Source organism: Pyxidicoccus xibeiensis (genome assembly GCF_024198175.1).
Classification (GTDB): Bacteria; Myxococcota; Myxococcia; order Myxococcales; family Myxococcaceae; genus Myxococcus; species Myxococcus xibeiensis.
Window position 1 is genome coordinate 344,621 of sequence record NZ_JAJVKV010000007.1, and the last position, 55,356, is coordinate 399,976.

At 70.8% G+C, this 55,356-nt stretch carries 52 protein-coding genes and 2 pseudogenes (2 of these 54 only partly in view); 24 read left to right on the plus strand and 30 right to left on the minus strand.

Annotated elements, in window-relative coordinates; translation table 11 throughout:
* The 3 genes from LXT23_RS30660 to LXT23_RS30675 all read left to right on the plus strand — a co-directional run.
* A protein-coding gene (locus LXT23_RS30660; RefSeq protein ID WP_253983893.1) for a hypothetical protein crosses the window boundary here: on the plus strand, nt 1–566 show its 3' portion. 1,231 nt of this gene lie to the left of the window's left edge; only the last 566 of its 1,797 coding nucleotides appear in the window; the start codon falls outside the window, past its left edge; the stop codon is at nt 564–566.
* Nucleotides 567–674: 108 nt separating this feature from the next.
* On the plus strand, nt 675–2,612 hold the full coding sequence (locus tag LXT23_RS30670) for a choice-of-anchor I family protein (RefSeq protein ID WP_267146722.1): 1,938 nt from the start codon (nt 675–677) through the stop codon (nt 2,610–2,612).
* Nucleotides 2,613–2,995: 383 nt separating this feature from the next.
* Nucleotides 2,996–4,171, plus strand: coding sequence for a TetR/AcrR family transcriptional regulator (locus LXT23_RS30675; RefSeq protein ID WP_253983894.1), 1,176 nt, complete (start codon nt 2,996–2,998; stop codon nt 4,169–4,171).
* A 1-nt stretch (nt 4,172) separates the two neighbouring features.
* Here LXT23_RS30675 and LXT23_RS30680 read toward each other — a convergent pair whose 3' ends face one another.
* Nucleotides 4,173–5,489 (minus strand): hypothetical protein, encoded by a 1,317-nt coding sequence (locus tag LXT23_RS30680; protein ID WP_253983895.1) that lies wholly within the window; start codon nt 5,487–5,489, stop codon nt 4,173–4,175.
* 152 nt (nt 5,490–5,641) lie between these two features.
* Between LXT23_RS30680 and LXT23_RS30685 the strand changes: the two genes are divergently transcribed.
* The 3 genes from LXT23_RS30685 to LXT23_RS30695 all read left to right on the plus strand — a co-directional run bounded on the left by LXT23_RS30685 (nt 5,642) and on the right by LXT23_RS30695 (nt 8,675).
* Nucleotides 5,642–6,472, plus strand: coding sequence for a hypothetical protein (locus tag LXT23_RS30685; protein WP_253983896.1), 831 nt, complete (start codon nt 5,642–5,644; stop codon nt 6,470–6,472).
* Between the two features lie 686 nt (nt 6,473–7,158).
* Complete coding sequence (locus LXT23_RS30690; protein WP_253983897.1) at nt 7,159–8,025, plus strand: TolB family protein; 867 nt, start codon at nt 7,159–7,161, stop codon at nt 8,023–8,025.
* Nucleotides 8,025–8,675: a M23 family metallopeptidase gene (locus LXT23_RS30695; RefSeq protein ID WP_253983898.1), complete on the plus strand. Its 651-nt coding sequence runs from the start codon at nt 8,025–8,027 to the stop codon at nt 8,673–8,675. The genes LXT23_RS30690 and LXT23_RS30695 overlap by 1 nt, the downstream gene beginning before the upstream one ends.
* A 46-nt stretch (nt 8,676–8,721) precedes the next feature.
* Here LXT23_RS30695 and LXT23_RS30700 read toward each other — a convergent pair whose 3' ends face one another.
* Genes LXT23_RS30700 through LXT23_RS30755 form a run of 12 tightly spaced genes read right to left on the minus strand, consistent with a single transcriptional unit; the run spans nt 8,722 to nt 20,048 of the window.
* The gene (locus LXT23_RS30700) at nt 8,722–9,207 is read right to left on the minus strand and encodes a hypothetical protein (protein ID WP_253983899.1); all 486 of its coding nucleotides are present in this window, start codon (nt 9,205–9,207) and stop codon (nt 8,722–8,724) included.
* Between the two features lie 15 nt (nt 9,208–9,222).
* Nucleotides 9,223–10,326, minus strand: a complete 1,104-nt coding sequence (locus tag LXT23_RS30705; RefSeq protein ID WP_253983900.1) for a COG1470 family protein — start codon at nt 10,324–10,326, stop codon at nt 9,223–9,225.
* The gene (locus tag LXT23_RS30710; protein WP_253983901.1) at nt 10,326–10,841 is read right to left on the minus strand and encodes a phage tail protein; all 516 of its coding nucleotides are present in this window, start codon (nt 10,839–10,841) and stop codon (nt 10,326–10,328) included. The genes LXT23_RS30705 and LXT23_RS30710 overlap by 1 nt, the downstream gene beginning before the upstream one ends.
* Nucleotides 10,828–13,419 (minus strand): putative baseplate assembly protein, encoded by a 2,592-nt coding sequence (locus LXT23_RS30715; protein WP_253983902.1) that lies wholly within the window; start codon nt 13,417–13,419, stop codon nt 10,828–10,830. Before LXT23_RS30715 ends, LXT23_RS30710 begins: the two co-directional genes overlap by 14 nt.
* On the minus strand, nt 13,416–13,844 hold the full coding sequence (locus tag LXT23_RS30720) for a GPW/gp25 family protein (protein ID WP_253983903.1): 429 nt from the start codon (nt 13,842–13,844) through the stop codon (nt 13,416–13,418). Before LXT23_RS30720 ends, LXT23_RS30715 begins: the two co-directional genes overlap by 4 nt.
* Complete coding sequence (locus LXT23_RS30725; RefSeq protein WP_253983904.1) at nt 13,841–14,182, minus strand: hypothetical protein; 342 nt, start codon at nt 14,180–14,182, stop codon at nt 13,841–13,843. Before LXT23_RS30725 ends, LXT23_RS30720 begins: the two co-directional genes overlap by 4 nt.
* Nucleotides 14,183–15,691, minus strand: a complete 1,509-nt coding sequence (locus tag LXT23_RS30730; RefSeq protein WP_253984020.1) for a phage baseplate assembly protein V — start codon at nt 15,689–15,691, stop codon at nt 14,183–14,185.
* A gap of 5 nt (nt 15,692–15,696) precedes the next feature.
* The gene (locus tag LXT23_RS30735; protein WP_253983905.1) at nt 15,697–16,455 is read right to left on the minus strand and encodes a CIS tube protein; all 759 of its coding nucleotides are present in this window, start codon (nt 16,453–16,455) and stop codon (nt 15,697–15,699) included.
* Nucleotides 16,455–17,711, minus strand: coding sequence for a hypothetical protein (locus LXT23_RS30740; RefSeq protein ID WP_253983906.1), 1,257 nt, complete (start codon nt 17,709–17,711; stop codon nt 16,455–16,457). Before LXT23_RS30740 ends, LXT23_RS30735 begins: the two co-directional genes overlap by 1 nt.
* On the minus strand, nt 17,704–18,192 hold the full coding sequence (locus tag LXT23_RS30745) for a phage tail protein (protein WP_253983907.1): 489 nt from the start codon (nt 18,190–18,192) through the stop codon (nt 17,704–17,706). Before LXT23_RS30745 ends, LXT23_RS30740 begins: the two co-directional genes overlap by 8 nt.
* Entirely contained in the window at nt 18,185–19,363 is a 1,179-nt protein-coding gene (locus LXT23_RS30750; protein ID WP_253983908.1) for a phage tail sheath family protein, read from the minus strand. The genes LXT23_RS30745 and LXT23_RS30750 overlap by 8 nt, the downstream gene beginning before the upstream one ends.
* 1 nt (nt 19,364) lies before the next feature.
* Nucleotides 19,365–20,048 (minus strand): carboxypeptidase-like regulatory domain-containing protein, encoded by a 684-nt coding sequence (locus tag LXT23_RS30755; protein ID WP_253983909.1) that lies wholly within the window; start codon nt 20,046–20,048, stop codon nt 19,365–19,367.
* A 382-nt stretch (nt 20,049–20,430) separates the two neighbouring features.
* Between LXT23_RS30755 and LXT23_RS30760 the strand changes: the two genes are divergently transcribed.
* Entirely contained in the window at nt 20,431–21,063 is a 633-nt protein-coding gene (locus LXT23_RS30760; RefSeq protein WP_253983910.1) for a hypothetical protein, read from the plus strand.
* Between the two features lie 17 nt (nt 21,064–21,080).
* On the plus strand, nt 21,081–21,626 hold the full coding sequence (locus LXT23_RS30765; protein ID WP_253983911.1) for a hypothetical protein: 546 nt from the start codon (nt 21,081–21,083) through the stop codon (nt 21,624–21,626).
* Nucleotides 21,627–21,667: 41 nt separating this feature from the next.
* On the opposite strand, the gene LXT23_RS30770 is transcribed toward LXT23_RS30765, so the two are convergent.
* Entirely contained in the window at nt 21,668–22,186 is a 519-nt protein-coding gene (locus LXT23_RS30770) for a hypothetical protein (RefSeq protein WP_253983912.1), read from the minus strand.
* A 97-nt stretch (nt 22,187–22,283) separates the two neighbouring features.
* On the opposite strand from LXT23_RS30770, the gene LXT23_RS30775 reads away from it, so the two are divergent.
* From LXT23_RS30775 to LXT23_RS30785, 3 genes are all read left to right on the plus strand, one after another.
* A complete protein-coding gene (locus tag LXT23_RS30775) occupies nt 22,284–23,018 on the plus strand; it encodes a TetR/AcrR family transcriptional regulator (RefSeq protein WP_253983913.1) in 735 nt (244 codons plus the stop codon).
* A 9-nt stretch (nt 23,019–23,027) separates the two neighbouring features.
* On the plus strand, nt 23,028–23,744 hold the full coding sequence (locus tag LXT23_RS30780; RefSeq protein WP_253983914.1) for a lytic transglycosylase domain-containing protein: 717 nt from the start codon (nt 23,028–23,030) through the stop codon (nt 23,742–23,744).
* A 163-nt stretch (nt 23,745–23,907) separates the two neighbouring features.
* Nucleotides 23,908–25,506: a vWA domain-containing protein gene (locus LXT23_RS30785; RefSeq protein ID WP_253983915.1), complete on the plus strand. Its 1,599-nt coding sequence runs from the start codon at nt 23,908–23,910 to the stop codon at nt 25,504–25,506.
* Here LXT23_RS30785 and nagB read toward each other — a convergent pair.
* The 3 genes from nagB to LXT23_RS30800 all read right to left on the minus strand — a co-directional run bounded on the left by nagB (nt 25,500) and on the right by LXT23_RS30800 (nt 27,467).
* Nucleotides 25,500–26,240, minus strand: a complete 741-nt coding sequence (nagB, locus tag LXT23_RS30790; protein ID WP_253983916.1) for a glucosamine-6-phosphate deaminase — start codon at nt 26,238–26,240, stop codon at nt 25,500–25,502. The genes LXT23_RS30785 and nagB overlap by 7 nt on opposite strands.
* 148 nt (nt 26,241–26,388) lie before the next feature.
* Complete coding sequence (locus tag LXT23_RS30795; RefSeq protein ID WP_253983917.1) at nt 26,389–26,844, minus strand: YybH family protein; 456 nt, start codon at nt 26,842–26,844, stop codon at nt 26,389–26,391.
* Nucleotides 26,841–27,467, minus strand: a complete 627-nt coding sequence (locus LXT23_RS30800) for a TetR/AcrR family transcriptional regulator (protein ID WP_253983918.1) — start codon at nt 27,465–27,467, stop codon at nt 26,841–26,843. Before LXT23_RS30800 ends, LXT23_RS30795 begins: the two co-directional genes overlap by 4 nt.
* 94 nt (nt 27,468–27,561) lie before the next feature.
* Here LXT23_RS30800 and LXT23_RS30805 point away from each other — a divergent pair, with 94 nt between their 5' ends.
* From LXT23_RS30805 to LXT23_RS30815, 3 genes are all read left to right on the plus strand, one after another.
* A complete protein-coding gene (locus LXT23_RS30805; protein ID WP_253983919.1) occupies nt 27,562–28,989 on the plus strand; it encodes an amidase in 1,428 nt (475 codons plus the stop codon).
* Between the two features lie 79 nt (nt 28,990–29,068).
* Complete coding sequence (locus LXT23_RS30810) at nt 29,069–30,106, plus strand: 6-phosphofructokinase (protein WP_253983920.1); 1,038 nt, start codon at nt 29,069–29,071, stop codon at nt 30,104–30,106.
* An 88-nt stretch (nt 30,107–30,194) separates the two neighbouring features.
* On the plus strand, nt 30,195–31,838 hold the full coding sequence (locus LXT23_RS30815; RefSeq protein ID WP_253983921.1) for a long-chain fatty acid--CoA ligase: 1,644 nt from the start codon (nt 30,195–30,197) through the stop codon (nt 31,836–31,838).
* 303 nt (nt 31,839–32,141) lie between these two features.
* Here LXT23_RS30815 and LXT23_RS30820 read toward each other — a convergent pair whose 3' ends face one another.
* Nucleotides 32,142–32,462, minus strand: a complete 321-nt coding sequence (locus tag LXT23_RS30820; protein ID WP_253983922.1) for a hypothetical protein — start codon at nt 32,460–32,462, stop codon at nt 32,142–32,144.
* 2 nt (nt 32,463–32,464) lie between these two features.
* Nucleotides 32,465–33,340: a protein kinase domain-containing protein gene (locus LXT23_RS30825; protein ID WP_253983923.1), complete on the minus strand. Its 876-nt coding sequence runs from the start codon at nt 33,338–33,340 to the stop codon at nt 32,465–32,467.
* Between the two features lie 216 nt (nt 33,341–33,556).
* Here LXT23_RS30825 and LXT23_RS30830 point away from each other — a divergent pair, with 216 nt between their 5' ends.
* The 5 genes from LXT23_RS30830 (at nt 33,557) to LXT23_RS30850 (ending at nt 39,744) form a co-directional block, all read left to right on the plus strand.
* Nucleotides 33,557–34,009, plus strand: coding sequence for a helix-turn-helix domain-containing protein (locus LXT23_RS30830; RefSeq protein WP_253983924.1), 453 nt, complete (start codon nt 33,557–33,559; stop codon nt 34,007–34,009).
* Between the two features lie 498 nt (nt 34,010–34,507).
* Entirely contained in the window at nt 34,508–37,240 is a 2,733-nt protein-coding gene (locus LXT23_RS30835) for a DUF3427 domain-containing protein (RefSeq protein ID WP_253983925.1), read from the plus strand.
* A 16-nt stretch (nt 37,241–37,256) separates the two neighbouring features.
* The gene (locus LXT23_RS30840) at nt 37,257–38,213 is read left to right on the plus strand and encodes a DUF2381 family protein (protein ID WP_253983926.1); all 957 of its coding nucleotides are present in this window, start codon (nt 37,257–37,259) and stop codon (nt 38,211–38,213) included.
* A 239-nt stretch (nt 38,214–38,452) separates the two neighbouring features.
* Nucleotides 38,453–38,764: a hypothetical protein gene (locus LXT23_RS50435; protein ID WP_323379101.1), complete on the plus strand. Its 312-nt coding sequence runs from the start codon at nt 38,453–38,455 to the stop codon at nt 38,762–38,764.
* A gap of 143 nt (nt 38,765–38,907) precedes the next feature.
* Complete coding sequence (locus LXT23_RS30850) at nt 38,908–39,744, plus strand: alpha/beta fold hydrolase (protein ID WP_253983928.1); 837 nt, start codon at nt 38,908–38,910, stop codon at nt 39,742–39,744.
* Nucleotides 39,745–39,780: 36 nt separating this feature from the next.
* Here LXT23_RS30850 and LXT23_RS30855 read toward each other — a convergent pair whose 3' ends face one another.
* Nucleotides 39,781–40,341 carry a GNAT family N-acetyltransferase gene (locus LXT23_RS30855; protein ID WP_253983929.1) on the minus strand — a complete coding sequence of 187 codons (561 nt, stop codon included), beginning with the start codon at nt 40,339–40,341 and terminating at the stop codon, nt 39,781–39,783.
* Between the two features lie 91 nt (nt 40,342–40,432).
* Nucleotides 40,433–41,407, minus strand: a complete 975-nt coding sequence (locus tag LXT23_RS30860) for an alpha/beta hydrolase (RefSeq protein WP_253983930.1) — start codon at nt 41,405–41,407, stop codon at nt 40,433–40,435.
* 70 nt (nt 41,408–41,477) lie between these two features.
* Here LXT23_RS30860 and LXT23_RS30865 point away from each other — a divergent pair, with 70 nt between their 5' ends.
* Nucleotides 41,478–42,011, plus strand: a complete 534-nt coding sequence (locus LXT23_RS30865) for an FHA domain-containing protein (RefSeq protein WP_253983931.1) — start codon at nt 41,478–41,480, stop codon at nt 42,009–42,011.
* Nucleotides 42,012–42,212: 201 nt separating this feature from the next.
* Complete coding sequence (locus LXT23_RS30870) at nt 42,213–43,394, plus strand: metallophosphoesterase (RefSeq protein WP_253983932.1); 1,182 nt, start codon at nt 42,213–42,215, stop codon at nt 43,392–43,394.
* Here the strand turns inward: LXT23_RS30870 and LXT23_RS30875 are convergent.
* The 5 genes and pseudogenes from LXT23_RS30875 to sitA6 all read right to left on the minus strand — a co-directional run.
* A complete protein-coding gene (locus LXT23_RS30875; protein ID WP_253983933.1) occupies nt 43,375–44,040 on the minus strand; it encodes a class II aldolase/adducin family protein in 666 nt (221 codons plus the stop codon). The genes LXT23_RS30870 and LXT23_RS30875 overlap by 20 nt on opposite strands.
* Complete coding sequence (gene mtnA, locus LXT23_RS30880; RefSeq protein ID WP_253983934.1) at nt 44,037–45,143, minus strand: S-methyl-5-thioribose-1-phosphate isomerase; 1,107 nt, start codon at nt 45,141–45,143, stop codon at nt 44,037–44,039. The genes LXT23_RS30875 and mtnA overlap by 4 nt, the downstream gene beginning before the upstream one ends.
* A complete protein-coding gene (locus LXT23_RS30885) occupies nt 45,140–46,024 on the minus strand; it encodes an S-methyl-5'-thioadenosine phosphorylase (protein ID WP_253983935.1) in 885 nt (294 codons plus the stop codon). The genes mtnA and LXT23_RS30885 overlap by 4 nt, the downstream gene beginning before the upstream one ends.
* 43 nt (nt 46,025–46,067) lie before the next feature.
* Nucleotides 46,068–46,790, minus strand: coding sequence for a SitI6 family double-CXXCG motif immunity protein (gene sitI6 / locus LXT23_RS30890; protein ID WP_253983936.1), 723 nt, complete (start codon nt 46,788–46,790; stop codon nt 46,068–46,070).
* Between the two features lie 53 nt (nt 46,791–46,843).
* Nucleotides 46,844–47,449, minus strand: a pseudogene (gene sitA6, locus LXT23_RS30895) (SitA6 family polymorphic toxin lipoprotein); the annotation flags it as partial.
* A gap of 76 nt (nt 47,450–47,525) precedes the next feature.
* Between sitA6 and LXT23_RS30900 the strand changes: the two are divergent.
* Nucleotides 47,526–48,548 (plus strand): SGNH/GDSL hydrolase family protein, encoded by a 1,023-nt coding sequence (locus LXT23_RS30900; RefSeq protein ID WP_253983937.1) that lies wholly within the window; start codon nt 47,526–47,528, stop codon nt 48,546–48,548.
* Nucleotides 48,549–48,687: 139 nt separating this feature from the next.
* Complete coding sequence (locus tag LXT23_RS30905; RefSeq protein ID WP_253983938.1) at nt 48,688–49,128, plus strand: CBS domain-containing protein; 441 nt, start codon at nt 48,688–48,690, stop codon at nt 49,126–49,128.
* Nucleotides 49,129–49,157: 29 nt separating this feature from the next.
* Here LXT23_RS30905 and LXT23_RS30910 read toward each other — a convergent pair whose 3' ends face one another.
* Nucleotides 49,158–49,967 (minus strand): alpha/beta hydrolase, encoded by an 810-nt coding sequence (locus LXT23_RS30910; protein ID WP_407692924.1) that lies wholly within the window; start codon nt 49,965–49,967, stop codon nt 49,158–49,160.
* A gap of 511 nt (nt 49,968–50,478) precedes the next feature.
* Here LXT23_RS30910 and LXT23_RS50740 point away from each other — a divergent pair.
* Nucleotides 50,479–50,604: pseudogene (locus LXT23_RS50740) on the plus strand (helix-turn-helix domain-containing protein); the annotation flags it as partial.
* 519 nt (nt 50,605–51,123) lie between these two features.
* Here the strand turns inward: LXT23_RS50740 and LXT23_RS30915 are convergent.
* The 3 genes from LXT23_RS30915 to LXT23_RS30925 form a co-directional block, all read right to left on the minus strand.
* Nucleotides 51,124–52,320, minus strand: coding sequence for a DUF1501 domain-containing protein (locus LXT23_RS30915; protein ID WP_253983940.1), 1,197 nt, complete (start codon nt 52,318–52,320; stop codon nt 51,124–51,126).
* A gap of 331 nt (nt 52,321–52,651) precedes the next feature.
* Nucleotides 52,652–54,274 (minus strand): DUF1800 domain-containing protein, encoded by a 1,623-nt coding sequence (locus tag LXT23_RS30920; RefSeq protein ID WP_253983941.1) that lies wholly within the window; start codon nt 54,272–54,274, stop codon nt 52,652–52,654.
* A gap of 47 nt (nt 54,275–54,321) precedes the next feature.
* Nucleotides 54,322–55,356, minus strand: the 3' portion of a protein-coding gene (locus tag LXT23_RS30925; protein WP_253983942.1) for an alpha/beta fold hydrolase. 54 nt of this gene lie beyond the right edge of the window; the window shows 1,035 of its 1,089 coding nt (coding positions 55–1,089); its start codon lies beyond the right edge, outside the window — the gene reads right to left on this strand; its stop codon occupies nt 54,322–54,324.

Below are 55,356 nucleotides of genomic sequence, written 5' to 3' on the forward strand. Positions count from 1 at the left end.
GCGTGTGCTCGGGCGCGGCGCTCCCGGCCGGTTACGCCACCACGCCCAACGGCGTGGACTGTGACGACTCCACCCCCACCCTGCACACGTACCTCCAGGCGTATGAGGATACGGATGGGGACGGAGTGGGTGCGGGGACCGTGACGCTGCGGTGCACGGACGGCGCGGTGCGCGCGCCCTGGTCGACCACCGGCACGGACTGCGAGCCCCAGGACGCCACCCGCTGGCAGGTGCGCTCCTACTTCCACGTGGACCGCGACACGGACGGCCACACCCGGCCCGAGTCCGGCACGGTGTGTACCGGCGCCGCGCTGCCGGCGCCCTACCGGACGGTGGCGGCGGGCAACGACTGCGACGACACGGACACCACCCGCTTCCGCTGGGCCGTGCTCTACCCGGACGAGGACGGCGACGGCGTGGGCGCCTCGCCCCGGATGGTGCCGTGTCTGGGACAGGCGGTGCCCACGGGACTGTCGGTCCGCGGCTACGACGTGGACGACGCCGACGCGGCCGTTCAGGAAGACGCCGACGAGGACCTGCTCGTGGAGCTCATCCTCATGGACTGAAGGCCCGGCCGTCACGACTTCACGCGCCCGTGACGGCCTCGTTGCAGCAGCTCCGCTCGCGCCTGCTACGCCGCCGTCCCCGAACCACCTTTGGAGGGGACAGCCGCGATGAAGCCACGGAACACTTTCAAGACGTCCTTGCGCACCGGCACGCTGATGGCCTGGATGGCCTCGGCCGCGCTGGGCACCGGCTGCCAGGGTGAGCAGGGCCCGGCGGGGCCCACCGGCCCGGCGGGAGCCCAGGGGCCTCGGGGCGAGCGGGGCCCCGCTGGCGAGCAGGGTGAGCAGGGTGAGCAGGGTCCTCGCGGGGAGCAGGGGCCCACAGGCGAGCAGGGTCCTCGCGGGGAGCAGGGGCCCACAGGCGAGCAGGGGCCCACAGGCGAGCAGGGACCGCAGGGGGAGCAGGGACCCGCGGGCGAGCAGGGCCCTCGTGGCGAGCAGGGGCCGCGCGGTGAGCCCGCGATTCCTCCGGACCCGAAGCTGACGGTGCTGGGCACGTACCGCAGCCGGGCCTTCGACGAGGGCGCGGCGGAGATTGTCGCGTACCACGCGCCCTCGCGGCGCCTGTTCGTGGTGAATGCCCTGGCGGGCACGCTGGACGTGCTGGACGTCACGAATCCGGCGGCACCGGCGAAGGTGACGTCCTCCACGTTCGCCTTCAACCTGCGCACGGACCTGCCCACGCTGCTCCCGGGCTTCGTCGCAGGCGCGGCCAACAGTGTCACGGTGCACGGCAACACCGTGGCCATCGCCGTGGAGTCCTCCGACAAGCAGGCCCCCGGCGCGGTGGCCTTCTATGACGCCCTCAGCGGCGCGTTCGTCAACGCCGTGCAGGTGGGCGCGCTGCCGGACATGCTCACCTTCTCGCCGGACGGCCGCTACGTGCTGGTCGCCAACGAGGGCGAGCCGAACGACACCTATACGAACGACCCGGAGGGGAGCATCAGCATCATCGACCTCGCGGCGGGCGTCGGCCCGGGACAGCCGGCGGTGGCCACCGCGGGCTTCACCGCCTTCAACGGTCTGCAGTCCCGGCTGCTCGCGCTGGGCGCGCACCTGACGCTGTTCGGCGCGGCGCCAAGCGTCGCGAAGGACCTGGAGCCGGAGTACATCGCCGTGTCGCCGGACTCGAAGACGGCATGGGTGACGTGCCAGGAGGCCAACCTCGTGGCGGTGATGGACCTGGCCACGGCCACGGTGACGCAGCTGCTGCCGCTGGGCCTCAAGCACTACTCCTTCCTGGGCCACGGCCTGGACCCGAGCGACCGCGACGCGGTGATTCCCACCGGCACGCGAGGCCGCTCCGCCATCAGCAGCTGGCCGGTGGCCGGCATGTACCAGCCGGACGCCATCGCTCCCTTCACCGTGGCAGGGCAGACGTACCTCGTCACCGCCAACGAGGGAGACATCCGCGAGTACAGCGGCGGCAACGAGGTGGTGCGCGCCGGCGCGCTGACGCTGGAGGCGCCACTGACCGACAGTCTGAAGGACGTGGCGGTGCTCGGCCGGCTCAATGTCACCCGAGCGGGCGGGGACCTGGACCGGGACGGTGCCTACGAGCAGCTGCGCGCCTTCGGCGGGCGCTCCTTCTCCATCTGGAGCACCAGCGGCACCCTCGTCTTCGACAGCGGGGACGAGTTCGAGCAGCTCACCGCCGCCGCATACCCGGCGAACTTCAACGCCAACAACACCGAGAACAACTTCGACGGGCGCAGCGACGACAAGGGCCCGGAGCCCGAGGGCGTGACGGTGGGGAAGCTGGGCGAGCGCACCTTCGCCTTCATCGGCCTGGAGCGCATCGGCGGCATCATGGTCTACGAGGTGACGGACCCGCGGCACGCACGCTTCGTCCAGTACCTCAACAACCGCGACTTCAGTGTCGCCGACGCGGAGGACAGCGTGCTGGGTGACGGCGCGGTAGGAGACCTGGGCCCGGAGGGGCTGCTGTTCATCCCCGCCGACCAGAGCCCCGGCGGCCACCCGCTGCTCGTCGTGGGCAACGAGGTGAGCGGCACCACCACGCTGTACCGCTTCGCGCTGCCGTAGCGGGCACTGTCGCCGGGCGACCCATCCAAGACGCGGATGACTCCTGCCTGACAGGGTGGCGGGAGCGCGCCCTCGTGGAATGAGTGTTCTTCCAACCCCCAGCGCGAGAAGGGCAGCCCCCGTGCGGCCATGCCGTGCCAGCGCCGCACGCCTCGGGCCGTCCGAGACATTCCATGAGCAGGCTCCCGGGAAGACTGGCTCAAGACCTGGAGGGAGCCCGCATTGGCTGAACCCTCGCGGGCGTTCCGGCCTCTCGCGAGCCGTGGGCCTGAGCGGACCTGCCTGGTCGTCAGCCGTCGGGATGTCAGCCCCACCCGGTAGGAAGGTGCTGGCGGAAGGAACGTTCCTTCCACGGGCGGGTCGGTCCGGCAGGGGGTGGGCAGATGATGGAGCTGTACCAGCAGTTCGTGGCCACGCGGATGGAGGAGGCGGCGGCGGTGATGGCGCAGCGGGGCTACGACAACACCCCGGCCGCGGAGCTGGCGCGGGTGATGCGCATGTCGGTGGGCTCGCTGTGCCGGCGCTATGGCAGCAAGCGCGGCTGCGCGCTGGCCATTCGGGACTTCTCCGACGACGAGCTGTTCCGGTATGCGCGCTACGAGTTTCAAATGGCCAGCACGGACGAGGGCGCGGGCTTCCGCGAGGGCTTCTTCGCCCTGTGGCGGCTGCTGGCCCACTACGCGTTGCGGATGCCTGGAGTCTTCAGCTTCGTCTTCCTGCACGCCCGTCCTGAGCAGGGGCCTGACGACGAGCGACGCGGGCGGGTGCGAGACCTGGTCCGGGAGGTTGTCAGCCAGGGCGAGCGCGATGGAGTACTGCAGCCCGGTTCCGCGATGGCGAGGACGTGCCTGGTGTGGGGCGCGCTGGCGGAGCTGGGGCGGGTGGCGGCGAGGTGGGAAGGCGCAGTGACGGAGGAGGACGTGCTCGCGTCGGCGGAGGCGCTCTGGCGGGCGCTGGGCCCGAGGGAAGAGTCAACGCCCCGAGGCCCCGGCGGGATGCCGCCTCCAGACGGAAGTGAGGCCTCGGAAGAAACACCCGACAGCGAACCAGCGGCGACAATGGATGCTGGCGCGAAGGCGAATCTGCCTCCAGAAGGCGAGAAGGCCTCGGATGATGCGTCCGACTGTGACGCGACGGCGGCAATGGCTGATGACGCGGCGGCGCATCCGCCAGGCGCTCCACCCGAGGAAACGGAGCGCCCCCACGCCATGGTGGAGGGCGGTACTCCGGCCACTACCGCAGGTGAAGACCCAGGGCTGCGCGTGTTGAGTGCTTCACCTGCAGGCGCGGGAACGGCGCGGTCCGAAGCCCTGACGGCTGGAGAGGCCCTGGCAGCAGCTCACGATGACGCGGCGTTCGAGCGCTCGATGCACGCCAGACCCCGTCGCGTTCTTCGATGCGGCCCTGCCGGGACGAGGACACTGCTCTCGGCAGACGCCTGCCAGACTCCGTGGCACGCAGCGCGCTGGAGGCCATGGCGCTCGCCACGTTCCTGCATGCCCTGGCTCCGGGAGCGCCTGGAACCTCCCGGGATGCCGCAGGACTCTTCCGCGGCATGAATCAGCGCCACGAGGCGAGGATGCGCTCGGCCGCGGCCACGTCACCCCACCCCACCCTGCCGGTGAGGACCTCGCGTCCGTAGGAGATATGGAGCTCGTGCGCCAGGAAGGTCTCCTGGGAAAGCCGTGCCAGCCCCGCGGGCCAGGCCGCGCCGCGCGAGGCCTTCACCGCGCGCAGGAGGTACACGTCGACGTCGGACTCGGGCTGCCAGCGCAGCATGTCCAGCACCCACGGGAGGGAGACCCGCGAGTCGAGCTCCTTCCCCGTGGCCGACCGCAACAGCGCCGCGCCTGCCTCCGGACCCGGGAGGAAGTAGAGCATGCGCCGCGACAGCACGGCTTGGCCCTCGAACCACGTCCCGTCTTCGCGGCGGTGGAGTGCCGGGAAGCACACCCACTCCACCGGCTCCGCCACGAGCGCGCTCCGCTCCCGCAGCTTCGGGTGGCGGAGCATCTCCAGCCATACGCGCAGCCGCGCCGCTCGCTTCCACCCGAGCCAGGGCAGGTGGACGGACCGGTCTCCCTCCACCCGGAGTCCTCGGCGGCCACGCACGAAGCGCACGCCGCCTTCGGGAAGGGCGTCCAGGCGCACGGCGACGGGCTCGCCCGAGGACGGCAGCCACACCAGCCGCGCGGGAGTGAGCCAGAGGGCACCGGGACGCAGGCCGACCAGCGCCGCCACCAGTCCCACCACCGCCAGCATCAAGCCCAGGAACAGCGGACCCGCCAGTCCCAGCGTGAGGCCCAGCGTCAAGGTGCTCACCAGCAGCGCGATGGGCAGGCCCACGGCGACCAGGGGAACGGCGATGCCCAGCAGCGTCTGCAGCGTCCTTCCCGAGTACCCCACCAGCTGGGAGAAGGACTCCCCCGGCTCCAGCGCGAAGGACACCGGCGTGCGGACGAGCGCCTCCAGCTGGCGCAGCTCCAGCTCCAGTGAGGCGGCGCCGGACACGACTGTCAGGGAGGCCAGCCGCTCGTGCACCCGGGCCTCCAGCACCTCGCGGCACTTGCGCACCTGCTGCACGGTCTTCAGCACGGGGGAGTCCTTCGGCCACGACTCCAGCTCCGCGCGCCGCGTCGCGCGCTCCATCGCCTCCAGGCAGGCGGCGTCGCGCGCCAGCACCTCCTCCACGAACGACGCCCGCTCCCGGAGCCTGCGCTGCCAGCGGCGTCCCTTCAGCGCGTCGGACAGCGACCGGTAGCGCGGGAGCATCGCCTCGAGCAGCTCGAGCCGCCCTTCCAGCTGCCGGCGCAAATCCTCCAGAGTCGACTGGCCCTCCACCGGGCCGCCCCCCCTGGGTCGTGTGCGTTCGGACATTCCTCGCGCAGCATACAGGCGGAGTCCTGCCCTCCGGGAGCAGTCGCCGTGCGCCCCCGGACAGCCGGTGACGTCTCGTCCCGGCACCCGCGTGCGCCGTGGCTATCCTGGCCGCGCGCGTGGCGTCGACGCGCGCACCGGGGGGACGCGCCATGGACCGCTTGCGCAAGCCATTCTTCATCGCGGCGCTGGTGCTGCTGGCGCTCTGCGTGCTCGTGGAGGTCGGCTCGCCGGTGCTCCTGCCGCAGCGGCCTCCGGACTGCTCGGCGCTGAAGGGCGCGAAGCCCTGCACACAGGCGCCCCCGGGCCTTCCCGAGGACTGCCGGCCCCTGCATGCGTCCCTGTGCGAGGGCGAGGGCGTGAAGATGGACGACGTGCTCAAGACGCAGAAGGAGAACCCGCCCTCGCCGGGCCTGGGCATCCCCTACCTGGCGCTGGTGGACGCGCTGCTGCTGCTCACGCTGGGCCTGATGGGCGCCAGCCTCCTCATCCCCGAGCGCGTGCACGGGCGCGTGCAGGGCCTGGCCACGCTGATTGGCGCCATCGTCGCGCTGATGACCGGCATCGCCCTGCTGCTGGCGGCCATCGGCCTGCTGCTCACCATGGTGACGCTGGTCGCCTCCGTGCCCTTCGGCACCATCGTCTACCTGGCGCTGTGGGGCTTCTTCAACCGGGGCGGCGCGGCCGGCACGCTGGGACTGCTGATGACCTTCAAGCTGGTGGCGGGCGTGTGCCTCGTCCTCGCACACCAGCGTTTCCTGCAGAACAAGGGGCTGGTGCTGCTCTACCTCACGTCGCTGCTGGCCAACGCCGTGGTGTCCTTCCTCCACGGATTGGTGCCGGGCATCCTCGTGAGCATCACCGACGCGGTAGGCGCCATCATCGTCTCCATCCTCGGCCTCGTCTGGGCCGTGCTGCTGCTCGTCGGCGCCCTGGTGTCCATCATCAAGGTGCTGCGCCTCAAGCGTGTGGCAGCGGCATGACGTAACACGTCTGTCTTTGCCATCTTGCGTCACAACCTGGGAGCCCCGGAAACAACGTCAAATGCTGCTTCACGGCTTGACTCGAAGTGTCTGCCTGCTCTTTAAGCATTGGCTCCAGGTGCGTATGGGGTTGTTCGCATGCGCCATCTGGTGCCCACGTATCTCTCACGAGGAGTGACATCATGAAGATCAAGACCAAGGTTCGTGGCGGTCCGGCTCGCGGCTGCAGCAGCGGCGTCATCCTGGAGGCCTGAGACGGGCTCGAGTCGAGGTCCGGTGCCGGCTTCGGTACGGCCCGGCTCTGACGCGAAGCGACTGTCTGCCTTTCAATGATTCACTCCAGGCACGGATGGAAGGATTCCAGCCGCTGCCCTGGTGCCAACGCATCCCTCACGAGGAGAGTCACCATGAAGATCAAGACCAAGGTTCGTGGCGGTCCGTCTCGCGCTTGCAGCGGCATCATCCTGGCTGAGTAACCAGGCGTGAGCTGATTCGAGTCACCAGTGGGCGGGTATCGCCTGCTGGTGACTTTTTCATTTCCGAAATGGCAGTCCCGAGCTGGGAAACACGTTTAGGGTAAATTTCCACCAAGACAGGATTCTCAGGTTTCGAAGCAACTCATTCACAGGCTCCAAGAAAATCCAGGCTCCACAACGCACCGTGGAATCCCCCTGCCCCTGGAGCCCATGAAAAAATCCATTCTGACCATCGCAGCGCTGTCGCTTGTAGCCTCGAGCGCGACGGCGACGGAGCGGATGAACCCGTCGGACCTGCGCCGTATCTCCAAGGCGCGAGGGAGCCTGGTTCCCGCCGTTGCGAAGGAGTTCGGGCCCAAGGCCCGGTTCGTCCACCTCTTCGGCCAGGGAAAGGGAATGCTGGCGGGTGTCGTCGCCGAGATTCCCGCGGAGGCGCTCGGCACGGACGAGCTGCCGCTGCTGGCCATCGTCCAGTACGACGAGGCGACGGGCGCGGTGCGTGTGGTGGACCGGGAGTTCAAGTACCGCGAGGCCCGCTCGGTGGGGCCGGACGTGGCGCTGCTGGACGGTGAAGGCCGGCTGCGGCTGCGCGAGCCCAACGGCCGCGAGCGGCTGCTGGCCGAGGGCGTCGGGGGAGACCTGTTCCCGACGGCGAAGGGCGACGCGCTGGTGGCCACGCTGAAGATGGCGGAGGACCGCGCGCACGAGACGTCCGTGGGCATCATCGACCTGAAGGGCCGCGTGAGAATCCTGGCGGATGGGCCCGGCGTGGATGCGACGCCCAGCATCTCCCCGGATGGCCGCACGGTGGTCTTCGTGTCCGGCCGCACCAGCGTGGCCTCGTTCTACGTGACGGACGTGGACGGCGCGGCGCCCAGGCAGCTCACCAACGTGGGGCTGGAGAACTGGATGTTGTTCGGAGGCCCGCCCAAGGGCTTCGTGCCCCCGCCCGTCTCCAGCCACCACATGGAGTGGGTGGGTGACGACGTGCTCCGCTACAACGCGGGCGGCGGCGAGTTCTGGAAGCTCAACGTGCGCACGGGCGAGGCCGCGCCGGACCTGGGAGGTGGGAAGTGATGCGCGCGACGATGCAGCAGCTCACGGTGACGCTGGCCTTCGCGATGCTGGCCCTCCCGGCGGTGTCCCCGGCGCAGACGATGTTCCGCTCCCCCGTCTCGCAGCTCGCGGACCAGTGCGGCAACGGTGGCTGCACCGTGAGCGCGTACAAGGACTACGGCGGCCGGGACTACGCCTGTGGCGGCGTGCGCTACAGCGGCCACACGGGCACGGACTACGCCCTGGTGGGCGGGTTCAGCAAGATGGACTACGGCGTCTGGGCCATGAACGCCGCCCGGGGCTACGTCGAGGCCGCGGTGGATGGGTACTTCGACCGGTGCAACTACTGGAACCAGGCCAACCCGTACGCCGCCTGCGGCCTCTACACGGCCAACTACATCATCATGCGGCACCCGGATAACACCCAGACCTGGTACTGGCACCTGAAGGCCTATACGCAGCAGTTCGCGCGCGGCACCACCCTCTCCTGCGGCAACTGGATTGCGCGGGTGGGCTCGTCCGGCGCCTCCACGGGGCCGCACCTGCACTTCGAGTACTGGGTCCCCGGCTACGGCACGGATGACCCGTACGCGGGGCCCTGCGGCACGCCCTACACGCGCTGGACGGCGCAGGGCGCGTACCGGGGCCTGCCAGGGCTCGCCTGCCAGTAGCGGGCGTCACGGGCAGCGCTGGAGTGGCCGTGAGCAGGCTGCTGCCTCAGGACTCCTGGGGCAGCAGCCGCAGCGCGCACGCCTGGGTCTGCGTGCTCATCAGGCACGTCACCTCGAGGTCGGCGCCCTCCTCGGTGACGTCCAGCTTCCGGGATTCCTTGAGCGGGTCGAAGGTGGCCGGCACCGAGCGCTTCGCGCGGGGCTCGACCTCCACCTTCACGACAGTCCCGGACGGGAAGGCGAGCTCCAGGGAGCGCACCCGCGTGTCGGACGCCTTCACGTCCACCTGGCACGAGGCGCCGCGCTGCACCGTGAGGACGCCATTCGAGAAGATGCAATTCGTGGCCAGCTCTTTCGCCGTCACCGGGCGGGGCTTGAGGAAGCGCGCCCGCAGCTGCTGCGCCGTCTCCATGGGCTTCACCCGGTCCGGCGGCTCACTGGTGGCGCCGAACCCCACGCCGAGCACGTACAGCGCGACAATCGCGATGATGGCGAGGATGAGCACGGCGTGGATGGGCTTCAGCTCGGGCATGGCTCGCGGTGCCGCCTAGGGAATCCGTCTCTGGAACTCGAGGTTCTGTTCGAGCTGCAGCTCCTTGACGGACTCCAGCCGTTGCGGTGAGCCCATCAGCACGTCCTGGTTGATGCGGTGGTCCCTGACGATGACGCACCGGCCGGAGATACAGGTGCTGAAGGCCGGGCAGGGCGCGGGACACCGGGCCGGCACGGGCGCGGGCTTGCATCGCTCGTCACAGAAGCCGGACAGGCAGACCTCGTTCGTCGTGCACGGCTCCTTGTCGGGGAGCTGGCACAGCCGGGTGGGGCCGCACCGCGAGGGCGCGCGGCACTCCTCGTCGGAGTCACAGCGCCCGTCGTCGCGGTTGCACCGGCCGTCCGGCCGGCAGAAGAAGCTGGCGCAGTCGCGGTCGCTCCCACAGGCCTCCTTGGGCCTGAGCAGGCAGAGCTGTGAGCCGGGCACGGCCGCACACTTCAGCGGCCCCGGGCAGCTCGCGTCGCTCGTGCAGTTCTGTCCCAGCGCCAGCTCGCACTGCCCCTTCTGGCCGCAGAAGCCGGTGAGGCACACCGCCCCTCCGTCGCAGGGCTGCCCCTCCGCCACCAGGCACACGCCCCCGTCCGCCGCCGTGCAGGCCAGCCCCTTGTCACAGGTGCCCTCCGGGCAGGGCTCGTTCAGCGCCGGCCTCTCTTCGCCGCGCGAGGCGACGATGCCAATCACCGTCCCCAGGATGAGGACGATGCCCGCGGCCAGCGCGAGCCACAGCCAGGGAATGGCCTTCTTCGGGGGCGGCGTGGCCACCACCTCGAAGCCCGTGGAAGGACCCTCGGCATAGCGCTCGTCCGGGTCCGTCACGTCCACCACGAGCAGGTGGAAGGAGAGGCGGCCCGGCGGCGTCCCCGGAGGCGTGCGCACCTGCACGGTCAGCTGCTGCGTGCCGTCTGGAGCGAAGTCCCGCTCCTCACCGCCCTGGAGGGTGAACCACTCGGCCTTCGCGCCAGGGCCGGGCACCACCGAGACGCGCGCGCGCACGGCGGCGCGCAGGGCGTTGGACACCGTGAAGGCCATCTCCCCCCGGCCCGACGCGTCCAGACGGATGGAGTCCGTCACGGCGGTGATGTCGAAGGCGCGTGGCATCAACCCCCTCCCTTGGAGGACTGCGTGAATTGCAGCTCGTACGTGACGTAGGCGGGCTTCTCCCGCTCGATGATGCGCTCCAGCAGCAGCCGGTGGCTGGCCACCTCCGCGGGCGCGCGCACCCGCACGTGGAAGGGGCGCGGGCGGCCGTCCGGCCCCGGCACCAGCTCGTCCACCCCGAAGTCCGTGCGCCCGGTGGCGGTGGTGAGGAACAGGCGCAGGCCCCGCGCCGTGCCGCGCCACCGCGAAATCTCCACCGCCGCGGCCACCAGCTCGCGCAGGCGGCCCAGGCCCGTCGTCACCGGCAGGTCCATGCCCACCCAGCGGGCCAGGAAGGGCACGAAGCGGTCCGGCGCGCGGCGCGGGTCGAAGTGCGCCTCCAGCCGCGCGAGCACCGCCTCGCTGGGCGCGTGCAGCGCCTCCATCACCTCCAGCAGCGCGGCCAGCGGAGAGCCCGGCAGGGAGGTGCGCTGGAAGACGCCGGGGAGGAGGCGCTGGATGTCAGGGCTCCGCATGGTCCGTCACCACCTCCAGCACGTGGGCGCCGGAGCAGAGGAGCCAGGTGGGCGGCAGCGTCACCTTCTCGGTGAACTCGCGCGTGGACACGGGCTCGTAGCGCTCACCGCCCACGACCTTGCGGAAGACCCCATCCGGGCCGCCCGCGAGCAGCGGCGAGCCCCCGGGCGGCGTGGCCAGCGCGGCCACGGGCTGGAAGAGGCGCTCGGCCTCGCGCAGGGGCAGGCCGCAGCCCACGTCCGGCTTGCGCCACGTCACCCCCGGGCGGCTGGAGTCCAGCCACAGCACGCCCACGCGGTGGCTGCCCGCGTACACGGTGGAGCCGCTGAAGGCCAGGGTGAGGCAGCTGCCGCCATCCCAGCCCTTGTCGAAGGGCCGCCACCCGTCCGGCGGGTCCGCCGTCCCCATCAGCTCCCAGCACAGGCAGCCCTTGCCGGGGTCCGCGCCACTGGCGGCGGCGAGCCCTGCCCACAGGAAGGACCGCGGCCCGTCGCGCTGCACCTCCAGCACGCGCACGTCCGCGCCGCGCGGGCCGATGGGACGGAAGGTGCCGCTGCGCCCACCGCCCGCCGAGAGGAAGACGCCGCGCGTGCCCATGGCCGCCACCGCGACGTTCACCGCGCCGCGCACGTCCGTCGTCGCCGCCACCGCGAAGAAGCCCAGGTCCTGGTTGGCCGGGTCCACCAGGACTTGAATGGGCGTGGCGCCGGCGCGGGCCACCAGCTCGAAGAGGCCCACGCGCGTGGCCAGCAGCAGCACCGGCACGCCCTCGCGCTCGGCCCAGGCGATGTCCTCCACCGCGTCCAGCGTGTGCGTGAAGGGCTCCCACGTCTCACCGCAGTCGTAGGACAGGTGGATGCGGGAGCGCTTCGCGTCACTCGCCAGCCGCGCCGACACCGCGACGTAGCCCGGCCGCTGCGGGTGCGCCTCCACGGCGTCCACGTCCTCACCCGGGAAGAGGCCCGCCTTCTCCCAGCCGTCCGCGTCGTTCACCGTGCGGAACAGCGTCTCGCCACCGCCGGCATAGAAGGTCCCCGCCTGGAAATTATCCGCGGCCAGGGTGCGCACCTCCTGCGGCACCTCGTCCACCATGAGGCGCACCCGGTCCAGGTAGCTGACGCCCGGCTCGGCCAGCAGCGCGTCGTACACGTGCGAGGCCCGCAGCGCCTGGCCGAAGCGCCAGCCCTCCGGCTGCAGCGCCGAGGGTAGCGGCGTGAGGGTGCGGTGGAGCCGCTCGACGAGGCGCGTGCGCAGCGCGGCGGTGTCCTCCTCGCGGTGAGCCACCACGCGCGCCTGCACGCGCACCGTCTTGTAGCGCGCCCACTCCACGTGACACGCGGTGCCCAGCGGCCGGCGCACGTCCAGCTCGGCATGGATGCGGGCGCGCGCATCCTCCGTCTCGTGCTCGCGCAGGGTGGCGTCGGTGATGCCCTCGCCCGCGGCGCCCTGCACGTCCGGTGGCAGGTGCGGCACCAGCAGCACCTCCACCGTGCCCGCGGGCGCGTGCGCCCACAGCTGCGCCAGGGTGACGGCCTTCGCGCGGGCCACCGCGCCGGAGCTGCGCAGCGCCAGGAGCTCGAAGTCTCCGGCGGTGACGGCCCGGCGCAGCGAGTGCAGCTCCTGCGGCCCGCGCAGCAGCGCGTTCTCCAGCGTCTCCGCGGGGCGGCCGCCCGTGGCGGGCCGGGGGTTGGTGACCTTCACGCCCGCAATCGGCGCCTTGAGCAGCTCCAGCGTGCCCGCGGCCACGTTGCCCGAGGCCCCGCCGCCGCGCCGGTACCACAGCCGGATTTCGCGGCCCGCGCCCGGCACCGCGGCCAGCGCGCGCGGCTCGCCCAGCTCCCCCGCCTCGCTCGCCAGGCGGGCCGAGGGCGCGAAGGTAATCACCCCCGTCATCCGGTCCACGAGGTAGGCGGGCTCGTCCGGCGCCAGCGCCGCGAAGTTGTCCACCTCGCGCCAGACGCGGTACGTGCGGCCCCCGTGGCGGCGGGCCGGGGCGCGCGCGTCCAGCTCGTCGGGGTCGGCCTCCACGCCCACCACCAGGTCCAGCGAGTCCCCCGTGGGCGCGACGATGGGCGGCCGCTTCGCCTGCACGGTGAGGCCCGGCTGGCCGGTGCCCTGCCCCACCAGCTCCGCGTCCACCTGCTCGCAGTGGTAGGCGAGCACCTCCACCTCCGTGCTCCCGGGCGCCAGCGCCACCGAGTCCGCGGTGTGGAAGACCACGGGCTCCGCGCCGGCACCGGCACGCGCGAGGGTGACGGGCGTGCTGCGCGGAATCTCCACCGGCCGCTCGGCGGGGCGCGCCAGCGTGAAGCGCAGGCGGACGGAGGCGGCGGCGGGCGGCTGGAGGCGCACGCCCAGCAGGCGCAGGAACTCCACGTACGCCTTCTCCGGCAGCCGGTTGAGGCGGTACAGCATCGTCTCCGTCAGGTGGGAGAACACCTCCACCAGCACCATGCCCGGGTCGTGGGGTGACAGGTCCGTCCAGTCCGGACACGAGGCCAGGATACGGGCGCGGGCCTGCTCCACGAGCTGCGCGAAGCCACGGTCATCCAGGCGGGGAGTCGGGAGCGACGTCATGACGGGCCTCCCGCGAGCGAGAAGGGATATGCCAGCCGCTCGGAGCGGCCGGTGGCGCGCACGCGGTACTCCAGCGTGACGTCCAGCCGGTAGGGGTCTTCCGCGCTGCGCGTGGCGTCCAGGTGGAGCACCTGGATGCGCGGCTCCCAGCGCTCCAGCGCGCGGCGCACGTAGTGGATGGCGAGGCCGGCGGTGGTGTCGTCGTTGTTGGCGAAGAGCAGCCGGTGCAGCTCGCAGCCGTAGTCCGGGCGCATGACGCGCTCGCCGGGCGTGGTGGTGAGCAGCAGCAGCACCGCCTGGCGGATGGCGGCGTGCTCCTCCACCATCTCCGCGCGGCCGGTGGGGGCCAGGCGCAGCCCGGAGTGCTCCAGCATCTCGAAGTCAGGGTGCACGAAGCGCCAGGTGCGATAGCGGGGGGCGCTCATGCAGCCTCCGTCACGAGCGTCTGCCCGGGGGCGTTGACCTTGTACTTCACCGTGCCGGGCGGGGTGCCGTCCGTCAGCCCCTGCAGCGAGTCGAGGACGACGGCCTTGCCCTCCACCGTCACCCAGGTGGAGTACCCCTTCTGCACCGCCAGCGTGGAGGTGCAGGGCTTGATGGTGGGGCCGATGTTGGGGCACCCACCGATGGGACGGCCCTCCGGGTCCGCGCGCACCAGCACGGGCCGGCCCTCCACCGTCACCAGGGACTGCGAGTGGATGATTCCCACCCGGCCCAGCTCGTGGGCGCACACCACCAGCGCATCCACCGTCAGGACTCGCATTCACCCTCTCCGGAAGTCGATGGAGCGCCCGCGGATGACCACGTCCTGGCCGGGCGCCTCCAGGTCCAGCGCCACCTTGGCGTGCAGCCTCACGCGGTCCGGGGTCAGCTCCAGGTAGCTGCCCGTGCCGTCCTCGAGCCGCAGCGTGCGGCCCTCGTCGTCCAGCCTCAGCTTGTGCCCGCCCGGCGTCAGCAGCGTGTAGCGCCGCACCGAGCCGCCCTCCACGCCCGCGTCCGGAGGGCCGTCCCCTCCGTAGAGGCCGCCCACCACCACGCCGCGCGCCGGGTCCTCGCCGCCCAGCACCAGCAGCACCGTGTCCTCCACGTCCGGCAGCAGCATCAGCCCCTTGCCGGAGCCGCCGCCCGCCGCCAGCACCTGCATCCAGTCCGTCTCCACGCCGCCGTACGCGGGCAGCGTGGCGCGCACGCGGCCCTTGCCGTCCGGGTCGTCCACGCGGCTGACCACGCCCAGCGTCACCGCCGAGCCCCGCGTGCGCACGCGGCGGGGCGGAGGCTCGGAGGACAGCTCGGAGACGAAGCCGTGCCGCGCGTCCACGCGATGGGTGACGGCGGTGAGCACATAGCGGCCCGCCACGGCGGCGGCCACCCCGCGCACGTCCACGCGGGCCCCGGGCTTGAGCCGCGCGTCGCCCTCCGCCACGGCGGTGAGCACCACCTCCCGGGCGCTGCGGTAATCCAGCTCCGCCTGGGCCACGGCCTCGAGGTGGGGAATGCCCTCGGCCGCCTCGTCGACCAGCGAGCGCAGGGGCTCGCCGCCCACCTGCGCGGGGGAGACCTCCGCATCCACGTCGCGTCCCACCCGGGGCGCATCCGCGCGGCCGGTGTGGGCCTCTGCGCGCAGCGCGTCCCAGCCCTCCGCGCCGACCTCGCGGCAGGCCGCGTCGCCATTCACCTCGACGGTGGCCTCCAGCAGCGACTCGCCGAGGAGCAGCGGAATGACGGTTCCTTCCCCCTCCAGCGTCACCAGCCGCAGCGTGTCTCCGTCCAGCACGGGGTAGAGGCCGCAGCGGTCCGCGTACTCCACGAGGAAGTCCAGGTCCGTCTGGCCATGCTGGATGAGGTGGCGCCACAGCGGCCCCGGCGCCGCCGCGCGGGCGGAGAGGCCCACGCCCGAGGCCAGCTCGCGCGCCAGGTCCTCCAGCGTCACCTGCACGTGGGCGCGCACCGGCTGGCGCTTGCGCAGGCGGTGGAGCAGGTCATAGGCACGCACGCGCACCTCGCGCGCCCCGCCCGTGGCGTGGACGTACTCCACGGCCGTCACCTCGCCACGGAAGAGGTCCTCGGTGCCCGCGGCGGCGGCCACGCGCAGGGCCGTGCCCGGTGGAAGGCCCGCGGAGGCGAGGGTGCCCTTCGGGTCGGTGAAGACGAGCTCGCACTGCGCGGGCACCGCCAGCCGCTGCTGGACGCGCACGGAGGAGAGGGCGCGCAGGTCCGCCGCGGGCAGCAGCGAGCCGTCCGTCTCGATGCGCAGCTCTGGCAGCCCCCGCATGTGGCTCACATCACCCTCCGGAGCGCCTCGGCGGTGGGCAGCCGCAGCACCAACCCCGCCGGAAGATTGTTGGGGTCCGTGATGCCATTGAGCGCGGCGATGAGGCGCCACAGCGACGGGTCGCCGTAGCGCTGGTACGCGATTTCATCCAGGCGCTGGCCGGTGGGGGCGCCCTCCCCTCCCTCCGCTTCCTCGTCGCCCGCGCCGAGCACGGTGTGGGCCTCGTAGTCCTCCGGGGTCAGCGCCGCGGCCACGGCGTCCGGGTCAGGCGGCTCCTGGGAGAGCACGGGCGCGGGAGTGCCGGACTCGTCCTCCACGCGCAGCAGGCGCATCCGCAGCCACGAGCGCCGGGGCGCGCCGGTGGAGGCGAAGTGCTCCAGTCGCTCGGCCACGGCGGCCACCACGCACAGGTAGTTGCCCCGCTTGCCCCACACCAGCCGCGCCAGCGAAGGGCGCATGCTGCCGTCCTCGCGCAGGCCGTTCTCCGCCAGCTTCCAGAGCGGCTCGGTGAGGTCTCGCACGTCCTCCGTCTGGAGCGTGGAGCCCGACAGCGCCACGTCGAAGAGCAGGTCCAGCGTCAGCTCGGTGCTGCCTCCGCCAGTGAAGAGGAGCGGATCGTCCCCGGGCCCGCCCCAGGGCAGCGAGCCGCCCAGCGCGCGCCTCGGCCGCAGGCCCGCCACCCGGCGCATGACGAGCGTCTCCGGGTTGAGCAGACACCCGATGCGCTCGCCGCTCGGCTCGATGAGGAAGGCCACGCGCTCCATCACTCGCCTCGCTGTTCACGGTCCAGCCGGCGCAGCCGCTCCCACTGGCGCAGCTCCGTCGCCACTTCCACGTTCTCCTCGGGTGGGGCCGGAGGCAGCTCGGGCCAGGGGTGCGCAGGCTCGGACGCCGGGGCGCCTCCGGTGGAGCGAGCCTCACCCTCCAGGCTGGGGAAGCCCTGGGGCGTGACGGGCGCGACAGGCACGGGCACGACGGGCACGACGGGCACGGGCGAGGATGCCGAGGCCGCCGGCTCGCGGACGCCCCACGGCAGGTGGGACTGGGCGCCCGCCCAGGCGTCGTCGTCCACCGAGAAGGTGACGCGGTTGCGAGGCGCCTCCCTGTCCTCCATGCGTGAAACAGCGCCATTCCCCTCCCCGACCGAGGGCCGTGGCCGGGGAACCGTCACCGGAGGGAGCATCGATATGAGCTCCGTGAGGGTGCGCTCCTCCTCGGGCAGGAGGGGAACGGCGCGAAGCTCGCGCGGAGAGGGCTCATCCGCGAAGGCGGGAAGGTCATCCCAACGGGAGCGCCGGGCAGGTGTGCCGTTCTCGGAGCGAGGCGCAGGTGGCGCCGCGCGCGCGGGCCCCGCCACCGGCGAAGGCCGCGACGTGAAGGCCGCGGGCAGCTCCAGCCCGAGCCCCCAGGAGGACTCCTGCCGCATGGGCGGCACCGCGTCCGGCCCGGGCTCCGGGCGCGCCTCCCCCGTCCTCGTCGGCAGCGGCGCGGGAGCAGGCGGCGGCTCCGGAGCACGAGCTGCGCCCACGGCCCCGACGGGCACCGGTGCCTCGGAGCGGGCGTCCCGTCTCACCTCGACGTCATGCTCACGCTGGGGAGGCTCGGGCCGCATCACGGGGTGGAGCTCCTTCACGGCCGTGCGTGCGAAGGGCAGCGCGCCCGGCCGCGGGCTGGCGACCCGGGGCCTCGGAGGCGCGCGGCCCTCGCGCGTCATTCCCTCCAGCAGGTGGGGCGCGCGGCGCTTCACGCGGGCCTCCCAGTCCGCGGCCGCGCCGCGCTGGCGCGCCTGGACGTCCCGGAGCCAGCGCTCCTCCAGCGCCTCCACGGAGCTGCCCGCGGCCCCCGTCGCTTCGTTGCCGGCGTCCTTCGGCGCGGCCGGCGTGGGGCCCGGAGCCTCCGGACGCGGCACAGCCGCCGTGCGCGCCTCCTCGGAGAGCACGGCCTCCGCCCACGCCTTCACCGTCCGGGCCACGGCGCGCACCCAGGCGCCGCGCCACCAGGTCTGGGAGGTCTCAGCCACGGGAGAGGGACTCGTAGGTCAGCGTGAGCGAGGCGATGGCGATTTCCTGACCGAGCGCATCCAGCGGATGCACCTTCCACTCCGACGGCCAGCACTCGTTGAGGTTCCAGCGCAGCCGCTCCGTCACCCCGTCGATGTCGAGCATGAGGATGGACACGTTCTTGCGCTGCGGCCGGCCGTCCGCCGAGGCGCTGAACCAGGTCCACAGCTCCGGCGACTGGGTGAAGCCACAGCGCAGCACCACGTCGCCATGGGAGACGGGGCCCGGCAGCCGGCGCACCACCGGACCGGCGCCGCCCTCGCGGTAGCGCAGCGCGGCCACCTTCACGTGCAGCTCGGAGCAGAAGAGGAAGTGGCCCTCGTTCACCCCGTCGATGAGCAGCTTGAAGTTGTAGCCCCGGAACGGGTCCACCGGGACGCCGGGCTGCGCACTCGCATCCTGCTCCGGCGGCGGCGCCTCGGGAGCCTTGGCCTCAGCCATTGGACACCTCCTCCACTTCCGCGCCACCGGCGTGCTGGCCGATGCGGAAGATGATGAACTCCGCGGGCTTCACCGGCGCCAGGCCGATGACGGCGAACACCTGCCCCGCGTCGATGGTCTCCTGCGTGTTCGTCTGCTCGTCGCACTGCACGAAGAAGGCCTCCTCCGGCGTGCGTCCCATCAGCGCCCCGTCGCGCCACAGCCGCACCAGGAAGGCGCTCACGTCGCGGCGGATGGACTTCCACAGCGTGGCGTCGTTGGGCTCGAACACCGTCCAGTTGGTGCCCAGGGCAATCGACTCCTCCACGAAGTTGAAGAGCCGGCGCACGTTCAGGTAGCGCCACTCGCTGGCGCCGTCCGCCACCGTGCGGGCGCCCCAGACGCGGATGCCTCCGCGCGGGAAGTAGCGGATGCAGTTGACGCCCACCTGGTTGAGCTCGCCCTGCTCCTCCGGCGTCACGTCTCGCACCAGCCGCAGGGCGCCGCGCACCACCTCGTTGGCGGGGGCCTTGTGCACGCCGCGGGTGACGTCGGTGCGCGCGTAGATGCCGGCGATGTGGCCGGACGGCGGCACGTTCACCATGGTCTTCCCGTCGCCCAGCGGGTCCGGGGTGGAGAACCACGGGTAGTAGAAGGCGCCATAGCCCTGGTCGGAGTTGCGCGGGCGCAGGCCTCCGCCTTCGACGCCGGTGGCCACCTTGGTGAGGCGCCCCACGTCGTCCACGTCCTCGGGAGCGTCGAGGATGGCGATGCGGTCTCGCATCTTCTCGCAGTGGGTCAGCAGCGCGTCCCAGGCGGCGGCGTCGGCGAAGCCGGGGGCGGCGACCATGGCCACCTCGCTCACCTCCTCCAGCACGGCCACGCCCTGGCGGCGGCGGGCGTCACCGACGAGGCTCTCGCTGTTGCCGATGTTGACGATGAAGCAGCGGCGGCCTCCGTTCTCGAAGAAGCCGTACACGGCGCGAGCCAGCGCGGTGCCTGGCGTGCCGGGTGGGGCGAACTCCTTCACGAACTGGGCCCAGCCGTTGACGGCCACGGCTTCGTTGACCCGGGCATTCACTGCGGGCGCGCGGCCGACGAAGGCCGCGGTGGTGGTGCCCACGCCCTGGATGGAGCGTGTCCCACTGGGAACCTCCTCCACGTAGACGCCGGGCGTCAGGTAATTCGGCACGTCACTCCTCCTTCAGCGGCAGGCGGATGAGCAGCGGCTGTGGTTGGGCGGCGAGTGCCTCCGGTCCCAGCGCGAGCAGCTCCCCCTTCGCCCGCACTTCCAGCCGACCCAGCGTGGCCACTGGCGGCACGCGGGGAAATCGAAAGCAGCCCCTGGCATCCGTGCGGGTGGTGAGCTTCAGCGCGGGAAGCTCGACCAGCGCGCCGGGGATGGGGATGTCGCCCGGCCCCACCACGCAGCCGAGCAGGGCCTCGGCGGGGATGGACTGGGTGACGATGGGAAAGCGCACGCGGTGGACGACGGGCTGCGGACGCTCGCGGCGCACGGGCACGCGCAGGCGGAAGCCGGGGCGCGGCGGAGTCCGGAGTCCGGCCCAGACGGTGGTGGGCACGGGGGTGAGGTCCACCTCGAAGTCGGCCTCTTCCATGGCCGCGAAGACGAGCTCGCCCAGCAGCCGGTGGGCGCGCTCGGGAGAGTCGGCGCCGGTGGTGACGAGGTAGCAGACGGAGATTTGGAGGGGTGCGCGGGTGCCTCCGCGCGGCGGAGGGGCGGGTCCCAGCTCGAGCAGGTAGAGGCACACACCCCGCTCCAGGGACTCACGGTCCGGCACGCCCAGGAAGACGGGGACGTCACCGGCGATGCGGCCCACCCATGCCTTCAGTCGTTGATCGACTTCGTCGATCATCCGGTCCCCCCGTCCTGGGCCGGCGAGCACGCAACGCGGTTGCGTTGGATGCTTTCCGGGAACGGAAGGTCTCACCGGCCCCGGACATCAGGTAGTGACCGGGAGGGAGGAAGGGCGTCTGGACTTCAACAGGGGTGAGCAGCCACGCACCATCCGGTCACCAGTCCCACTGTCACCACGAGGCAACGTCCAAACGGCGAAAACCCAGAGAGCCTGGAGTCCTCGTCCTGCCCACCGCGGCAGGTCACCCCGGACACTCCCCGAGTGTCGAGAATCCGTGTCCGCGCCCCCCATTCCGAGGGTCTTCGCCCACGACGTGACTTCTCTTTCCGCCCGTCCGCGCGAATGATGGCCGCCGGGCCGGAACCACGGTGAACCGCACATGACGATGGCGACATCCTCGAAGAGACGACGCACGACCCTCCTCTCCAGCAGGCACGGCATGGCCCTGGCCTGCCTCCTCACGCTCGCGGCCGCGACTTCCGCCCACGCCCAGGACGGCTCGGGTGAGCCCGGACTGCGCAAGTTCGGCCTGCTGCTGGACGCGGGCGCGCCGCACGGCGTGGGCCTGTCCGCGGTGGTGCGGCCCCTGCCCTGGCTGCGCCTGCAGGCCGGCCCCACCACCAACACCCTCAGCTTCGGCCTGCGCGGCGGCGCCAGCATCCTCCCGCTGCAGACCTTCATCGCCCCGTCCCTCAACGCGGAGGCCGGGCACTACTTCGGCTCCGACTACAACGACGTCGTCGACTGGCTCGGCGCCAGCCCCAGCCGCAGCGCCGCCGCCATCAAGGACGTCACCTATGACTACGTCACCGGCAGCGTCGGCCTGGAGATTGGCTCGGCCAGCCGCTTCAACTTCTTCCTCCACCTGGGCATCAGCTACGTGGCGCTCAACGTCGACGACGCGAGCGCCCTCCTCCAGGACGCCACGGATGACCCGGACGTCACCGCCCGGGACCTCCACGTACGCGCCACCATCCCCTCCGTGAAGGTGGGCTTCCTCTTCTACTTCTGAGCAGGAGCACGACGAACATGACCACAACTTCCTTCCGCGCCCTGCTGCTCGCCTCCGCCGCGCTGCTCGTCTCCGGCTGCGACTCGCTGTTCTTCATCGAGGCCGAGGCCGAGGAGATCTGCAAGGCCGAGCCCGACATCGAGTTCCCCGCCGCCCTCCCCGGCACCGCCAGCGTCCAGCAGACCCTCACCTTCCCGCTGGGCGACTTCGCCGACCCGCTGCCCGACGACGCCGACGTGGAGACCGAGCTGCGCCTCAAGGTCTTCGAGGTGACGGCCGACACGGACCTCAGTGGCATCGAGCGCGCCAGCGTCTCCGTGCGCAAGCCCGGCACCGAGCAGACCATCCTCATCGGCGAGTACCGCCGCACCGGCACCGCCCCCACGCAGACGCTCCGGCTCACCGGCAGCGGCTCCGTGGACCTGCTCGACATGGCCCGCCAGGAGGAGCTGGACTTCGTCTTCGACGCGCGCGGCTCGCTGCCGCTCGAGTCGTGGACGGCCACGCTGCGCGCCTGCGCCGGCGTCCGCGCGAAGGCGAGCTACTTCGACCTCGTCTTCTAAAGTCCGGGCAGCCCCTCAGTGGAGGCTGGGAGCCGCGGCCGTCACGCGCGAGCCCCGGCCTTCACGGGCACCGGCACCTCTTGAGGCGCGGGCGGCTGCACGCCGAGGAACTCCCGCCGCGTCCCCAACAGGAGGTCGAACAGCGGGTGCGTCACGCACCAGTTCGCGTTCTGGTCCTTCCCCATGTGGTGGTCGTAGTGCCACGGCAGGTGCTCCCGGGCCCACGCCGGGTCCACGTGCGCGCGCCGGTGGATGCGGTAGTAGTTCGCCGTGCACGCCCACACCGTGCCCACGAAGAAGGGCGCCACGGGAAACAGCGGCGCGTGCGCGGCCGCCACCACCACCAGCGCCAGCAGCTCCTTCGTCTTCGCCGACCAGGTCCACAGCGAGCGCATGTACTGGTCATCCACCATGTCGTGCTTGCGCGACTTCTGGTGGTGCTCGTGCCAGTGAAAGCTCCAGAAGCTCCGCCGGTGCTTCCCCAGGCCGTGCAGCACGTACTTGTGCAGCACCCATTCACCGAAATTGGAGTACGCCCAGCCCAGAGGGATGCCAATCATCGTTGTGCTCCAGCGGGCGCCCGGCCGACGCCTCGCTTCGAATAATGACTATTTGGTCACTCTTTTTCTACAACGCAAGAAGTTGGAGTGCACGCCAATGACCCGTGACGGCACACGCAGCGCTGGAACGGCTCCCTCCCCGGAGGCGGGCAGGAAGCCCGGGCGGCCGGGCGGACGGAGGCAGGCCCACCGGCGCGAGCGGACGAAGGAGCTGGAGGACGCGGCGCTGCGGCTGTTCCTGGAGCGGGGCCTGGACGGCGTCACCATCGACGACATCACCCAGGCGGCCGGGGTGGCCAAGGGGACGTTCTACCGGTACTTCGTCGACAAGGCCGCGCTGGTGGACGCGCTCCTGGAGCCGGTGCGGGGCGAGCTGCTCGCGGGGATGGAGGCATGCGGGCGCTCCCTCGCGGAGGCGCGCGACGTGGAGGCCATGTTCGACGCGTACCGGGCGGTGGCGGCCGTCATCGTCGGCGCGCTGCTGCAGTACCCGGGCGTGGTGAGGCTGTACCTCCAGGAGAGCCGCGGGCCGGCGGTGGGCGCGCGCGCCAAGGTCTCCGAGCTGTCCCAGCTGGTGTCACGTCATGCGGTGGACATCACCCAGAAGGCACACACGCACGGCCTGCTGCGGCCCATCCGCCCGGCGGTGAGCGGGCTCGCGGTGGTAGGCGCGGTGGAGCGGCTGCTGCTGGCGATGCTGAGCGGGGAGGACATCGGCAACCCGCTGGAGCTGCCGGACGCGCTCACCACGCTGGTGCTGGACGGCCTGCGGCTGCCTCCGGGTGTGAAGCCCGGGCGCCGGAAGCTGGACGGAGGCCCCAAGCGCCCTTAAGGGTGGAGTGTGGCGCGCAAGCGGGCGAAGGGCGGGGTCTCCATTCCATGGTGGGCGTGGCTGCTGCCGTGCGCGCTCGCGCCGGTGGTGCTGCTCAACACCGCGGTGTCCTGGCTGGGCGAGACGTCCGTGTCCCCGCTGTCCTTCTCCTTCCTGGAGGCCAAGGTGGGGGCGCTGAGCGCGTACGCGGCGCACCGGCCGGCCTGCCTGCTGAACGGGCACGCGCCGCTGGAGCCGCTCATCGACGCCGCCGAGCGCCGGCACCGGCTGCCCCCGGGCCTGCTGCGGGCGCTGGTGCAGGTGGAGTCGGAGACGCGGGTGCACCGCATCTCCCCCGCGGGCGCCATGGGCCCCGGGCAGCTGATGCCCACGACGGCGGAGATGCTGGGCGTGGAGGACCCGTTCGACCCGGAGCCCGCCATCGACGGGAGCGCGCGCTACCTGGCGGAGCAGCTCCGGCGCTTCCGCGACGTGCGGCTCGCGGTGGCCGCGTACAACGCGGGCCCGGGCTCGGTGAATGGCCGCGTGCCTCGCAACGGGGAGACGGAGTACTACGTGCCCAAGGTGCTCACCGCCTGGGCGCACTTCCGGCCGCCCCCGCCCCGCCCCGCTGCGCCCCAGGCCCGGGCGAAGCCGAAGCCCGCCGCTCCGGCCCGCGCGAAGCCGCCCGCCTCCGGTGAGGCCCCGCCCCGGCCCGCCGTCGCGACGGGCGCGCGGCGCGGCTGAGCGCGGCGCTCCGAGGGAGCAGCCGCACGCGCGGGCTCCGCCATCCGCCGGTTGACCGACCTCCTCCCGTCGGCCGACCTCGGGCGAATGACGGACGCGCGCGCCCCGGGGCCCGTGCGACGAAGCAGACACCACCGCTTCCTCCCGCACCCCGAGGCCTTCCATGAGCAGACGCTTCACCATCGGCAGCATCGCCCTGCTGGCAGTCCTGGGCACCGTCGCCACCCTCACCCTGTTGGGCGACAACGTCCGCAAGCTGATGGGCGCCAGCGCCTCATCCCTGTCCGGCAATGCCGACGTGGGGGGAACCTACGACCGGAAGACCATGCGCAGCTTCGGTGCGGACTCCGAGGAGGGCGCGTCCGCCCAGCCGCTCGCCTCCGGGAACACCCATGTCCGGCACGCTCCCAGCCCCTACACCGACACCCGGACGGACCGCCTGTCCACCTTCGCCGTGGACGTGGACACCGCGTCCTACGCGCTGTTCCGCCGCGCGGTGGAGGGAGGCGGGCTGCCCCACCAGGACTCGGTGCGCGTGGAGGAGTGGGTGAATGCCTTCCGCTACCGCCTGCCGGAGCCGGACGAGGGTGACTTCCACGTGGACCTGGAGGCCGTGCCGTCGCCCTTCACCGAAGGGCGGCTGGTGCTGAAGGTGGGGCTCCAGGGCCGGCAGGTGGCCAAGAGCGAGCGCAAGCCCACGCACCTGGTCTTCCTGGTGGACACCAGCGGCTCCATGCGCGGCGCCGACCGGCTGGACCTGGCGAAGACGTCCATGCGGCTGGCGCTGGAGGGGCTGAACGCGCGGGACACGGTGGCCATCACCACCTACGCGGGGGACGTGCGCACGGTGCTGGAGCCCACGCCCGCGAATGAGCGTGAGGACATCATCGACGCCATCGACTCGCTGAGCACGGGTGGCGGCACCGCCATGGGAGACGGCCTGGAGCTGGCCTACCAGCAGGCCGCGCGCAAGGCGGGCCCGGGCGTCGTGTCTCGCGTGGTGGTGCTCACCGACGGGGACACCAACCTGGGCCGCAACCGGACGGCGGACGACATGATGAAGAGCATCGCCGGCTACGTGGAGGAGGGCGTGACGCTGTCCACCATCGGCTTCGGCCAGGGCAACTACCGCGACGGCCTGATGGAGCGGCTCGCGAACAAGGGCAACGGCAACTGCTTCTACATCGACTCCGAGAAGGAGGCCCGGCGCGTCTTCCAGGAGAAGCTGACGGGCACGCTGGAGGTCATCGCGAAGGACGTGAAGGTGCAGGTGGACTTCGACCCCGACGCGGTGCGCGGCTACCGGCTGCTGGGCTATGAGAACCGCGCCGTGGCGGACAAGGACTTCCGCAACGACGCGGTGGACGGGGGCGAGATTGGCGCGGGCCACTCCGTCACCGCGCTGTACGAGGTGGAGCCGACCGGCGCGGGCGAGCGCCTGGCCACGGTGCGCGTGCGCGCGAAGCGGCCGGACGGCGTGGAGGCCGCGGAGCAGCGCTTCCTGCTGGAGCGCGCCGCGGTGGGCAAGTCACTGAGGGAGGCGTCCGCGGACCTGCGCTTCGCCGTGGCGGTGGCGGGCACGGCGGACATCCTGCGCGGAGCGCCCCAGGCGGGGGACTGGAGCCTCGCCACGGCCGAGGCCCTCGCGGAGGGAGCGCTGGAGGGCCAGGCGGATCGCGAGGAGTTCCTCCGCCTGCTGCGTCAGGTGCGCGAGCGGCACTCGGCCCGGGTGTCCCAGGTGCCCGGCAACACCACCTACTGAGCGCGGGAGAGCGCGCTGGCGGCGGGCGGGTCCACCCACACCGCCACGTCGCGGTGGAGCTGGAGGAAGGAGGCAGGGCAGCGCGGGGTGACGGGCCCTTCCACCATGGCCCGCACCGCCTCCGCCTTGCTCTCGCCGAACGCCAGCAGCACCACGCTCCGGGCCTGGAGGATGGCGCCCATGCCCAGCGTCAGCGCCTCCAGCGGCACGCGCGAGGCGTCGTCCCCGAAGAGCATGGCGTTGGCCAGCCTTGTGTCGCGGCTCAGCTTCGTGCGGTGGCACGGCGCCAGGAGGCTGTCACCGGGCTCGTTGAAGGCGAGGTGCCCGTTGCCACCGATGCCCAGCAGCACCAGGTCCAGCCCTCCAGCAGCGGTGAGCTCCGCCTCGTAGCGCGCGCACTCCGCTTCCGCGTCCGGCGCGCTGCCGTCGAGGAAGTGGATGCGCTCGGGCGCAAGGTTGACGTGCTGGAAGAAGTGCCGGTCCATGTACGCGCGGAAGCTGCCCGCGTCCTCGGCGGACACGCCGTGGAACTCGTCCAGGTTGAAGGTGCTGGCGCGTGACAAATCCAGCGCCCCGCGCGCCTGGAGCGCCACCAGCTCCCGGTAGACATTGAGCGGCGTGCGGCCGGTGGGCAGTCCGAGCACCAGCGAGGGCCGGGCGCGCACCGCGTCGGCGATGCGGGCCGCGCAGGCGACGGCGGCGTCCTGTTCAGAGTCGAAGATGCGCGGATTCACACGAAGCCCGGAGTGGAGGGGCGCGGGAGCATAGGGAGCGCGGGTGGCCACGCGAGCGCGCCGTGGCCGCCCCGTTCACTTCCGGGCGCAAAGGGGCGGCTCCTTCCGTCACCCCCTGTGCAGTCGCAGGGGCCGCGACTGCCCATGCTCAGGGCTGAAGGTCCGTGGCGGCCCGGAAGCTGCCGTCCATGTAGAAGGGCACCGACGTGTGCTCGTGGACGATGCGCCAGGTGCTCCCGGTCTTGCGCAGACATATCGTCGCGCGAATCCAGAAGACGGCCCGCTCACCGCCCGCCTTCGTCGTGGCGCTGACCTGGTTGAGGCCATGGCAGAAGGCCAGGTCTCCGCTGATGTGGACGCGGAGGTCTCTCGACTCGATGTCCACGGGCCCCTCCCAGGTGTCCAGCCAGGCCGCCAGCTCCTGACGGTTCATCCCCCGGTGGTAGAGCGGCGGCGCCAGGTCGAAGATGGGCGCGTCCTCCGTGTACTTCGCGACGATGGCGGCCGCGTCCTTGTCATGGTGGGCCTGGTGGATGGCGCCGATGAGCGCTCGAATGTCCGCCTCATCCTTCGAGTACCGCTCCTGCAATGTCGCGGTCGTCATGCCGGCTTCTCCTCTGGCTGCGGGTGGGTGAAGAGCAGCTCCAGGTAGCGGCGCAGGTGGCGCAGGCAGTCCGCGGCCACCTCCGGACCCTGCCGCGCCTTGGCCAGGATGAAGGCGCCCTGGAGCACGGCCTGGATGTGGAGCGCGAGGCCGTCCGGGCTCCACGTGGCAGCGGGGGTGTGGCGGCGCTTCGCCTCGGCGAGGTCCTGGGCCACACGCGCGGAGTGCGCGCTCATGTACCGGTTGCACGCCTCGCGCAGGGCCGGGTGCGTGTCGTAGGTCTCCTGCACCAGCGTCCCGTGCAGGCAGGTGAACTCCGGCAGCGCGCCCTGGAGCATGGCGATGCGGAAGTCCACGTAGCCCAGCACCCGCTCCAGCGGGTCCTCGGCCCGGTGGGACGGCGCGGCCTCGAACAGGGCGTCGGCCATGGCCCCGAAGTGCTCCACCGCCGCGAGCGCCAGGTCCTCCTTGCTGTCGAAGTGGTGGAAGAAGCTGCCCTTCGTCAGCCCGGCCTCGGCGCAGACATCGTCGATGCGCGTGGCCGCGTAGCCCCGCGCACGGATGACGTGCAGGGCCGCGTCCAGCAGCCGGACCTTCGACTCGTGCGGTGCCTCCTGGGCCATCTCACCCTCACTGCCAGTAACCATACCCACCAGTCGGTATGACGACAAGTGGGGTGCGCCTGCTCGTCCGGCCCCCAGGGGTAGAGTCCGGAGCATGGACCCCTTTGTCAGCCTCGATGCAACGGCCCAGGCGGAGCTCGTCCGCCGGCGTGAGGTCACCCCGCTGGAGCTCGTGGACGCGGCCATTGCCCGCATCGAGCGCCACAACCCGAAGCTGAACGCGGTGGTCCACACCCAGTTCGACACCGCGCGCCTGCGGGCGAAGGGCGCGCTGCCGACGGGCCCCTTCACCGGCGTCCCCTTCCTCCTGAAGGACCTGCTCACGGCCCAGGAGGGCTACCCGCTCACCGGGGGCTCGCGCTTCGGCAAGGACTTCGTGGCGGACCACGACAGCGAGCTGGTGAAGCGCCACCTGCGCGCCGGGCTGGTGGTGCTGGGCAAGACGAACACGCCCGAGCTCGGACTCCTGCCCACCACGGAGAGCGAGCTGTTGGGCCCCTGCCGCAACCCGTGGAACCTGGAGCGCAGCCCCGGCGGCAGCAGCGGCGGCGCGGCGGCGGCGGTGGCCAGCGGCATGGTGCCCTTCGCCCACGCGGCGGACGGCGGCGGCTCCATCCGCATCCCCGCGTCGTGCTGCGGCCTCTTCGGCCTCAAGCCCACGCGCGGCCGCAACCCGCTGGGGCCGGACCTGGCGGACCCCTACCACTGGATTCTGGCGGAGCACGCCCTCACCCGCTCCGTGCGCGACAGCGCGGCCCTGCTGGACGCCACCGAGGGCCCGGACGAGGGCGCGCCCTACATTGCCCCGCCCAAGGCCCGGCCCTACGCACTGGAGGTGGGTGCGCCGCCGGGGCGCCTGCGCATCGGCCTGGCGCTGCGCAACTCCGTGGACGCCCCCGTTCACCCCGAGAGCCTGACGGCCGTCGCCGCCACCGCCCGCCTGCTGGAAGGCCTGGGACACTCCGTGCTGGAGGGCAGCCTGGAGGTGCCCGGCGACGAGGCCCTGGGCCAGGCCTTCATGACGGTGTGGGCCGGCGGCGTCGTCTATGGCATCGACCGGCTGGCGCAGCGCCTGGGCCGCACGCCGGAGGCGGAGCACTTCGAGGCCTTCACCTGGGCGCTCTATCAGTTCGGGCTGGGCCAGGGGCTGTCGGCCTACCTGCTGGCCAGCGCACAGCTGCAGCGCTTCAGCCGGCTCATCGCCCGCCGCTTCGAGGACGTGGACGTGTGGCTGCTGCCCACCGTCACGGAGCCCGCCCCGCCGCTGGGCACCTTCGCCGCCCCGCCCGACGAGCCGCTGGCGCCGCTCTTCCGCTCAGCCGCCTTCACGCCCTACTGCCCGCTGGCGAACATGACGGGGCTGCCGGCCATGAGCGTGCCGCTGCACTGGAGTCGCGAGGGACTGCCCGTGGGCGTGCAGTTCATCGGCCGCTTCGGCGACGAGGCCACCCTCTTCCGGCTGGCCGCCCAGTTGGAGGCAGCCCACCCGTGGAAGGACCGGCGACCGGCAGTGTTCGGCTAGCGCCGGAAAGTCCCCGGGTGAGCGCTCGGTTCCATTTGAGGGGTTCCGTCTGGCGCGGGGCGCGCTAGAACATTCTCATATGAAAGTTGCCGTACTGACCGGCGGGGGCGACTGCCCCGGCCTCAACGCAGTCATCCGCGCAGTCGTCCGCCGTGCCGCGGAGCACGGCTTCGAGATGATGGGGCTCCGCGATGGGTGGAAGGGCCTGCTGGAGGACAACCACTTCCGGCTCACCCGGGAGACCACGTCCGGCATCCTCCACCGGGGCGGCACCATCCTCGGCACCTCCCGCGTCAACCCCTTCAAGGTGGAGAACGGCCTGGAGCGCGTGAAGCGCGCCGTGGAGCGCAACGGCATCCACGCCATCATCGCCATCGGTGGCGAGGGCACGCTGTCGGCCGCCACGCGCATGTCCCAGGAGGGGCTGCGCATCGTCGGGGTGCCGAAGACCATCGACAACGACATCAACGCCACGGACTTCACGTTCGGCTTCGACACCGCGGTGGAAATCGCGACGGAGGCCATCGACCGGCTGCACTCCACCGCCGAGTCCCACAAGCGCGTCATCGTCTGCGAGGTCATGGGACGGCACGTGGGCTGGATTGCCACCTACGCGGGCATCGCCGGCGGCGCGGACGTCATCCTGGTGCCGGAGATTCCGGCCGACCTGGCGAAGGTGGCCGAGCACATCCAGCGCCGCCACGCGGGCGGGCGCACCTTCTCCATCGTCGTGGTGGCGGAGGGCACGCGCATCAAGACGTCCTCGGACCAGAGCGAGCAGCTCGTCACCAGCGGCGCGCTGGACGAGGCAGGCCGGCCGCGCCTGGGCGGCGTGGGCACCATCGTCGCGCACGAAATCGAGCGGCGCACCGGCTTCGAGACGCGCGTGTCCGTGCTGGGCCACATCCAGCGCGGCGGCGCGCCCACGCCGCATGACCGCGTGCTGGCCACCCGCTACGGCGTCCATGCCTGCGACATGGTGGCCCGCGGCGAGTTCGGGAAGATGGCCGCGCTCAAGGGCAATGACATCGTCACCGTGGACCTGGCGGACGCCACCCGCGAGCTGAAGAAGGTGCCGAAGGAGTTCTTCGAGGTGGCACAGGTGTTCTTCGGCTGACGCGACATTCCCCCGAGGCCCTGAACCCGGGGCCCGGGGTTCCGGTAGCATCGGCCCCCTCACTCCTCACGGACAAGGGATGGTGCCGATGCTCGCCGGACGGATGATGGACTTCCCGCTCACCCTGACCCACTTCCTGGAGCGCGCGCGTACGTACTATTCGCGCTCGGAAATCGTCAGCCGCAACCCCGACAAGTCACTGCACCGCTACACGTTCGCGGACTTCTACAAGCGCACGTGCCGGCTGATGAACGCGCTGACGCGGCTGGGGGTGAAGCCCGGCGACAGGGTCGCCACGCTGAGCTGGAACCACTACCGGCACCTGGAGGTGTACTACGGCGTGCCGGCGATGGGCGCGGTGGTGCACACGCTGAACCTGCGCCTGCACCCGAACGACCTGGCCTACATCGCTCGGCACGCGGAGGACACGGTGGTGGTGGTGGACCACTCGCTGCTGCCGCTGTTCGAGAAGTTCGCGGCGCAGGTGCCCAGCCTGCGCCACGTCATCGTGGTGCCGGACTCGGGGCCGGCGCCGGAGGGGAAGCTGGACTACGAGCAGCTCCTGGCGGCGGAGTCGGAGTCCTTCGACTTCCCGAAGCTGGAGGAGAACTCGGCGGCGATGCTCTGCTACACGTCGGGGACGACGGGCAACCCGAAGGGCGTGCTGTACAGCCACCGCTCCATCGTGCTGCACACGCTGGCGTGCTGCATGCCGGACGCGACGGGCATGCGCGAGGCGGACACGGTGCTGCCGGTGGTGCCCATGTTCCACGCGGCGGCGTGGGGGCTGGCGTTCGACGCGGTGCTCACGGGGGCGAAGCTGGTGTTCCCCGGGCCGCACCTGGACCCGCTGTCGCTGCTGGAGCTGATGGCGGCGGAGAAGGTGACGATGGCGGGCGGGGTGCCGACCATCTGGCTGGGAATCCTCGCGCTGCTGGACCAGGACCCGAAGAAGTGGGACCTGAGCCGGGTGCGGTCGATGCTGATTGGCGGCTCGGCGGCGCCGCCGTCGCTGATTGACGGCTTCAAGCAGCGGCACGGGCTGGAGGTGGTGCACGCCTGGGGCATGACGGAGCTGAGCCCGGTGGGCACCATGGCGAAGCTGAAGGGCGAGCTGCGGGACGCATCGCAGGAGGCGCAGCTGGCGGCGCGGGCGTCGCAGGGCTTCGCGCTGCCCTTCGTGGAGACGCGGGTGGTGGCGGACGACGGGCGGATTCTCCCGTGGGACGGGAAGACGATGGGCGAGCTGGAGGTGCGGGGGCCGTGGGTGGCGGGCTCGTACTTCGGCGGCGAGGGCCCGGACCGCTTCACGGCGGACGGGTGGTTCAAGACGGGGGACGTCGTCACCATCGATGGGGACGGGTATGTCCGCATCTGCGACCGGTCGAAGGACGTCATCAAGTCCGGTGGCGAGTGGATTTCGTCGGTGGCGCTGGAGAACGCGCTGATGGCGCACCCGGCGGTGCTGGAGGCGGCGGTGTTCGCCGGGAGGCACGCGAAGTGGGACGAGCGGCCGCTGGCGGCGGTGGCGCTGAAGCCGGGGCAGACGGCGACGAAGGAGGAGCTGGCGGCGCACCTGGCGAAGCAGTTCGCGAAGTTCTGGATGCCGGATGACTACTTCTTCGTCCCGCAGATTCCGCGCAACTCCACGGGCAAGTTCCTCAAGAGCAAGCTGCGTGAGGAGTACGGCGAGCACCTGATGAAGAATCAGGGCGTGAGCTCGGCGGGGTAGACGGCGGAGCTGATGAAGCCAGCACGCCGGTCCTCATGGAGTCGCGTGCTGGCTCCACTTTGAATCACCTTAGCGAGTAGCTCGTGAACTTCGACGACCTTCTCGCGGAGCTCACACGAGCTCACTTCCCGACCCCACCCGCGCCCCCCTGTGTCAGGGAAGTTGTCGCCTCGGCTGACGTGCCGGGCTGACCACCCCACGGAGGAGAGAGAAGACAGGACGCGGGCGGAAGCCCTCCCAAGCTTCGTGGATTCAGCGTACGGCGCTCCAAGAGGCTGGCTCCCGGAGCGCCGCGTCACCGAGTCAGATCCGGACAAAGAACTCCCGCGACCCATCCAGGTTCCGCACCCAGGCGGAAACTCCCATGCGCCGGAGCACGGCGGCCGCGAGTCGCATGTCCGCCGCGGGAACCTTGAGTACCTTCTGGGGCACACCGCTTTCCAGGAGCCGTTCCACCGCCAGTCGCAGTCGCGCGAAGGTGCCGGACTTTTCCACCTCTGTCCCCCAGACCCTGTTCCGGGACAGCGCGTCCAGCCGCCTTCCGCTCGGCAACAGAACTTCGACTCGGCCACCGAAGCCCGCGGAGCGGTACTTCGCCCACCGATGCGCGTTCGATTCGGCCATGGTCAGTCCTTGCTCGCCGCCAGGAGGAGACCCGCGCCCACGAACAGCGCCAAGGCGACCGCGACCCCCACGCCATACGACGAGGTCGGGGCCGGGGCCGGAGGCGGCGGAAATGAAGTCCGGAGCGTGTTCCGCTTCGGAAGGAAGTGCTGGACCGGAGCTGGAGCCGACGCCCGGGCCCGCTGCGCTTCGAGCCGCATCCGGACCTGGCGGATGTTGGGCCGCAGCCGCACGTCGGGCGAGAGCATCTGGTTGATGAGCTGCTCCAGGTCGGGCCACCCCGGAATCTGGATGCGTAGCACCTCACGGGGCTGGGGCTCCTGGCCCACCAGGAGCGCGAACGCCACCGCCCCCAGGGAGTAGATGTCTCCGGACTGGGACGCTGTCCCCTCCGGAGGCATGTAGCCCGGCGTTCCGCCAGTGTGCTGGCCGAACATGACCGTCTGTCCCAGGCCGCCCCGGGCAAGGCCGAAGTCCGCGAGCTTCGCGCTCCCGTCCTTGTGCAGGATGTTCCCGGTCTTTAGGTCGCCGTGGAACGCGCCCGGCGCGGAGTCATGGATGTCCTCCAGCCCCTGGGCCACCGTGAACAGGTAACTCAGGACCCGCTCCACGGACGCCCGCTGGCGGACCAGGGGCGTGAGGTCCCCGTCCATCAACTCCATCGCGAAGCCCCGGCGCCCGTCCTGGAGCGACACAGGCTCCAGGTACTTCACGACGTAACGGCCCTGGTGCCGCTGGAGCCGCCGAGCCTCGTCGTCGATGAGCCGTTGGTTCTCCGGTGAGGCGTCCTTCGGGAACTTGGCGACGAACAACTGTCCCGCCTCGTCCCTGCACTTCAGCAGTGTGCCCAGGCCACCGCCCGGGAGCTCTTGCAGCATCGTGATAAGTCCTTGAATTTTCATAGGTTTCTTTCGTTGGCGCCCTTCAGGCCAGGGGGTAATCGGTGGGCGGGCCACCGGCCAGGCATACGAGCGCTTTCTCGATATAACCTACGAATTCGTGCTGGCAAGCTGACATAGGAATTTTATTCCGAAGCACAGGCCCAATTCCTTTGACCTGGAAGCGCCTGGGACTCCGGTTTATGAAGGTGGGCCATGTCACGCGCGCACAGCCCCCACGGGGGACCGGACTCCAGGGAAGGCGAGGCCTATGGTCTGGTGCTGGGCCAGGTGATTGCCCAGCTCCGGAAGCAGCATGGGGACATGACCCAGGCCGCGCTGGCCCATCGGCTGGGCATCTCCCAGTCGATGCTGTCGAAGATCGAAAGCGGAAAGCAGCCGGACGCGTACCTCTTCAGTCAGCTTGCCCGCGTGTTCGGGCTTGAGGTCCAGGCGCTGGACGCCCAGGTCCGCGAAGCGATGAAGCGAGCGCAGCGGGCCGCTGCGGTGGTGACCGAGCAGCCCAAGGCATCATCCCCGGGTTGGGGAGAGCTACTCGCGCTGGCCGGCTTCGTGGGCCTGGTGGTGTTCGCGGTGGCGGCGGTCGTCGGCGACGACGCGAAGCCAGTGCCGGAGCCCTCGCCTCAGCCCAAACCGAAGCCCCGGTAGGTCAGGGGTCCAGCACTCCACGCGCCACCTGTACCTCGACGCCTACCTGCGGCTCAACGCGTGGTTCTTCGCAGTGCGCATCACCCACTTCTACTGCTTCAACGTCACCGTGGGGTTGGTCGCCAACCTCCCCGCTCGCGCGGCTGGCGCTGAGCGGGTACCGCTGGGCCGGGACCAGCGCGGCAGCGACGGTCCGCAGGGGTGTGGTTCTCATCCTGAGCGACTGAGCAGCAGGCTGTGGCCCCTTCCGGCGACACATGGCGCAAACCTGTCGGACAGTCGGACAGGTTGGTCAGGCCGCGCCGGGCAGCCGCCTCGGGACTCAGCATGAGAGCCAGACCCTTTGGGACTACCTGAGCCGGTAGGTCGCCACGACCGTGTCGTGGTCGGAGTGGAGGCGGCGCTCGTCGTTAGTCCGGACGTGCTCCAGTTCCCGGTCCCAGGTGGATCGGGTTGCGCACCTTCCGCCGAAATCATCCCCAAACTAACCTGGCTCCGATGTCCCTGGCCTCCGAGCACTCGGTCCTGAACTTCCCCGGCGAGCTGCGAATGCTCGACATCGTGCGAGCCGGACTGGCACGAGCCGAGGAGGCGCGCTTCGCGATCTCCTTCACCCGCTCCAGCGGCCTGCAGCTCCTCGTGGACCCGCTCCGGGAAATGGCCAGGCGAGGGGGCCGCATCAAGCTTCTCACATCGACCTATCAGGAGCTGACGCAGCCCGAGGCGCTGGAAGCACTCCTGAAGTTGGAGGGTGTCGAGTGCCGGGTCCAGGAGGGCCGCACTCCTTTTCACGCCAAGTTCTGGTGGTTCAATGGGAACACGGTCGGTGAATGCTGGGCGGGCTCCTCCAACCTCACCAAGGGCGGTCTCGCCACCAATCTCGAGTGGAACATCCGCGCCTCGGGGCCCGAGAGCCTCGAGCAGACCCGGCGGCAGTTCGACACGCTCTGGACCCGGCCCGATGTCCGCCCCCTGAGCCAGGAGCTGATCCGGTGGTACCAGGGCCGGCGCCGCCGGGAGCGTGTACCCGCTCCCCCGCTGCTGGCAGCGGATGCGCCACGGCCACGGCCGGAGCCCAACCCGGCGCAGCGTGAAGCGTTGCGGAAGCTGGCCGAGCTGCGCGCGAGAGGTGAACGCCGCGCGGCGGTCATCGCCGCGACCGGGCTGGGAAAGACGTATCTCGCGGCCTTCGACGTGTCCGCGAGCGGTGCGCGGAACGTCCTGTATGTCTCGCATCGCCTCGAACACCTCACGCAGGCCCTCAGGGCCTTCCGTGACGTGCTGCACGACCACCAGCTCGGGTTGGCCGGTGGCGGGCACCTGGGGCTGGACGCGGACGGGGTCTTCGCGACGGTGCAGGGCCTTCGTGACAACACCGCGCTGCTCGGGCGCAAGTGGGACTACGTCATCATCGACGAGTTCCATCACGCGGAGGCCCCGAGCTATCAGCCGCTGCGCCCCCTCCTCCAGGACGCGTTCCTCCTGGGGATGACGGCCACGCCTGAACGTCAGGACGGGCACGACGTGCTCGAATGGTGCAACTGGAACATCGCCTACGAGATGCGCCTCCCCGAGGCCATCGAGCGCGGCTGGCTCCTGCCCTTCCATTACTTCGGCATCGCGGACGAGACCGTCGACTTCGCGCGGGTTCCCTGGAGGAACGGGAGGTTCTCCATCGAAGCCCTGGAGCGGGAGCTGTCCATCGACACGCGCGCCGAGCTGGTGCTGGAGCAGGCGCTCCTGCGCGGCTTCGACGGTCCGAAGCGCGCGACGGTGGGCTTCTGCGCCAGCATCCGCCACGCCCGGTTCATGGCGGAGGCCTTCAAGCGGAGGAACCAGCACGCCGAGGTCGTCTCGGGAGAGCAGCCCGTCGAGGTGCGTGAGCACCTTTACCGCAGGCTGGCGGACGTGGACGACCCGCTGGAGTGGCTGTTCGCCGCGGACGTCTTGAACGAGGGCGTCGACATCCCGGCCATCAACTCGCTCCTCTTCCTGCGCCCCACGGACTCCGCCTCGCTGTTCCTCCAGCAACTGGGGCGCGGGCTGCGCCTGTATCCGGGAACGGAGGTGCTGACCGTCCTCGACTTCGTCGGCCATCATCGGAGCAGTTGGGCGTCCCTCAAGGCCCTTCACTTCCCCCAGGGCACGGGGGCCCGCGCCGACATCCAGGGCTTCACCCTGAAGCCTCCTCGCGACTGCGAGGTCATCCTGGAGCGGCGCACCCAGGAGTTGCTGGAGAAGAGCCGCAGGGAAGTCACGCGGCGTGAGCGCTGCACCGGAGCCTATCAATCACTCCGGGAGGCGCTCGGCCGGTCTCCGCTTCCCCTCGACCTCTGGCACCGCGACGAGCTGCCCGAGCTGAGTGACTTCCGCGAGGTCTTCGGCACCTGGCTCGACTGCCAGCAGGCACATCGAGACCTGCCGCCCTGGGCGGTGGGACTCCCCGAGCACCATGCGGTCCGGAGGTTCCTGAGGGCCCTGGAAGTAGACTGGCAGGCCCCCCGGGTTGGCCCCTATGCCCTGCTCTGGGGACTCATCACCCGGCCCGAGCAGCCGGAGGCCGGCTACGAGGAGTTCTTCCGAAAGTACCCCCAGTGGCAGGTCGAGCACGTACCGATCGAAGCCTCACGAGCATGGAAGACCCTGGCCACGAAGCTTCCGGCAGATCTGCTCTCCGGGGGCCGCCTGAGCCCCATCCTCTTCGAGGGCATCGGACCCGAGCTGCTTTCCCAGGTGGAGGGACGCCTGCTGTACACAGTGAACAAGGACCACCTGGAGCGCCACGGCGGCGTCCTGCGGAGTCCCTCGGACCTGGCACATCACGTCCCCTACACACGCCCTGAAATCGTCCGCCACTTCGGGAAGCAGTACGACCCCATCCGCCACAACACCGGCATCCTGTGGTTCGACCAGCACGGCGTCATCATCACCAAGCTCGACACGAGCGGCGCGAAGGAGACGCACCGTTACCAGAACCACTTCCTCTCGGAGCAGCGCTTCTCGTGGACCAGCCAGAACAAGATGACTCGCGCGAACAACGCGGGCCGGGAGGTGCTGGAGCACGCGCGGAACGGAGTGTCACTCCACCTGTTCGTCCAGCGGCGCTCACACACCCCCGCCTTCTACATGGGCGAGGTACGAGCCACGGAGGCACGAGGTGATGCCCCCATGACCGTCATCTTCGAGCTGGACCGGCCTGTCCCACATTTCCTACGCCGAGACATTACCTGATAGGTTCTCCGGCGATATGACTACGTTCCAGGGAACCTGGGCAAGAGTGGCCACCACGCTCGGACTCCTGATGCTGGCCATGCCTTCGGGCGCCCAGTCTCCGGAGTGGCAATCCTTCGCCGACCTGCCGAGGCCCCGGAACCTCTTCGTGTCGAAGGACCCCAAATCTGCCGTGCCGCAGATAAGCGTCGCGGGAGGTGTGGCCACCACGCTGCGCTTCGAGAAGCCGTGCGACCCGAGCCGGACCCGGCTCCTGGGCTGGGAAGGCCGCTTCGAGCCACTGCTTGTCGGTGGCAGGTCGGTGCTCATCGTCCCACTCCGGACCCTGGCGGCCGGAGAGCGCTTCCTGCTGCACGTCACCCTCATGGACGGAACTTCAATTCCCTTCACCGTGACGTCCAACAGGTACCTGACCGACGGACAGGTGAACGTCTACCCGGACGCAGAGTCCCCCGAGGCCGTGCGCAAGGCGCTGGCGGAGAAGCAGAAGGAGAATGAAGAACTCCTCGCCGAGAACCAGCGCCAGCGCGAAGAGGAGACTTCCGCCAACCATGCCCTGGCCGCACTCCTCGCCACCGGCCAGCTCAAGCTGACTCCGTTCAAGAAGCAGGAGGTATGGAGACTGTATGAGGACGGCGTCGAACTCGAAGTCGCCGTCATGCTGACCCGTGAAGCAGTGCCGAGAAGAAAGGCGGCGGTCGTCTTCAAGGTAACCAACAAGGCGCCTGCGGGACCATGGGAGTTGCAGGAGGCTCGGCTCATGAACGCGGAGACCTTCAAGCAGCTCCCCGTCGCATTGCGGATGGCCCCGGCGGCCATCGTCCCTGGAGCCACGGGTCACGTGGCGCTCGTCACTGACCTGGCGTCGTTCGGCCCGACCACGGCCGACACCAAGCTCATCCTGGAACTCTTCCGGAGTGGCGGGCTTCGGCAGGCCTACGTCGAATTGAAGCCCCATGATTGGCGACGCTGACCGTGCGCCGCACGCAGCTTGGCGAACGCGTTCATTGAGAAGTAAGTGCCCACACCATGTGCTCGACGAAAGTCATGCTCTTCTCAGCCCTCGTCATCGCCGCGTCCACCGGACTCGGGTGCACCACGGGTTCCGGACCATCACTGCGTGCAGATGGGAGCCCAGGGCCTCAGGAGTGCCCCAGCAAGGCCCTGGAGACGATGAGAATCCTGCGGCTCCGGCCCGGAGATAGCTCCTCCGTGGAAATTGACGCCAACCAGAGCAGGCAGACCCCTCTGACGGTCTATGAGGGGCCCGTTGAGAGCTACCTGACCGAGGATCTCGGCTATCTCCCTCCCGTGACCCGCCTCTACGGACGGATCTGGACCGGAGGCCCGAACGTGGTGATTCGGTACTATGAGGCGCGCCCGCCCGACGGGGAGACCATTCCCATCTGCGCCGTGGCACGCCTGACCTATGGCGGCCTCAGAAAGAGACCGGGCTCCGCTCCGGGCACGGCCGTGCTCGAGTTCTCCGGTACTGCCATCTTCATCGTGGATGCCTTCCGCTGAGCCCAGCTCCCGGGGCGGTCCGCAGAATTCTTCGCGGGGCATGTTGAATCCGCCGTCCCTCGATGCCCTTCCTCTTTATCGCGACAATCGCCCTGCTCTTGTCAGGCTGCTCGGCCCAAACCATCAAGAGAGCCGACACCCTCATGAAGGAAGGTCCCTTGCCCCAGCAGCCCCCGAAGTCTGGTCACGCGCCGGTGAACGGCCTCAACCTCTATTACGAAGTTCACGGCACCGGAGGAGGCACGCCCCTCATCATCCTGCATGGCGGCTTCCGCATGGCGGCGCTCCTGGGCGAGGTGCCGAAGCAGCTCGCGGAGGGCCGGCAGGTCATCGCCGTCGACCTCCAGGGCCACGGCAGGACGGCGGACGTCGACCGACCGCTGCGCTACGAGTCCATGGCGGACGACATCGCCGCGCTCATCACCCACCTGGGCTTCCAGCAGGCCGACGTCATGGGCTACTCGCTCGGTGGAGGCGTCGCGCTCCGGACGGCGATTCAACACCCCCAGCGCGTCCGGAAGCTCGTCATCGTCTCGGCGGCCTACAGCCACGACTCCTGGTACCCGGAGGTTCGTGACACCTTCGCGCAGCTCAACCACTCCCTGCTGGAGTTCATGCGCGAGTCGCCCGAGTACCAGACGTATGCGGCCCTCGCGCCGCGTCCGGACGACTTCCCTAAGCTGCTCGACAAGATGGGCGAGCTGCTGTCGCGCAGCTACGACTGGTCGGACGAGGTCCCCCGCATCTCCGCCCCGACGCTGCTCATCTACGGGGACCATGACGGCATCTCGACAGCGAAGATGGTGCGCTTCTTCGAGCTCCTCGGCGGCGGCCAGAAGGACCCGGGCTGGGATGGCAAGGGCATGTCGAACGCCCGCCTCGCCATCCTCCCCGGGCGCACCCACTACAACATCTTCGACTCGCCCGAGGTCGTCGCGAAGGCCAGCGCCTTCCTCGCCACGCCCATGGCGGAGCAGTAGGAGCCCCGCCCCAAAGCAAGGCTCCGTCGGCTCGGGTCACCGCTTCGTGGCCCGGGCCCACTCCCTGCCGAGCAGCGCGTACAGGAACTCATCGCCCCAGGCGCCCTTGAACCAGGCGTTCTCGAGGTAGTGCCCCTCGCGCCGCATGCCCACGCGCTCCAGCACGGTGGCCGCCGCGGTGTTCTTCGCGTCCGTCACCCCGATGACCCGGTGCATCTGGAGCGTGTCGAACGTGTACCCCAGCAGGGCGCGCACCGCCTCCGTGCCCAGGCCCTTCCCCTGGTGCTGGCGCGACAGCGTGAAGCCAATCTCGCCCGTCCTCACGTCGTCATCCGTCCGCAGCGCGCAGTCGCCCACCAGCGCGTCCGTGTCCTTCAGCGCGATGGCGAACTGGAACCACCCAGGCTCTCCAGGCTGGCGCCCGTGCATCGACTCGATGAGCGCGCTCCCACGCTTCGCGTCGTAGTCGCTCCAGCTCTGATAGCGCGCCACCTCGGGGTCGTTCCGGTAGGCCACCAGCGCCTCCAGGTCGTCCGCTCGCAGCCGCCTCAGCACCAACCTCGAAGCCACCACCCTGTCGAACTCCGGCACCGCCATGGTCATCCTCCACTGGACCCAGGCATATCCCGGAGTCGCCGCAGGCGGGACGGCCTGGCCTCCCCGTCCCTGACATCTGCACACCCCTTCGTCAGGGCCTGGCAGTGCCACGCTCGGCCAGGAAGTCGAGCAGGGCCTGGCGGAGCTGGCTGACTCCCGGCTCCTCCACCGGGAAGTGTCCGGCGTTCTCCAGCAGCACCAGTCGCTTCGGGACGCTCAGGCGCTCGAAGAAGGGGCGTGACACGGAGACGTGCGTCCACCGGTCGTCGGCCGGGTGCGCCAGCAGGACGGGACACACGTCGAACGACTCGGGCGGCACGAGCGGCCCGGACTCGAGGAACGTGCGCAGGAAGCGCCCCGGCATCCATGTGCCTCCCGCGAGCGGGTCCGCGGCGATGGCACGCGACAGCTCCACCGAGTTGGAGATGGCGAGCATGTTGCCCGCCAGCCGCATGGGCACCGGCAGCGGGTCCGTGAGGAACGGCAGCGCCGTCAGCATGGGCCCCGAGAGCCCCGCCATCCACGGCCAGCGCACCATGCGGCGGCGCACCTCCGGGTCCTTCGGCGCCAGGAAACACGTCGCCACCAGCCCCGAGGGGATGCGGGTCCGCGCCGTCACGTCATAGGCCAGCATGCCTCCCATGCTCGCGCCGAAGACGACGAGCGGACGCCGCGTGCGCCCGGCCTCCACCTCCAGCACCCGGGCCAGGGTGTCGCGCCAGTCGTCGTAGACCAGCGCGCGCTTGTCGCGCACCTGCGTCAGCCCATAGCCGGGCAGGTCCGGCGCGAGGACCTCGTACCCCTGCGCGGCGAGCATGGCCCCGAAGGGGGCGAGCAGGCGTCCGTTGCCGCCGCCTCCATGGACGAGCACGAGCGTCGCGGGCGCTTCCGGCCGGCGCCAGGCGTCCAGGTGGACGCGGAACGGCCCCACCTCCAGCCACTCCTCGTCGGGCATCGGCGCCCCCGCCCCGCCCAGCCGCAGCTCCGGAGGCAGCAGCGCCTGGATGTGGCGCCAGCCTGGCTCATGGGTGGCATACGTCGGCGGTGATTCCGGGGGGCGGGACATGATGACTTCCTTACGGCTCCCGCGCCGCGAACGGCAAGGCCCCCGGGGTCCGGGGTAACCTCGCTCCACCATGCCGTCCGTGAAGCAACTTCGCCCGTTCGCCCTGGCAACGCTGGAGGCCTTTCTGGACGCCTCCGGTCCCGTGGTCCTCGTCCAGCAGCCCCCCGAGCCCGTCTTCCAGCAGGTCGCCATGCGGCTGGGAGAGGCGCGCACGGTGGGCATGGCCCACCGCACCCGGCTGGTGGACCGGCTCTTCGTCATGCTGCGCGGCTTCGACGCGCTCGAGGTGCACTTCCTGCGGCCGGAGGTGGACGGACAGGAGCTCACCGTGGGGCGCATCGAGGGCTGTACCCTGGTGGTGCCGGACCCGTCCGTGTCCAAGCACCACGCCACGCTGCGCTGGCGCGCCGAGGCCCATGACTGCTCCGTGCGGGACATGGGCTCCCTGAACGGCACCTGGGTCAACGCCCAGGCGCTGCCCCCCGAGCAGGAGCGGATGCTCAACGACGGCGACGCCCTGTCCTTCGGCGACGCCCAGTTCCTCTACCTGCGCACGGAGACGCTGCACGCACACCTGCGCATGGCCAGCCCCAGCCGGATGTGAGCCTCCCGGGAATGGCGGCCTCCCTCCACGCGTAGGGAGGCCGGGTCCACCACGAGTGCGGCCGGGCGAGCGCCCGGTCCGCCGACTGGCCTTTCCTTCCGACGCCCGATGCTCCCATCTCGACCGCTCAACCCCTTCGTGCGGCGCGGCAGGCCATCCACGGCTATGACTGCTCCCCTCATGCGCAAGGGAGAGCCGTAGATGGGCAGGCTGCTGATACTCCTGGTGGTCAATGTAGGTGCCTGGGCCGTGCTGCGGTCGCTCTGGCCCGGCCTGCTCCGGGGGTGGCGCCGGGGGGTGTTCTCAATCGCCGCGGCCCTGTCGCTCGCCGTGTGGCTCTTCCCCGTGCTGGCCGGACGCCATGCCACGCTGCCCGTGGGCGATGCGGCCCTGCGCGTCTTCTCCGTGGGCTGGTCCGTCGCCGTCCTCATGGTGGTGCTCATCGGCACGCCCGTCGTGCTGCTGCGCAAGTGGGTGGAGCGCAAGCCGCGGACTCCCGCGCCGGCGCCCGAGGGTGCGGTGAACCTGAGCCGCCGGAGCCTGCTGACCAACGTGGGCCGCGCGGTGCCGGTGCTGGCGGCGGGGACGAGCTCGGCGGGGCTGGCGAGCGGCGTGTCCGGCTTCACGGTGCGGCAGGTGGAGGTGCGCCTGCCCCACCTGCCTCCAGCGATGGACGGCTTCCGCATCGGCCAGATTACCGACGTGCACGTGGGCACCTTCATCGACACGCGCTACCTGCACGACGCGGTGCGGGCGATGAACGAGGCGCAGGTGGACCTCCAGGTGATGACGGGCGACCTCATCGACGACCTGGACCAGCTCGACGGCACCATGGCCGCGCTGTCCGAGTGCAAGGCGAAGCACGGCATGCTCGCCGTCCTGGGCAACCACGAGCACTGGCGCGGGCTGGACGAAATCCTCCAGGCCTATGCCGGCGTGGAGGCGCGCGGCGGCCCGGTGCGGCTGCTGGTGGACTCGGCCCACACCTTCGAGCATGGCGGCCAGCGCGTGCGGGTGGTGGGCGTGGACTACCCCATGTCCGGCCGCAGCCACCGCGTGAAGGCCGAGCGCATGCAGCAGTCCGCGGAGGTGTCCTTCCGCGGCGCCTCGCCGGACGAGGTGCTGCTGTGCCTCACGCACCACCCGGACTTCTTCCCGCACGCGGCGGAGCGCGGCGCGCGGCTGACGCTGGCGGGGCACACCCACGGCGGGCAGGTGGCCTTCCTGGGCGTGCCGGCCTTCTGGTTCGCCTTCAAGTACATGCTGGGCCGCTACCGCCAGGGAGACCACCAGCTCTACGTGTCCGGCGGCACGGGGCACTGGCTGCCCTTCCGCCTGGGCGTGCCCACCGAGGTGACGGTGCTCACCCTGCGCGCGGCGTAGGGCCGGGCTGCTGCCCGTACGTCTTGAACTTCTCGAGGACGCGCTCCATCTCCGCGTCGTCGAGGAGCACGGGCTCGCCCACCTGGAGCGCTCGCCAGTACATGGCCGCGAGCGTCTCCACCTCCACCGCCAGCTTGAAGGCGGCGGCCAGGTCCCTGCCCAGCGCGAGCATCCCGTGGTTGGCCATGAGGCACGCCTTGCGTCCCTCCAGCGCCGCCAGCGCATGGCGCACCAGCTCCGGGGTGCCGAAGGTGGCGTAGGGCGCGCAGCGCACGTCCGCGCCTCCCGCCGCGGCCACCATGTAGTGGAAGGCGGGGATGCCCCGGCGCAGGCACGCCAGCGTGGTGCAGAACATGGAGTGCGCGTGCAGCACCGCGCCCACCTCCGGCCGTGCGGCGAGGAGGTCCAGGTGGAGCTGCCACTCCGACGATGGACGCCGGGGGCCCTCGTGGCTCCCGTCGAAGCGCATGAGGACCAGGTCCTCCGGGGTGAGCGCGTCGTAGTCCATGCCGGTGGGCGTCAGCAGGAAGCCGCCGTCCACGCGCACGCTCAGGTTGCCGGACGTGCCCTGATTGAGGCCGGAGGTGTTCATCTTCCGGGCGGTGGCAATCATCGCCTCGCGCTCGGCCAGGTGCGGGAGGCTCATGCCATCTTCCCCTTCCGCTCCGGGAAGAGCGAGAGCAGGCCGTCCTCCGAGGCCGGACACACGCCGCGCTCGGTGACGAGGGCCGAGACGAGCCGCGCTGGCGTCACGTCGAAGGCGTAGTTGGCGGCGGGGCTGCCCTCGGGGGTGACGCGCACGGTGGCGACCTCTCCGGAGCGCAGCCGGCCGGTGACGTCGCTCAGCTCGGCGCCGTCGCGCTGTTCGATGGGGATCTCCCTCACGCCGTCCTTCAGCGTCCAGTCGATGGTGGGCGACGGCAGCGCCACGTAGAAGGGCACGCCGTTGTCCTTCGCGGCCAGCGCCTTGAGATAGGTGCCAATCTTGTTGGCCACGTCTCCGTGCGCGGTGGTGCGGTCCGTGCCGACGATGCACAGGTCCACGTCACCGTGCTGCATGAGGTGTCCACCCACGTTGTCGGCGATGACGGTGTGCGGGACGCCGTGCTGTCCCAGCTCCCACGCCGTCAGCGCGGCGCCCTGGTTGCGCGGGCGCGTCTCGTCCACCCAGACGTGTACGGGAAGCCCCGCGTCGTGGGCCAGGTAGATGGGCGCGAGCGCCGTGCCCCAGTCCACCGTGGCCAGCCAGCCGGCGTTGCAGTGGGTGAGGACGTTGAGCCGGCCCTGGCGGCCCTTCTTCTCCCACGCGGCCTCGAGGAGCTTCAGCCCGTGGCCTCCAATGGCGCGGTTGATGGCCACGTCCTCGTCGCAGATCTCCTGGGCGCGGCGGAGCGCGGCGGCCACCCGCTGGGGCGGAGGCAGCGGGGCCAGGACGCGGCGCATCTCATCCAGTGCCCAGTGCAGGTTGACGGCGGTGGGGCGGGTGGCGCGCAGCAAGGTGAGGGCGTTCTCCAGCGCTCCGTCGGACGCGTCCGTGCGCAGTGCGAGCCAGACGCCATACGCGGCGGTGGCACCGATGAGCGGGGCTCCTCGCACCCGCATGTTCCGGATGGCGTGGGCAGCCTCTTCCAGCGTGGACAGGCGCGCGGTGGTGAAGGCGTGTGGCAGACAGGTCTGGTCGATGATGCCGGCGGCCTGGCCGTCGGGCTCGAGCCAGAGGGTGCGCATCGGCTTGCCGTGGACCTTCATTTGCTCAGCACCCGGCCGGCCACGGCGGACAGCTTCTCCAGCACCGCGGAGTCTCGCGCCTCGGGGGCGGTGATGAGGGCGTGGTCGAGCGCACGCTGGCAGCCGTGGCGACACGGGCCCGTGTGCGTGCCGAGCAGCGGAACCACGTTCTTCACCAGGCCGCGCGCCTTGCCGGCGTTACCGAGCAGCACGGAGACGACCTGGTCCACGGTGACGGCGTCATGGTCCGGGTGCCAGCAGTCGAAGTCGGTGACCATGCCCACAGTCGCGTAGCAAAGCTCGGCTTCGCGAGCGAGCTTGGCCTCGGGCATGTTCGTCATGCCGATGATGTCGCAGCCCCAGCTCCGGTACATGCGGCTCTCCGCGAGCGAGGAGAACTGCGGCCCCTCCATGACGAGGTACGTGCCGCCGCGCCGCGCGGTGACGCCCAGGCCCTCGCAGGCGGACACGAGGGCGTCGCCCAGGCGGGAGCAGACCGGCTTCGCCATGGACACGTGGGCGACGAGGCCGGTGCCGAAGAAGCTCTTCTCGCGAGCGAAGGTGCGATCGATGAACTGGTCCGCCACCACGAAGGTGCCGGGGGGCAGGTCCTCGCGCAGGCTGCCCACGGCGGACAGGGACAGCAGGTCGGTGACGCCGCTGCGCTTGAGGGCGTCGATGTTGGCGCGGTAGTTGATTTCAGAGGGAGAGATGCGGTGCCCCCGGCCATGGCGGGGCAGGAAGACGACGCGGTGCCCGTCGAGCGTGCCGAAGCACAGCTCGTCGGAGGGTTCCCCGAAGGGCGAGGACACCTTCTTCCAGGTGACGTCCTTCAGGCCGTCAATCTGGTACAGGCCGCTGCCGCCGAGGATGCCGATGACGGGGGTGGTGGAGGGGGACATCGCGGGAACTCTCCTGCGTGGGGAATACAGCCAGGGCCTGCCTTCAACGGGCTTCCACTTCCTTGAATTTCACGCCGTCCAGCGCCAGGCGGTCCATGGCTTCCACGAAGCGCTCATTGGCCATGATGTCCAGGTGCTTGTGGAGCCGGAACACGTCCAGGTCCGACGGCATCGACGCGGCGTCGAGGATGAGCGTGGGCAGGTACCGGATGTCCGCGTAGCCGCACGTGGGACACGGGGGCTTGCTCTTGGGGGACACGCAGTCGGGGTGGGGCTGACCTCGAAACTCGAGCTGTACCTCGTGGAACTCAGGAGGGTTGTTTCCCCGGAAGCGGACCTGGAGCGGACAGGCCTGCTCCAGCCCGCGCAGCCCGGCTTCCCGAAGCTCCGCGAGGGCCTCGACACGAACCAGGAGATCCGAGCCCAGGTAAGCAAAGAGGTCACCGAAGAGACCTGAGCCCTTGCCGGTCAGAGGACCGAATCCAACTCCGGATTCCAGGCGAGCCCATGCAGGAGCCAAAGGCCGCACCAGCTCGCGCAGCCGCTCGAACCCAGGCCTGGGAATGGGGCCGGGGCTGGACAACTTCTTGAGCTCCGGCGCGGGGAGGGAGGACAGCTCGACACATGGGTAGTTCAACCCGCCGATGCCACCGCCAGCGCTACACGTCGGACAGAGTTCCCTGCCCGGGAGCCGCCACGTGTGCGAGCCATTGATGTCACCCGTGAAGGGCGACGATGTCTCCTCTTCGACGACGTAGTATTTCACGGTGCTTTCCAGTGTCGGGCCCCGCTTCAGGGAGCCTGGATGTTGGGACCGAGAAGTTCCTGGGGAGTCACTTCGCGCCTGCGATTCGCCCTCCAGTATTCCATCCAGGCTTGGTTCCACATTCCTCCACGTCCGGTACCACTGTGAATCTCCCGATGAATGTGCTCGGGAATGAGGATCGTGAACCGATGGATGTCCACACCACGATCCTTGAACCAGAGCGCGAGGTCCTGCTGCTGCGGGAACAGGTGATGCTTGACCCGATTGCCCGGTTCTTGCCTGAGCGCGGGGAGAAAGCCCTGGCGGTAGCGGAAGTGGAACGTCATCCGGGGCCGCGCACCTGACCGGATACCCATGCTCCTCCAGTTGCGAAAGGCCGGAGGGCGCCATGGCGTCCGGTACGCCTGTGCCAGCTCCACTCTCAGCCTCGGCGAAGTGAACGCCACGGCCTCCGACGCCACATCCACGCAGTCGAAGACGCCGCACGTCTCGTCATCACATGCGATGGCGACGCACAGGTCCGAGTCCCCCTGCGGACACGACGCCGAGTTGCCTGCGTCTTCCCAGGCACGCAGGGCCGGAGAGCTGGCCCCGCATGCGGATAGCAGCAACGTGGACAGTGCAAGCAACATGCAGCCAGGGGTGAGGGCTCGAGCCATGAGGCCGTGGACACTACCAAAGGCGCTGGCTGCCTCCGCGTCTCCACCCGTGCGACTGGAGACGCGCGCGGTCGCCGTGGGGAACGCTCGGCTGAAGTCCCACTGGGAGAATGGCGCGGCCGTGGAGGCACTCCGCGAGGGCGGCTGGGACTTCGTCGTCCTCCAGGAGCAGAGCACCCTGGGCGTCCTCGTCGTGGATGGACGCCACGAAATCAACGAGCCCGAGCGAATCCTCTACCCCTACGCGCGGAAGTTCCACGCGGAGGCTCGACAGCGGGGCACCCGCACCCTCCTCGCCCTCACGTGGTCACGCCGCCGCGCTCCGGAAGCCCAGGCGCGGCTGAGCCACGCATTCCTCACGCTGGGCCGTGAGCTCGACGCCACCGTCAGTCCCATCGGCCTCGCATGGCAGGCCGTGCGCGACCAACACCCGGACGTTCCCCTCTACCTCGATGACGGCAGCCACCCGACCCCCGCCGGCACCTACCTGGCGGCGTGCACCCTGTACGCGACACTGTTCGGCCGCTCGCCTGAAGGACTGGCCACCAGCGCGCGTGGCATCCCCATCCCCAATGGCCAGCCCCAGGGAGCAGAGACGACCCTCGTCTCCCTGCCCGAGCCCACGGCACGCCTGCTCCAGAAGGCCGCGTGGCAGGCCGTCGAGACGCTGAAGACTCGCGACAGCGCCCTCGACACGCCGGCCCCACGTCCCCTCCCCTCGCTCCCGACCGGCGCGAGCGTGAAGTGGGACGCGCTCGCGGGCACCTGGGCGGGCGAGCTGCGCTTCTATCCCGAGGAGTGGGGCCAGTCCCCCGCGCGGATGCGGCTGGAGCTGAAGCGCACCGACGAGCAGTACCAGGGCCAGCTGCGCATCTCCTTCGCCGATGGAACCAGCGAGGGTCCTCACGCGGTGCAGCTGGAGCGCTCCCCGGAAGGAACGATGCGGTTCACCGCGCCTTTCGGCGCCAACGCGCCGGGCGATGTGCGCTTCGAGGCCGCGACGGACCGCAACGGCCAGCTGGTGGGGACCGCGGCGCATGAAGACCCTCGGACGCTCGACCGCATCCTCGGTTCCTGGTCGCTGGCGCCGGTGCGCTGAGTACTTCTGGGCCGTCCGGGCGGGCCTGCGCGTCCGCGTCCGCCGGGAGTGCCGGACGTCGGCCGGCGGAGATGGCCTCTGCCAGCCTCATGGCGGCGCCTCACCTTTAGGCGCAACCCCCTCTGCTCTGGAGAACGCCATGAAGGTCGAAGAGGTCATGACCGAATTCCCCGTCACCTGCATGCCCGACACGAGCATCGAGCAGGCGGCGAAGTGGATGGTCGACTGCGACTGCGGCGCACTGCCCGTCGTCGACAGCGACAACAAGCCCCTGGGCGTCATCACCGACCGCGACATCACCTGCCGCATCGTCGCGCAGGGAAAGAACCCCTACAGGCTCCACGTGGATGACGCGATGACGCACTCCACCGCCACCGTGTTCAAGGACACGTCCGTGGAGGACTGCATGGAGCTGATGGAGGAGAACCAGGTCCGGCGGCTGATTGTCGTCGACGACGAGGGCGCCGTCTGCGGGATGGTGTCCCAGGCCGACCTCGCCCGGCACATGCGCCCGGAAGACACCGCCGAGCTGATTCGCGAGGTCTCCGCCTCGAGCGACACGCCCTCGCAGCTCCACTGACGCTCACGTGCTCGGCGGAGCCGCGCCCCTCACGGCCCCCCGAGCGCGAACGCGGCCATGCGGTCCACCAGCGTCGTGCCGGAGCGCTCCAGGACGTCGTTGTGCCCGGCCCCCACCACCGTCTCCACCGTGGCCCGGGGGAAGCGCGTCCCCAGCTTGCGTCCCATCTCCACCGGGATGAGTGCATCCACCTCGCCGTGGATGATGAGCACCGGCAGGTCCACCTCGGAGGCCTTCGACGCCGTGTCGAAGCGGTCTCGCACCAGCAGTGCGGTGGGAAGGAACGGGAGGGCCAGGGCCGCCATGTCGGTGATGGACGTGTAGGGCGACACGAGCATCACCCGCGAGCCATGCCCGCGCCGTGCCATCTCCACCGCCACGCCCGTGCCCAGGCTGCGGCCACTGAGCACGGTGCGCTGCGCCGGCACACCCTGCTCGCGGAGCCGCGCCAGGGCCGCCTCTGCCGCCGCGTAGATGCCGTCCTCACTGGGACTGCCGGGCGAGGCGCCATAGCCGGGGTACTCGACGGCGAGGAAGCCCAGCCCCCACTCGTGCAGCCGGCGGCCCAGCCGCACCTGGCCCAGGAGCTGCTCGCCGTTGCCGTGGAAGTGCACCACCGTGGGAGCCCCGGGAGGCGCCGGCAGGTGGAGCACGTCCACGAACTGCCCTCCCTCCAGCGGCAGGCGGCTGAAGCCCTGGTCCTCGGGAAGCGCGGACGCAGTCCTGGGCGCGGGATAGAGCATGGACCGCTGAAGCGCGAAGGCGGCCACGCACAGCACCACGTAGAGGATGGCGAGGATGGAAATAAGTTTCAGGAGCATGCGACGCAGCCGAATCATCAGGCGCCCAGTCTGCCTCATCCGCGAATGGGCCGGGCTTCTGACGAAGCCCTTCGAGAACCGCTCGCCTTTGTGCCGGGTTCGGGTCTTCCGTCGCGCTGGCTGGAACATGACCGGAGTCGCGTCATGCGAGCAGCTCCTCCTGGAGCACTTTCAGGCTACCTGCACACGGAGTCACACCGAACGCACATCGAGCCAGCCGATGCGGCACGGCTCCTGGAACCACTCGGCCGACGGCGCACCGCACGCACGGAGGTCCACGGGGATGCAACCCGACCTCACCTTTGACGAATTGCCTCCCCGCGAAAGCGAGCAGCGATTCCTGAGCGGACTTCCGGCTCCGTGCAGGGTGTGAGCCCCAGCCGACTTGCCCGGTCGTCCTCCGTCGGCATGTCAGCCCCACCCGCTAGGAAGGTCCTCGCGGAAGGAACATTCCTTCCGCGGGCGGGTCGGTCCGGCAGGGGGTAGGCAGATGATAATGGAGCTGTACCAGCAGTTCGTGGCCACGCGGATGCAGGAAGCGGCGGCGGTGATGGCGCAGCGGGGCTACGAGAACACCCCGGCCGCGGAGCTGGCGCGGGTGATGCGCATGTCGGTGGGCTCGCTGTACCGACGCTACGGCAGCAAGCGTGGCTGTGCGCTGGCCATTCGCGACTTCTCCGAGGACGAGCTGTGCCGGTATGCGCGCTACGAGTTCCAGATGGCCAGCACGGACGAGGGCGCGGGCTTCCGCGAGGGCTTCTTTGCCCTCTGGCGAATGCTGGCCGGCTATGCATTGCGGCTGCCAGGCGTCTTCTGCTTCATCTTCCTTCACTGGCACCCGGAGGATGCCCCCGAGGACACGCGAGGCTGGCAGGTGCGCACCCTCCTCCAGGAAGTCCTCTCGCGGGGAGAGAGTGACGGGGCGCTGGTGCCGGGCTCGGCGGTAGCCAGGGCGTGCATGGTGTGGGGCGCGCTGGCGGAACTGGCGCGAGTAGCGGCGAAGTGGGAGGGCACGCTGAGCGAGGCGGACGTATTCGACTCGGCGGAGGCGCTCTGGCGGGCCCTGGGCCCCAGGGAAGATTCGAAGCCCCGGGGGCCTGGTGGTACGACTCCTCCAGCCTGTGAGACTGCCCTGGAGGAAGCGGCCGACAGCCGGCATGGCGCGGAGTGCGGGCTACGTCTCGAACAGCCCCAACGGCGCGGGCGGGGTGAAGCCAGGGAAGACCTCCGACAGGTTGACACCCGGCCTGCACGCACGCAGCGCCTCGGCCAGCGGCGCTCGCACGTCCGTCCACGAGGGCACGTCGCGCCCGTCCTGCAGATGCTCCGGCGTCAGGGACTCGAAGCGCCCATACACCTTCCCTCCCCCCACCCCGCCTCCGAGCACCAGCATCGCGCTCCCCACGCCGTGGTCCGTGCCGCGGCTGCCGTTCTCCCGCACCGTCCGGCCGAACTCCGTCAGCACCACCACGGTGACGTGCTCCAGCCGAGGCCCGAGGTCCGTGGCGAAGGCCGACAGCGCTCCCGCCAGCTCGCGACAGCGGTTGGCGAAGACTCCCGTCTCCGCTCCCTGCGCGGCGTGCGTGTCCCAGCCGCCCATCTCCGTCGCGGCGACCTCCAGCCCCACGTCTCCCTGGATGAGCCTCGCGATGTCTCGCAGCCGCTGTCCGAGAGGGCCCTTCGGGTACTCCACTCCAGCGCCGCCCGAAGGCAGCCGCGACAGGCGCTCCTCGTCCAGCCGGGACAGCGCCTCGAACGCGCCCTGCCCCGTCGTGCGCAGCGCTTCGTCCACCGCGCCCGCGTAGAGCGCGCTGAAGCCACTGGTGGCTTCCTCGCCCCTACGTCCGCCTCGGAGCCGGAACTCCTCCAGCCGGCCCATGGCCACCGCGCCCGCGTCTCCGAACAGCGCCCGGGGCAGCGTGGGCTGCAGTGCCACCGCTCGCAGCGCGGCGGCGGTCTCCTCGGCCTCCAGCGCGCGGTTGAGCCAACCGTCCGGCGTGGCCTTGCGCCCGGGTGTGCCGGACTCCACGAAGTCCTGCGCGTCGAAGTGAGAGCGCACCGGCGTTGGCAGCCCCACGCCATGCAGCACCGCGAGCCGGCCCTCGCGCCACAAGGGCAGCAAGGGCTCCAGGCTCGGGTGGAGCCCGAAGCGGTCGTCCAGTCTCAGCGCGGAGCCCGGTCCACTGCCTGGGGCCTTCAGTGCCAGCGTGGGGCGCGCGCGGTGGTAGGCCGGGTCCGCAACCGGTGGCACCAGTGACAGTCCATCTACGCCCCCGCGCAGGAACACCGTCACCAGCGTGCGGCGCGCGGGCGTTCCCGGACTGGCGGCCTGCGCCCGGCCCAGGAAGCCCGGCGCGAGGAGCAAGCCCACGCCCGAAAGGCCCACGGCACGCAGCAGTCCGCGACGGGAAAGGGTCGGGCGAGGGGCGTCCGGATGCCCTCGAGTGCTGGAGCGGGAGGGGCTCATGGTTCCTGGAACTCCTGCGAGCCGAAGCACAGCGGCCCGTCGATGCGGGGACGTCCATGGGCCCGCTGCGACATCGCGGTGGGATGATGACGCGACGAATGAATGGGCTCTGGAACTCCTTCGACCCGAAGACATGTCGCGTCCGCTGCGCGAGCGACGTCGGGCCGCTTCGACAGCACGGCACACCGGGTGAGAGACGGGCTCGTTGCCCCTGGAGCCTCAGTGAGGGACGGGCTCATTGCTTCTGGAACTCCGGCGAGCCGAGCAGCAGCCCGGCGATGAGGGGGACGTCCACGGGGCCCGGCTCGTCCTCGGCGCTGGCGGCCTCGGCCCGCTTCGACAGCGCGGCGAGAATCGTGGCCCGCGTCTGCGCCGACGGCGGTGCGCCCAGCAGCACCTGGCCCAGCGCGTCCACCCAGCCCTCCGCCGAAGCGGTGGCGGGCGTGGCCAGCGACTTCAGCGACACGCGCGTCCCCGGCAGCCGGCCGGACACCAGCTCCAGGCTGAAGTTGAGCCGCGCCACCAGCGCGCCACTGTTCACCCAGGGCGCCGCCACCTCCGGGAAGCCCGTGGGCGCGGGCGCGCGGTAGAGCGGCTCGCCCATCTTCGCCAGGGACTGCACCAGCCTCGGGCGTACCGTCACCTCCGCGCCCGTGGCCCGCAGCGCCGACACCACGAACTCGAAGGGCGTCTTCACCTTCGCGCCTCGCGCCTCGGGCGCCCAGAGCTCCGGTGACTGGAACAGCGCTCGGTACACCGTGGGCAGGTCCCCCTTCGAGTCGAGGAACGCCTTCGCCACGCGCTCCACCAGCGCCGGTGGCGGCGTGTCCGAGACGAACCGGCGCGCCAGCTTCGTGGCCAGGTGACGCGCGGTGGCAGGGTGGCTCGCGAGCAGGTCCAGCACCTGCTCCCCATCCTCCAGCCGCCCTCCCCCGGCGATGCGCTGCCCCAGCACCACCTTCTCCAGCGGGTCGTGCGCCCCGCGGCGGAAGTAGAACGCGGGCTCGCGGCGCGGCCGGCGGATGCTCCAGCCCGTGAAGCAGCGCGCCACCTCGCGCACGTCCTGCTGCGTGTAGCCACCGTCCACGCCCAGCGTGTGCAGCTCCAGCAGCTCGCGCGCGTAGTTCTCGTTGAGGCCCGGCTTCGGCTCGGCGTCCTCCCCGTCGTCCTCCTCCATGCTGGCGGACATGGCCTCCGGCGGCTCCCGGCGCAGGGGCCTCGGCATGCCGTCGCGGGTGCTCCTCCAGTTGTCCAGGTAGAAGAGCATGGCCGGGTGCCGCGCCGTCGCACCGAGCAGCTCCCGGAAGCTGCCGAAGACGTGCGGGCGGATGGCGTCGCGCTCGTAGGACGTCACCATCCACCGCACCGCGCCCTTGTCCGCCGACACGTTGAAGTGGTTGAACCAGAAGTCCACCAGCACCTCTTCGAGCTGGCGCGGGCTCTCCACCGCACGCAGCACCTTCGCGGCGGACTGCTCCAGGCCGATGAGCGCGGGGCGCTGCAGCTCGCGCCCGTCCAGCAGCGCCTGCTCCCGCTGCTTCTTCGCCGGGTAGTCCCGCGCCAGCTCCGCCATCGACATCGTCAGCGTGGGCAGCGCCTGGAGCTTCGCCTCCAGCTCCAGCGGCGGCTTCGCGTCCGAGCGGGCAAGCTGGGCCTCCACCCACGCGTCCACGCCCAGCCGCCGCACCTCGGCCAGGTCCCTCGCCGAGGGCCCGAAGGCCAGCCGCCGCAGGACATGCACCGCACGCGCCTCGTCGTACGGAGGCGGTGAGGCATCGGGAGGTGCGGCCACCGGGTGAGGGCTGCTCGCACACGAGAGCAGGACGGCCACCAGGGGCCCGAGGGGCAGGAAGCGCATGGCTGACGTCTCAACCCATGAAGTCGCCAGAAGTTACATCCAGCCGCTCAGCGCCCCGCCGTGAGGAACGCCTGGAGCAGCCTGTTGAAGGCCTCCGGCGCTTCCAGGTGTGGAGAGTGTCCGACGCCCGGCAGCACCTCCTCGCGCGCGTGGCCACCCCGGCTCCGGTACACGTCGAGCACTGCCCGCATCTGCCGCACCATGGGCTGCGGCGGGTACACCTCCGCGCCCGGCCAGCCCGGCACCGCGCCCAGCTGTCCCAGGAAGCCGAAGTCGAACAGCGACGTGTCCGAGACAATCTGGTCCTCCGCGCCGCGAATCCAGAGCACGGGCGGCCGCGTCGGGATGGACGGGAAGTCGCGCAGGTCGCAGTACTTCCCCGAGAGCGCGTTGTTCATCCCCCGCTTCCCCGGCGCCACGCCCGGCCAGTTCGGCGAGGGCACGCTGTCTCCGGGGTAGAAGTCCTCGCCCACCTCCAGCTTCAGCATCTCCGAGACGAGCGCATCCTCGCGCGAGCGCTCCAGCCGGAAGGGCGGCTTGAAGTAGTACGTGTTCATCACCTTCCGCGGTGACGCGTCGTTCTCCTCCGACAGGTCCTTCGCGGAGAGCCGCTTGACGAACTCCGGGTTCACCGTGCCACCGCCGCTGCCCGCGGAGTCGGGCCAGCACGCGCTGACATGGGAGCCCTCTCCCTTCGTGCCGCCGAAGCCCGCCGGGGAGATGGGCGCGATGAGCACCAGCGAGGCCACCCGCTCCGGGTGCTCCATGGCGTACTTCATCACCACGCCCCCGCCCGCGGACCAGCCCACCAGGTGAACCTGCTTCCCCGAGGGCAGCACCTCCCCGTGCTCCAGCAGCGCATGCAGGTCGTCGGCGAAGTCCCCCAGGCCGCGTGTGGCGTCGATGGGCGCGCGCTCCGTCCCACCGAAGCCTCGCAGGTCCGGCGCGAGGCAGCGGAACGACGACGGCATCGCCTCCAGCGTCTCCTCGTAGAAGCGACAGGAGGACACGTTGCCGTGGACGAAGACCACCGGCACTCCGTCCGGTGCGCCGCTCGCGAGCAGGTGCTGCTCACGGAGCCG

Bases quoted from the DNA above. Each gene is read 5' to 3' on its own strand.
- LXT23_RS30810 (WP_253983920.1), top strand. From the start codon at position 29,069: ATGAAAGTTGCCGTACTGACCGGCGGGGGCGACTGCCCCGGCCTCAAC.
- LXT23_RS30730 (WP_253984020.1), bottom strand. From the start codon at position 15,691: ATGCGGGGGCTGCCAGAGCTGCGCATCGAGACGGACGGCTCGCTGCTG.
- LXT23_RS30920 (WP_253983941.1), bottom strand. From the start codon at position 54,274: ATGCGCTTCCTGCCCCTCGGGCCCCTGGTGGCCGTCCTGCTCTCGTGT.
- LXT23_RS30855 (WP_253983929.1), bottom strand. From the start codon at position 40,341: ATGGCGGTGCCGGAGTTCGACAGGGTGGTGGCTTCGAGGTTGGTGCTG.
- LXT23_RS30755 (WP_253983909.1), bottom strand. From the start codon at position 20,048: ATGATCGACGAAGTCGATCAACGACTGAAGGCATGGGTGGGCCGCATC.
- mtnA (WP_253983934.1), bottom strand. From the start codon at position 45,143: ATGAAGGTCCACGGCAAGCCGATGCGCACCCTCTGGCTCGAGCCCGAC.
- LXT23_RS30700 (WP_253983899.1), bottom strand. From the start codon at position 9,207: ATGCCCGAGCTGAAGCCCATCCACGCCGTGCTCATCCTCGCCATCATC.
- LXT23_RS30840 (WP_253983926.1), top strand. From the start codon at position 37,257: ATGACTACGTTCCAGGGAACCTGGGCAAGAGTGGCCACCACGCTCGGA.
- LXT23_RS30775 (WP_253983913.1), top strand. From the start codon at position 22,284: ATGACCCGTGACGGCACACGCAGCGCTGGAACGGCTCCCTCCCCGGAG.
- LXT23_RS30885 (WP_253983935.1), bottom strand. From the start codon at position 46,024: ATGTCCCCCTCCACCACCCCCGTCATCGGCATCCTCGGCGGCAGCGGC.
- LXT23_RS30710 (WP_253983901.1), bottom strand. From the start codon at position 10,841: ATGCGGAGCCCTGACATCCAGCGCCTCCTCCCCGGCGTCTTCCAGCGC.
- LXT23_RS30735 (WP_253983905.1), bottom strand. From the start codon at position 16,455: ATGGAGCGCGTGGCCTTCCTCATCGAGCCGAGCGGCGAGCGCATCGGG.
- LXT23_RS30765 (WP_253983911.1), top strand. From the start codon at position 21,081: ATGACCACAACTTCCTTCCGCGCCCTGCTGCTCGCCTCCGCCGCGCTG.
- LXT23_RS30875 (WP_253983933.1), bottom strand. From the start codon at position 44,040: ATGAGCCTCCCGCACCTGGCCGAGCGCGAGGCGATGATTGCCACCGCC.
- LXT23_RS30725 (WP_253983904.1), bottom strand. From the start codon at position 14,182: ATGCGAGTCCTGACGGTGGATGCGCTGGTGGTGTGCGCCCACGAGCTG.
- LXT23_RS30720 (WP_253983903.1), bottom strand. From the start codon at position 13,844: ATGAGCGCCCCCCGCTATCGCACCTGGCGCTTCGTGCACCCTGACTTC.
- LXT23_RS30910 (WP_407692924.1), bottom strand. From the start codon at position 49,967: ATGATTCGGCTGCGTCGCATGCTCCTGAAACTTATTTCCATCCTCGCC.
- LXT23_RS30685 (WP_253983896.1), top strand. From the start codon at position 5,642: ATGGACCGCTTGCGCAAGCCATTCTTCATCGCGGCGCTGGTGCTGCTG.
- LXT23_RS30825 (WP_253983923.1), bottom strand. From the start codon at position 33,340: ATGCTGCAAGAGCTCCCGGGCGGTGGCCTGGGCACACTGCTGAAGTGC.
- LXT23_RS30795 (WP_253983917.1), bottom strand. From the start codon at position 26,844: ATGACGACCGCGACATTGCAGGAGCGGTACTCGAAGGATGAGGCGGAC.
- LXT23_RS30715 (WP_253983902.1), bottom strand. From the start codon at position 13,419: ATGACGTCGCTCCCGACTCCCCGCCTGGATGACCGTGGCTTCGCGCAG.
- LXT23_RS30820 (WP_253983922.1), bottom strand. From the start codon at position 32,462: ATGGCCGAATCGAACGCGCATCGGTGGGCGAAGTACCGCTCCGCGGGC.
- LXT23_RS30860 (WP_253983930.1), bottom strand. From the start codon at position 41,407: ATGTCCCGCCCCCCGGAATCACCGCCGACGTATGCCACCCATGAGCCA.
- LXT23_RS30800 (WP_253983918.1), bottom strand. From the start codon at position 27,467: ATGGCCCAGGAGGCACCGCACGAGTCGAAGGTCCGGCTGCTGGACGCG.
- LXT23_RS30760 (WP_253983910.1), top strand. From the start codon at position 20,431: ATGACGATGGCGACATCCTCGAAGAGACGACGCACGACCCTCCTCTCC.
- LXT23_RS30905 (WP_253983938.1), top strand. From the start codon at position 48,688: ATGAAGGTCGAAGAGGTCATGACCGAATTCCCCGTCACCTGCATGCCC.
- LXT23_RS30835 (WP_253983925.1), top strand. From the start codon at position 34,508: ATGTCCCTGGCCTCCGAGCACTCGGTCCTGAACTTCCCCGGCGAGCTG.
- LXT23_RS30705 (WP_253983900.1), bottom strand. From the start codon at position 10,326: ATGCCACGCGCCTTCGACATCACCGCCGTGACGGACTCCATCCGTCTG.
- LXT23_RS30690 (WP_253983897.1), top strand. From the start codon at position 7,159: ATGAAAAAATCCATTCTGACCATCGCAGCGCTGTCGCTTGTAGCCTCG.
- LXT23_RS30805 (WP_253983919.1), top strand. From the start codon at position 27,562: ATGGACCCCTTTGTCAGCCTCGATGCAACGGCCCAGGCGGAGCTCGTC.
- LXT23_RS30785 (WP_253983915.1), top strand. From the start codon at position 23,908: ATGAGCAGACGCTTCACCATCGGCAGCATCGCCCTGCTGGCAGTCCTG.
- LXT23_RS30770 (WP_253983912.1), bottom strand. From the start codon at position 22,186: ATGATTGGCATCCCTCTGGGCTGGGCGTACTCCAATTTCGGTGAATGG.
- LXT23_RS30670 (WP_267146722.1), top strand. From the start codon at position 675: ATGAAGCCACGGAACACTTTCAAGACGTCCTTGCGCACCGGCACGCTG.
- LXT23_RS30745 (WP_253983907.1), bottom strand. From the start codon at position 18,192: ATGGCTGAGGCCAAGGCTCCCGAGGCGCCGCCGCCGGAGCAGGATGCG.
- LXT23_RS30830 (WP_253983924.1), top strand. From the start codon at position 33,557: ATGTCACGCGCGCACAGCCCCCACGGGGGACCGGACTCCAGGGAAGGC.
- LXT23_RS30695 (WP_253983898.1), top strand. From the start codon at position 8,025: ATGCGCGCGACGATGCAGCAGCTCACGGTGACGCTGGCCTTCGCGATG.
- LXT23_RS30815 (WP_253983921.1), top strand. From the start codon at position 30,195: ATGCTCGCCGGACGGATGATGGACTTCCCGCTCACCCTGACCCACTTC.
- LXT23_RS30865 (WP_253983931.1), top strand. From the start codon at position 41,478: ATGCCGTCCGTGAAGCAACTTCGCCCGTTCGCCCTGGCAACGCTGGAG.
- LXT23_RS30680 (WP_253983895.1), bottom strand. From the start codon at position 5,489: ATGTCCGAACGCACACGACCCAGGGGGGGCGGCCCGGTGGAGGGCCAG.
- LXT23_RS30675 (WP_253983894.1), top strand. From the start codon at position 2,996: ATGATGGAGCTGTACCAGCAGTTCGTGGCCACGCGGATGGAGGAGGCG.
- LXT23_RS30850 (WP_253983928.1), top strand. From the start codon at position 38,908: ATGAAGGAAGGTCCCTTGCCCCAGCAGCCCCCGAAGTCTGGTCACGCG.
- LXT23_RS30870 (WP_253983932.1), top strand. From the start codon at position 42,213: ATGGGCAGGCTGCTGATACTCCTGGTGGTCAATGTAGGTGCCTGGGCC.